We start from the raw sequence: 55,700 nt of genomic DNA on the forward strand, positions 1-55,700 counted from the left end.
GTGTCAAACCGCCGAAAAGCGTGGCGGTTTGACACCCCTCTCCTCATGCAGCAAGAGCTGTGGTGCGACTCGTGATGGGACCCCACCGCCGGGCCCTCTTGGCTCAAAGCGAAAAGCAAAGGCAACCGCCTCGGCTTCGCCGTCGGGTCGGCTCGCCTTCGTTCTCTAGGCGCCGAGCACGCGGTCCAGGTAGGCGTTCGTGAAGGTGCGGCCGGGGTCCACCTCGTTGCGCACCTTCACGAAGTCGTCGAAGTGCGGGTACAGCGGGCGCAGGTCCGTGGCGGTTAGGTCGTGCATCTTGCCCCAGTGTGGGCGGCCGCCCACTGATGCCGCGATGCTCGCGTACGCGTCGAAGAACGCCTTGTACTGCATGCCCAGTGCCTGGTGCATCGAGATGTATGCCGTGTCGCGGCCGTTCGCCGTGGACAGCCAGATGTCGTCTGCCTGGGCCACGCGCACCTCGCACGGGACGATCAGGTGGTCGCGGGCGTCCAGTTTTCTGGCCACCGCGCGGAGTTCGCCGATCACGTCCATCAGGGTCTCGCGGGGGATCGAGAACTCGGTCTCGACGAAGCGGACTCGGCGCGGGGTCACGAAGACGTTGTGCGAGTAGTCCGAATAGGACCGTTCGGAGATGAGTGAGCCGCAGAGCTCGTTGAGGCGCTGGGTGTAGCGGGGGAAGGTCTTCGCCACCTTGGTGACGGCGCCGAACGCGGCGTTCTCCATCACCTCGTACTCCCAGGTCTGGCGGAGCTTCGAGAGCGGGCGCGCCGGGGTGGTGATCCTGTTGTTGCGCTTGAGGATCACGCGGTCCGAGTGCGTGAACCAGTGGAACTCGACGTGGTCTTCCACGGCACAGAGGTCGTCGAACTGCTCCAGCACGGCGTCCAGACGGCCGGGGGACTCGGAGGCCTGCAGGACGAACGACGGCACGCAGCGCAGGGTCAGGGTGCTGATTACGCCGAGCGCGCCCAGGCCCACGCGGGCGGCGTTGAACAGGTCCGGTCGTTCGGTGCGCGAGCAGGTGACCACCGAGCCGTCGGCCAGGACCAGTTCGAGGGACTCGATGGCGGTGGCCAGTACGCCCAGCTTGCCGCCGGTGCCGTGGGTCGAGGTGGAGACCGCGCCCGCCACGGTCTGGGCGTCGATGTCGCCCAGGTTCGGCATGGCCAGGCCCAGGCGGTGCAGGTCTGCGTTGAACGCCCACAGGGGAGTGCCGGAGCGGACGGTCACCAGGCCCGTTTCGGTGTCCGCGCGGACGATGCCGGTCCAGCGGTCGAGGTCCAGCGCGACCTCGGAGGCGACGGCGATGTCGTTGAACGAGTGGCCGCTGCCGCGGGCGCGCACGCGGCAGCCGGAGAGGACCGCCTCGACGATCTCATCGGTGCTGGACGGGTGGACGATGCGCGCTGAGCACGACGCCGTTTTAGCCCAGTTCGTCCACACGCGAACCTCCACGAGAGAGTGTGACCTGCGAGTAACGTAAGTGAAAGCTCTTCACGTTTCAAGGGTTGAGGACGTACCGTCAGAGCATGCGCAGAACTCGACTCGATGCCGCGACGAAGGACCTGGATCCTCCGTTCGCGATCGTCGACCTGGACGCCTTCGACCACAACGCGGCGGACCTCGCCCGTCGCGCTGCCGGTCATCCGATCCGGGTGGCGAGCAAGTCGATCCGCGTGCGCGACCTGGTGAGCCGGGTGCTCGAACGGCCCGGTTTCGCCGGGGTCATGTGCTACTCGCTGGCCGAGGCGTTGTGGCTGTCGGAGCAGAACGTCAGCGAGGACCTCCTCGTCGCCTATCCGACGGCGGATCGCGCCAGCCTGCAGAAGCTCGCGGCCAACGAGACGGCACGTCAGCGCGTGACGATCATGGTCGACTCGGTGGAGTCGCTCGACTTCGTGGACTCGGCGATCGGGCCGCACGCGGACATCCGGGTCTGCCTGGAGCTCGACGTGTCGTGGAGGCCGTTGCCCGGTGTCCACATCGGAGTCCGCCGGTCGCCGGTCTTCACCGCGCAGCAGGCAGGGGCGCTCGCCGCGAAGATCGTGCGGCGCACCGGGTTCAAGCTCGTCGGGATCATGGCGTACGAAGGGCAGATCGCCGGCCTCGGCGACAACCCGCCCGGTCAGCCGTTGCGGGCACTGGGGATCCGGTTCATCCAGTCGAAGTCCGGGCCCGAGCTGATCCAGCGCCGAACGGCGGTGGTCAACGCTGTCAGGCAGGTCGCAGAGCTGGAGTTCGTGAACGGCGGCGGCACCGGCAGCCTGGAGCTGACCGGCACCGACCCGTCCGTCACGGAGCTCGCGGCAGGGTCCGGGCTCTTCGGGCCGACGCTCTTCGACGGCTACCAGGCCTTCAAGCCCGAACCGTCGGCGCTCTTCGCGTTGTCGGTGGTGCGCAAGCCGACCAGGCGGGTCGCGACGTTGTTCGCCGGCGGGTACATCGCGTCCGGCACGTCGACGCCCGACCGCCAGCCGTCGCCGTACCTGCCGGAGGGGCTGAAGACGCTCGGCCTCGAAGGCGCCGGCGAGGTGCAGACGCCGGTCACCGGCAGGGCCGCCGAGCACTTGAAGATCGGCGACCGGGTCTGGATGCGGCACGCCAAGGCCGGTGAGCTGTTCGAGCGGTTCGACGAGGTGCACCTGGTGCACGGCGACAGCATCGAGCGCACCGTGCCCACGTACCGCGGCGAGCGCAGGAACTTCGGCTAGTTCTAGGCGGGCAGGCGCGACGACAGGTAGCCCCTGACCAGCGCCTTCGCCTCGACGAGGATCGCCTGGTCGCCCGTCGGGTTGTTGCGGAACGCCATCTTCAGCACGGCGTCGGCGGCCTCGACGGCGATCGCGATCGGCAGGCCGACCTCGCCGAACGGGATGCTGAACTTGCCGGAGATCAGCTCCGAGATCTTGTCGGAGATGACGGCGTTGTTGTCGCGGCGGTCGTCCAGCAGTCGCATGTCCACGACGTCGCCGAAGTGCAGCTTGCCGAACGCCGGGATCTCCCGGTGCATCGTCACGTAGACGTCGAACACCGTGTCCACGGCGTCCCACCAGTGTTCGAGCGTCGCCTGCTCGAGCCGTTCGGTGATGCCCTGGGAGAACTTGTCGACGTTGCGCAGGGTCAGCGCCTGCACGACGGCTCTCTTGTCGGGGAAGAACTGGTAGAGCGAGCCGACCGCGACGCCCGCTCTCTCCGCGATCAGCGTCGTGGTGACGCCGTCGTAGCCCACCTCGTCGATCAGGGTGGCGCAGGCTTCGAGCATCCGCTCGACTCGTTTGGCGCTGCGCTGCTGGACGGGCTGGCGGCGAAGCGGGGTGGTGCTCGTCACGGCGACTCCCAGTAGTTCGGGTTCTTCCATCTTGCCTGTTGTACGGCTCTTTCACTTCCCTGAACCTGTCAACACGCCTACGATCCGAACAAGTTTCACATTTGGAGGATCGATGAGCGACTTCCTGTGGGGAGTGTCGACGTCCGCGTTCCAGATCGAGGGCGCGTTCGATGCCGGCGGTCGGGGTCCCTCGGTGTGGGACGCCTTCTCCCCGGTACACGAGAACCAGAACGCTTCCGTTGCGTGCGACCACTACCACCGGTGGCGCGAGGACGTTGCGCTCATGACGCAGCTCGGCGTGAACGCGTATCGGTTCTCGATCGCGTGGCCGCGCATCCAGCCCACCGGCAAAGGACCTGTCAACGCCGAGGGACTCGACTTCTACGACCGTCTGGTCGACGCGCTCGTCGACGTCGGTATCGCCCCAGTGGTGACGTTGTACCACTGGGACACCCCCACGGCTCTCGAAGACGAGGGCGGTTGGCTCAATCGGGACATCGCCGACCGGTTCGCCGACTACACCTCGCTCGTCGCGGACCGGCTCGCCGACCGGGTGAAGCTGTGGATCCCGGTCAACGAACCCGCGATGGTGACGTTGCAGGGTTACGCGATCGGTGAGCACGCCCCTGGCAAGACGATGCTCTTCGACGCGTTGCCGACCGCCCACCACCTCAACCTCGCGCACGGCCGTGCGGTCGAAGTACTCCGTTCGGCGGGCGCGCAAGCGGTTGGCACGGCGAACAACCACACGCCGGCCTGGCCCGTGGGGCCCGAGGACGTAGCAGCTGCCGAGGCGTACAGCGAAATCCACAACTGGTTGTACGCGGACCCGATGCTGTCGGGCCGATATCCCGACGCAGTCGCCGATCTTCTGCCCGTTCAGGACGGTGATCTGCGCACGATCAACCAGCCGCTCGACTTCTACGGCGTGAACTACTACAACCCGACGCGGCTGCGGTCACCGTCCGAGGGCAACCCGCTGCCGTTCGAACTGGTGGAGATCGACGAGTTCGAGCGCACCGGGTTCGGCTGGCCGATCGTGCCGTCCGGGCTGACCGAGATGATCGGCGAGCTGCGCGAACGCCACCCGAACCTGCCGCCGGTGCACGTGACCGAGAGCGGGTGCAGCTTCCCGGCCGGGATCGCGGACGCCGACCGGGTCGCCTACCTCGACGGGCACCTCAAGGCGGCCCAGGCGGCGGACGTCTCCGGGTACTTCGTGTGGTCGCTGATCGACAACTTCGAGTGGGAGGCCGGGTACTCGCAGCGGTTCGGCCTGGTCGAGGTCGACTTCGAGACTCAGGTCCGCACGCCGCGCGACTCGTTCCACTGGTACAGAAGGGTGATCAGCGGTGAGTGAAGCCCTCGCTGAGCCGGTGGTGCGGGTTCGCCGCGGCTGGATGACCTGGCTGTTCCTCGCGAACCTCGGGCTGTGGCTGGCGATCTACGCGCCGATCCAGGTGCTGCTGCCCCAGCAGGCGGAGCTGCTGAGCAGGGCTAACAAGGAGCTGGTGTTCGGCATCGTCACCGGCTTCGGCGGCCTGGTCTCGTTGCTCGTCGTGCCGTTGATCGGGTTCCTGTCCGACCGCACGACCTCGCGGTTCGGCCGCCGGCACCCGTGGACGCTGGGCGGAGCGGTCGTCGGTGCCGTCGGTTTGGCCGTGCTGGCCACCGCGCCGTCAGTGGTCGTCATGACCGTGGGCTGGTGTCTGGTGCAGGCGGGGATCGGCGGCATGCTCGCCGCGCTGACCTCCGCGGTGCCGGACCGGGTGCCCGTCGAGCAACGAGCGCAGGTCGGCGGGCTCATCGGCATCAGCCAGATGCTCGGCACGGTGCTGGGCGCGGTCGTGGTGACGTTGCTGGTCAGCGGACTGACGAACGGCTACCTGGCGTGCGCGGTCATCGTCGTCGTGGGTGCCGCTCTCTTCGTGTGGCGCACACCGGACGTGCAGCTCATCGCGAAGCCGGTGAAGCCCACGTTCTGGATCTCGCCGAAGGAACACCCCGACTTCGCCTGGGCGTGGCTCGGCCACCTGATGATCAACCTCGGCAACGCGTTCGGCACCCTCTACCTCCTCTACTTCCTCGGCGACGTCGTCCACCACCCGTCCCCGGAGGACGGTCTGCTGGTGCTGATGGCGCTCTACGGGGTGGCGCTCGCCGCAGGAGCGGTGCTGTTCGGCGCACGGAGTGATCGTTCCGGCCACCGGAAGCCGTACGTCTACCTCGCGTCGGTCGTCATGGCCGTCGCGGCGCTGCTGCTGGTCGCTTTTCCCACGTGGGAGGCCGCGCTGGTCGCCGCCCCGCTGCTCGGCGTCGGCTTCGGCACGTACTGGGCCGTCGCAATCGCGCTGCTCACCCAGGTGCTCCCGGCCGCCTCCGACCGGGCCAAGGACCTGGGCGTGCTGAACGTGGCCAACGCGTTGCCGCAGGTCATCGCTCCGCTGCTGACTGCGATGATCCTGGCGAACCTGGGTGGCTACCGCGGCCTGTTCGCGGTGTCGGCGGCGGCGACCACGCTGGCGGCGGTGTTGATGAGTCGAGTGCGATCGGTGGTCTGATGCAGGTCTCGGGCAAGACGGTTCTGGTCACGGGCGCGTCCCAGGGAATCGGCGCGGAGGCGGCGTTCCGGTTCGCCGGCCGCGGCGCGCACGTCCACCTTGTGGCCCGGAGCGCCGAACTGCTCGATCAACAGGTCAAGCGGATCACGGAGTTCGGCGGCTCGGCGACCGCTCATCAGGCCGATCTCGCGGACAGCGCGCAGATCCGCGCGCTCGCCGAGGCCGTTCCCACGCCTGATGTGCTGGTCAACAACGCGGGTGTGGGCCGCTGGCTGTTCCTCGACGACACCGAGCCGGACGAACTCGTGTCCATGACCGCCGTCCCGTACATGGCGGCCCTGCTCCTGACCAGGGAGTACCTGGGCGCCATGCGTTCCAGGGGCTCCGGCTGGATCGTCAACGTGAACTCGCCCGTCTCGCGCGTGCCGATTCCGGGCTGCGTGGGATACCAGTCGGCGCGGTGGGCGTTGAGGGGCCTGACGGCCTCGCTGCGGCTTGATCTGCGGGGCACCGGCGTGGGAGTCAGCGAGGTCGTCCCGGGCAAGGTGAGCAGCGAGTACTTCGTCAACAACCCCGGCGCTGAAGAGCGGATTCCGGGTGCGGCCCGGTTGATGATCCCGTCGGTGACGCCGGACCGGGTGGCGAAGGAGATCGTGGCCGCGGTGGAGAAGGAACGCGCCGAGCACCTGTTCCCGTGGCAGCTCAAGGCGTTCGAGATCTCCGGCCGGCTGCTGCCCGGACTGACGAGCTACCTGGCCTGGAAGACCGGCACCCACCGCTGAACGTGAAAACGGCCCTTGCCTGCGTGGGAGGTGCAGACAAGGGCCGTGGTTGGTGACCGCGGGCCGACGACGGTCGGGGAGGGTGGGTGCACGTCACCGGCCCGCGGGAATCTGTGGAGTTGTGAAGCTGACCGGGGCCCGCGATGTAGCGGTCGGGGGTTCGCACATCGCGGACCACCGGTCAGTAGGCGGTTTGCAGACCTGGTCGTGTCGGGGGGACGCCAGGTCAGTCGCAAACGCCCGTTAGTGGGCTCGAGCCACCGCGCGGCGGGACCGGGTGACAGGAGGAGTCACCGGGGCCTCGCGCAGGTGGCGAGCCGGGCGCGGGGCGAGTCCGCCCGCAACCAGGTGTTCGTACGCGGCGCGCCACACCGAGCAAGGTGACTTCTGCTGGCGCCAACGGCCGGAACATTCAGGGCAGTTGCCCTTCTCGTCCGGCTCGTGCGCTGCCAGCAGAGCACGCCATCCCTCGGTCAGCCGAGGGAGCTCGGATCGAGCCACCGACAGGAGGGACGGGGCGTCCGCGCGGCTCGCCAGCTCAGTGAGCAGGTCGAGGCGTTCCCACACAGCGTTGCGAAGAACCTGTCCGAGGATCGCGTCCATTGAACGTCACCGTCACCTTTCCGCCTGGTCGGCGGCTTCGCGTAGCGCGGCCCTGAGCTGTACGAGCTGGTCGTGGGACAAGACTGCCGTCTCCCCGGGAGGTCCCACCAGAACCACTTGGCCCTGGACGACCTTCACGGTGAGCTGGCGGTCCCGGTCGACCACGTCGCCGCAGCTGATCTGCCACGTCCGACGTTGCCCGGTCATGCCGCGCCATGTGGAGTCGGTGTCACCCGTCTCCACAATGGAGGTGGAGCCTGAGGAGGAGCTGTCCACTATTAGGTCGTTCCTCTCCGTGCTCACTCGCTTACCGGAATCCAGATTGCGATGATTCATCCCGGAACGGGACGTCACAGCGCCCACCGGTGGAAGTCTTACGGTGAGCGGTAAGCGGTTATCGGTAGGGCCGATCAGCTCCGCCGAAGAGGACTTCTCGGGCTCGGGGACCTGCCCCTAGTCTGCCGATGACGCCCAACGGACTGTGAGGGTGCGCGATGAACACCATGAGTTCCCAGGGCTCTCCTATCCCCGCCGAGGTGTGGGACAACCAGGAGATGCGGGACGCACTTGCCCGACGAGAGATCAGCTCGGTCTACCGGCTGCTCCGAAGGCACGGCGTGTCCCAGCGCCAGATCGCGGCGCTCACTGGGCAGTCGCAGTCCGAGGTCTCGGAGATCCTCAAGGGACGCCAGGTGATGGCATATGACGTCCTGACCAGGATCGCCGTTGGCTTGGGTGTCCCACGTGGATACATGGGTCTCGCCTATGACGAGACAACGGCAGTACGGGTGGCCGCAACCGCGGACTCACCCCATCCTGAGGAGGACGAGTCGGTGAAGCGTCGGAAGTTCCTCGCGCACGCCGCCGCCGTGACAGTGGGCGCGGCCGTGTTCGGAGCGGACTCCGGGTCGTGGGTTTCACACCCCACACAGACTCCGGCTCCGGGACGCATCGGCATGACCGATGTGCGCCAGGTCGAAGCGGCCACTCGCGCGTTGCGTGCGCTGGACTACCAGTACGGCGGCGGTTCCTGCCGCGACGCGGTGGTCGCGCAGCTGTCCTGGGGACAGCAGATGCTCGGTGCCAGCTCAACGGACATCGTTCGCCAGCGACTCTTCGTCGCACTGGCGGACCTGCACAACCTCGCCGGCTGGACGTCGTTCGACACGGGCCTGATGGACTCCGCCCGCAACCACTTCGGTCAGGCGCTCGACCTCGCCAAGCAGGGCGAGAACGAGGCGCTGATGGCGAACATCCTGTACCGCATGGGCCGCGTGTACTTGCACCAGAACGCCCCTGACGACGCGCTCAAGGTGTTCCAGCTCGGCCAGTTGGCCGCGCAGAACTCCGGTTCCGAGCTCGCGGTGGGCATTCTCTGCGCGAACGAGGCCTGGGCCTACGCGAAGATGGGGTCCGACGAGCAGGCGCTCAAGCTGCTCGGCCGCGCGCGGGACGAGTTCTCGCGTTCGAACATCGCGGAAGCCCCCGCCTGGGCGCGGTTCTTCAACGAGATCGACCTCTCGTCCATGATCGGCACGGTGCACACGGAGCTGGCCCAGACGGTGGACGCCAAGTACACGAGGACCGCGATCCCCGCGCTGTCCAAGGCGATCAACAACTTCGGTGACGAGTACGCCCGCAGCCGCTCGTTCAACCTGACGTCGATGGCGATCAACCACCTGCTCGAAGGCGACATCGACCACGGCGCCAAGATCGGTCGCCAGGCCGTTGACCTGTCGGAAAGCCTGAAGTCCGTGCGCACCAAGCAGCGCATGGAGCCGCTTCGCCAGGAAGCCGACAAGCGCCGCAACAACCCCGAGGCCCGCGAGCTCGCGGATCGCGTCGCACGCTTCACGGGCACCGAGTCGGCCGCCTGACCTGCGAACTCGTTTGGGTCCTATAGCACCACGATTGGATGGTGTGGGACACGAACCGGTAACGCCAGAGCCTTCTCCCACGAATGCAGCATCGACGGGCGAGAAATCCACGCCTAAGGTGCGGCAGGTCGGGGCGAAGGACGAGGTGCGGCGCGTGAGCCTTACTCGGAGGTGGCGTTCCAGGAGAGCGCTGCGATCCGCGCAGTTGCTCGACGAGGTGGTGGACACCCAGCTCCCGCTGCTGGCGGGCTTCGACGAGGAACGGCGGCGACGGTCCGCCGACTACCTCGCCGAGCTGGTGGCCCTGGCTCAGGACTACCGCTACTACGCCAACGGCTGGATCGACAGCCGTGAGCTGGACCGTCGCGGTCAGCGGACGATGAACCGGCTCGCTCGTATGCGTGAAGAATCTTCGGCGCGACTGATCACCGATTAGTCCGTTCGTGGGCAGCTCGTCGCGCCGATCGGACCACTCGCCGAGTCCGCCGGCTTCCGTGGATGTTTCACGTTGAACATCCGCGTCACCACGGCACGGACCCGGCGTGGTCGAACAAACCGCCGGTCGGGCCGTCTTCGGGCAACTTCGCCAGCCTGATCGCGATCCTGGCGCCCTCCGCGGGGGTGTCCCTGCCCTGGAAACCGTTGAGGTCGGTCGCCACGTAACCGGGGCACGCGCCGTTGACCTTGATGTTCTCCAGTTCCTTGGCGTACTGGACGGTGATGGCGTTCAGGAACGTCTTCGACGGCGAGTAGGTCCCGCTGACCCCGCCGAGGTCCTGCTCGCTCTGCAACGTCAGCGACGCGACGTGGCTCGACAGGTTCACGATGCGCGGGCTCGCCGACCGGTTCAGCAGCGGCAGCATCGCGTTCGTGACGCGGACGACGCCGATCACGTTGGTCTCCACCACCGCCCTGATGCTCTCCGGCGTGGCCGTCGACGGCGCGTCCGGCCACCCTCCGGCGACCGCGGCGTTGTTCACCAGCACGTCGATCCGGCCGAACCTCTCCTCGACCAGCTTCGCCGCGGCGGCGACGCTCTCGTCGTCGGTCACGTCCAACGGCACGAAGAACGCGTCGACGCCCGCTGCCTGGAGCTTCGCCGTCGCCTCCTCGCCCCGTCGCGGGTCCCGCGCGCCGACGCCGACGGTCATGCCGAGCCCTGCCGCGATCTCGTACCCGATGCCCTTGTTCGCGCCCGTGACCAGCGCAATCGTCTGTTCGCTCATGCATTTGATCGTGCTCGGACGGCTCGCGGGAACCAACATCACTTCGGTTCGGCAGTGATACCCGGCAGGTATCGATACCGTGGTGGAGTGGAGACCCGGGAGCTTCGATACTTCGTCGCGGTCGCCGAGGAGCTGCACTTCGGCCGCGCGGCGGACCGCCTCGGCATCGCCCAGCCGCCGCTGTCGCGGACGATCGCCCAGCTCGAACACCGGCTCGGCGTCGCGTTGCTGGTCCGCACCAGTCGCAAGGTCTCGCTCACCGACGCCGGCGCGGTGCTGCTGGCCGAGGGCAGGGCGATCCTCGGCGCCGTCGCCGCTGCGGAGAGGCGGACCAAGACGGTCGACCGGCCGTCGCTGGTGCTGGCCGCCAAGGCCGGTGGCTCCAGCGAACTGCTGGCGAAGCTGCTCGACGCGTACGCCGCCGAACCCGGTGCGGTCGCCGTCGACCTGCTGCTGTGCGAGGCGCACACCTGGCGACCGCTCCTCGACGGGCGGGCCGACGTCGCGATCCTGCACGAGCCGTTCGACTCGACCGAGGGCCTCGACACCGAGCCTCTGCACACGGAGAGCCAGTACGCGATCCTGCCGGCCTCGCACCCGCTGGCCGGCGAGGCGCAGGTGCGGATGGCCGACCTGCCGGACCTCGCCCGCTGGCCGGAGCCCGACGGCAGCTACCTGCCCGGTCCGGGCGTGGAGGTGCACAACCTGACGCAGCTGTTCCAGATGATCGCGCTCGGACGGGCCGCCGCGGTCATGCCGGAGGTCGTCCGCGTCGGCCTGCTCGAAGGCCTGGCCGCGGTGCCGGTGGTCGACGCGCCGAAGGTGACCACGGTGATCGCGTGGCCGCCGCACAGCAGGTCGCGGGCCGTTGCGGACCTGGTCAGGGTGGCTACGGGGTTCAGCTGACGGGCGCGCGGCTCAGCACCACGGCGAGCCCGAACGCGATGCCCATGATCGTCACCTCCAGGATCGCCCACTGGACGATCGCGGTGACCTTGTGCTGGGAGATCTTCGGCAGCAACCGCCACCGGATGTGCGCGCCGAGCACCGCGATCAGCCCCGCGCACACGGTCTTGCCGAGGAACAGCAGGCCGTAGCCGGTCGTGAACAGCGACTGCGGGAACGGCACGACGGGGTTGAGGACCAGCTCCAGCAACCCGTTGAACAGGCCCGTCACCGCGACGACGACCAGGCTGACGGTCGCGATCTTCGAGAACCGCGGCAGTGCGATCGCCAGCAGTCCCTTGCGGTAGGCCACGAGCGCCATCAACGCGCCGAGCCCACCGGTCCACGCGGCCGCGCCCAGCACGTGCAGCTCCATGGAGACCATCGAGTAGTCGTGGTACTTCCAGTTGGAGGCGTGCCCGGTCACCGGGATCGGCAGCAGTCCGAACATCGACACGAGAATCCGCAGCTCAGCGGGTACGGACTCGCCGCTGCGCACCGCCATCACGCCGATGATCAGGTAGACGAACGCGCAGGCCGCGCTGAACAGCAGACCCTTGCCGGCACCGACGTTCGCGATGTAGTCGACGGCGTTGCCGAGGCTGACGTTGCTGCCCGGTCGCAGCTCAGCGGCCTGGAGCACGATCGCCGTCAGCGCCGTGGCCACCCAGACCGCCGCGGCGACGACCGCGGCCGGGCGCGCCAGCCGCATGACCGGTTCGGTGTGCGTGGGCCGGTCGAAGCCGAGCAGCTTCGGCAGGAGCGAGAGCCCGACGACGATCGTCGCCGAGACGTCGAGCAGGACTCGCGTGACGGGGAGCCCGTACCGGACCGCCGCCCCGGCATCGGTGACCCCGGCGACCACGACGGGTGGTGCCAGCACGAGGCCGAGCGCGATGCCACCGAGTGCGCCGAACAGCAGTCCGGCGAGCACGCGGTAGTGGGTGGGGGCGGCGGTCCGGACGTCGCTCATGCCTTCGCGCCCCCGCCACCGCGCAGGGCGAAGAACACGCCACCGCCCAGCAGCACGACCGCGCCGACGATCCACACCCAGATGGGCAGGCCGCCGCCGGAGTCGCTGGGTGCCTCGGAGCTCACCGCCGCCGTGGCCGTGCCGGTGCCGTCCTTGGTCAGCGTGAACGTCAGCTCGCCGTTCACCGGGTGGCCGTCGGCGGACAGGATGCGGTAGCCGATCTTGTACTCGCCGGCCTTGCCGAGGGCGTTGACCTTCTGCGTGACTGCGGTGTCCTTGATCGTCGGATCGCCGTCGACCTCGTAGTGACCACCGCTCGCGTCGGTCACCGTGATCTCGTTGATACCCTGACCACCCTGGACGTCCTGGTCGAACGTCAGCGTGACGGTCGTCGGACCGACCTCCAGCGAGGTCTTGTCCTTCGGGTCGCTGCCGATGAGTGCGTTGTGCGCCGCCGCGGGGGCGGCCGTGGCGAGCACGGCCGCACCAGCGAACAGGAACGCGATCAGAGCGCGCTTCATGCCTTGCGCCGCGAACGCAGGATGGCGCCGACGCCGAAGCCCAGGCCGAGCGCGCCGATGGCGAGGCCGGCACCGCCGAGGTAGCGGGCGGTGTTGTCGGTGCCCGCAGACGCCTCGTGCGTCTCACCTTCGGCCGAGGTGTTGGTGGCCGAACCGTGGCTGCTGCCGTGGCCGTCGTCGCCGGCCTTCTTCGGGGCGAGCTTCAGCGCGGGCGCCGGGTGCTCCGGCTCCTTGCCGTCGGCGCCGGCGGGCTGTGCCCAGTCGACTACCTCGCCGTTCTCGTAGGTCTGCTTGACCGGCAGCAGCAGCGTGTCCTTCTCCGGGAGCGTGCCGAGGGCGACCTGGAAGTCCTCGTACTGGTTGACGCCGATCTTCACACCGGCGTCGGCGGTCCAGGTGATGGACGTGAACGCCTCGGTGACCTCCTTGCCGGCGATCGTCACGGGCTTGTCGAGCTTGCCCTTGACGGCCTCGGCCTTCCAGCCGGTCAGCGGCTTGGTGCGGACCGAGGTGAGCGGCGTGTCCTGCGGCAGCGTCACCTCGATCTTGGTGGTGCCGGCGTTGTCCCGCTCGTTCGGCACGCGGAACGCGAACGTGGCGCGGCCGCCCTGCGTGAACTCCGCGGGCTGGGCGCTGACGTGGGCGGAGGCGATGGTCGGGGTGCCGAGCACGGCGAGTCCGGCAACGGCGAGGACGGCGAGCGTGCGCACGCCAAAGCGATTTGTCGACATGAAGTTGTGGCTCCTGATGCCAAAGGGGGCTTGCAAGGGGATACGGATGATCAGGAGCCGATGGGTGGGCCGCGCCGCCGATTCGCCCGCACGAGGTCCAGTTGGTGCGCGCTCCGGACGTACGGCGTGCCGGTGAACGTCCGCGCCGGCGTGGTGACCGGCAGCGGCGTGAGCCTGCGGGGGATCAGGCGGGTGACCGCGGCGAACAGCCTGAACAGGGCGTTCTCCGCGTGGAACAGGAGGATGCCGGTCAGCGTCGCGGCGACGAGGTGCGCCACGAACATCTGAGCGGTCAGCGTGTTCGTGTGCTCGTGGTTGACCCAGGTCAGCAGCAGGTGCTGGGCGAGCTGGGCCGTGCCGAGCCCGGCTATGACCGAGAGCTTCCCGGAGCGCTTGTCGGCGAGTGACGACGCGGCGAACGCGATCAGCACCACCAGCGGTACCGCGTGGATGAACTCGGACAGCCGGCCGCCGCCCAGACCGTGGGCGGTGATCGTGAGCGCGGCAGAGGTCAGCGCAAGTGCGGCACCACGCAGGGTGCGCAACTCACTCGACCAGGTGCTCACGAGACTTGAGGGTAATCGGAGGAGTTTGGCCAGGTCTACGAGCGGGTAGCCCGGGCCGCATGACCGTTCAATGCGACAAGCCGGGGAAGACCGACCGGGTTGTTTTCGGCGTTGCCGCAGGTCTCACGCTTGCGTTCGTGACCTGGGGGATCGTCGGTACAGACTCGTTGGCGTCGGCTTCGAAGGCCGCGCTCGGCTGGATCATCCAGCATCTGGGCTGGGCTTTTGTGCTCTCCGCCACTGGCTTCGTGGTCTTCGCGCTGTGGCTGGCGTTCAGTCGCTACGGCAAGATCCCGCTGGGGCAGGACGACGAAAAACCCGAGTTCAAAACCGTGTCGTGGGTCGCGATGATGTTCAGCGCCGGCATGGGCATCGGGCTCATGTTCTACGGCGTGAACGAGCCGCTGACGCACTACGTGACGCCGCCGCCCGGCACCGAGGGCGACCCCCTCGAGACCGCGATGGCCACGACGCTCTTCCACTGGACGCTGCACCCGTGGGCGATCTACGCCATCGTCGGCATCGCGATCGCCTACTCGAGCTTCCGCCGGGGCCGTTCGTCGCTGATCAGCTCGGCGTTCGCGCCGTTGCTCGGCAAGCGCGCCTCCTCCGGCTGGGGTCGCGCCATCGACGTGATGGCGATCTTCGCGACCCTCTTCGGCTCGGCCGCCTCCCTCGGTCTCGGCGCCCTGCAGATCGGGAGCGGGCTGGAGGCGGCCGGTTGGGCGGGTGACGTCGGCAAGGGCGTGCTGGTCGCGATCATCGCGATCCTGACCGTCGCCTTCGTCGCGTCCGCCGTCTCGGGTGTCGCCAAGGGCATCCAGTGGCTGTCGAACACGAACATGGTGCTGGCCGTGGTGCTGGCGCTGTTCCTGTTCGTCGTCGGCCCGACGGTCTTCATCCTGAACCTGGTGCCGACCGCGCTGGGCGACTACTTCCGCGAGCTCGCGAACATGGCCGGCCGCACCGCCGCCTCGGGTGGCGACGCGACCGAGACGTGGCTGTCCGGGTGGACGATCTTCTACTGGGCGTGGTGGATCTCGTGGACGCCGTTCGTCGGCATGTTCATCGCCCGCATTTCGCGCGGCCGCACGATCAAGCAGTTCGTCGCCGGCGTGATCCTGGTGCCGTCCGCGGTGTCGCTGGTGTGGTTCGCGATCCTCGGTGGCACGGCCATCTTCGAACAGCGGTCGGGTGTGGACATCGCCACCCAGTCGACGCCGGAGTCGCAGCTCTTCACGCTGCTGGACCAGTTCCCGCTCGCCGCAATCGCCGGCGTGATCGTGATGATCCTGGTGGCGATCTTCTTCGTGTCCGGCGCCGACGCGGCGTCGATCGTGATGGGAACGCTCTCGCAGGAGGGCACCATCGCGCCCAAGAAGCCGGTGGTGATCTTCTGGGGCGTGCTGACCGGTGCCGTCGCCGCGGTGATGTTGCTCGTCGGCGGGTCGAACGCGCTGACCGGCCTGCAGAACCTCACGATCATCGTGGCGCTGCCGTTCATGGTGGTGATGGTCGGGCTCTGCGTCTCGCTGGCCAAGGACCTGCGGTCCGACCCGATGATCCGGCGCGAGGAACGCGTGGCCGAGGTGATGGAGGAGGTCACCGCGCACCTCGACCCCGGTCAGGTGGTCGAGGAGGCGGCGGTCAAAGCCGTGGCACAGGTGACCGGCAAGGTGCCGGAAGTCAGCGAACGTTCAAACGCCTGAGCAACTCCTGCTCCAGCACGTCCAGATCAGTCGCGACGGCCCGGTGCGCTGCTTTGCGCCGGGCCGTCGGCATGCGTTCGGAAGCGCGCACGGCCGCGAGCAACTGAGCGAGCCGCGTCTCGGTCTTCGAAACCCAATCGGAATCTGCCGCTCGCAATGTCTCCAACGACTCCGAAAAGCCGACAATTCGCGCGTGCAGGCGGGCGCCGTAACCGGAGTACTTGCCGATGTCGGCGACGTCGATGCCGAGCCTGCGGGCGCGATAGCGGTCGTACTGCTCGCTCAAAACCCCAGCTCCGCGCGCGATCACCGGCGCCAGCACCGGAATGAGGGCGGGGCCCACCACCTTCGCGACACCGACCAGGTTCTTCGCTCGGCCGGGCGTGAAGCCGGACTTCGCTTTGCGCGCCATTCGGGTACTCCTCCTCCGTCACGTGAAACTTACTGCCCAGGTTGCTGACACATCAGGTAGGCGCGCGACATACCCTGCATCCTGTGACTTCCCAGGTGCAGCTAGACGCCGGCGTGGTCACTCGTTGTCGGCGGCGGGTGCACCTCGAAAACGATCCGGAGATGCGCGACGCTCCCAAGGCGGCGCCGGATCCGGCTTCGGAGCAACGGAAAGCGGACGCGACGAACCACCGTCGTGCGGTGGCGGACGCGCTCGGCAGAATTGTCGGCTCGAATCTCTTCGAGGTTCCGAGCGGGCCCGACGTGCGCAGTGCCGACCGCGAACGGGTGACGCTCGCGGCGATGGAGATGGGCACGCCGTACATCTGGGGCGCCGCGCTGCCCCGCGACCCGCGCGGTGGCCGGCGTGGCGGAATCGACCTGCTGGTCAAGGACTCCACCGGCTACGTGCCGGTGCTGGTCGTGCGGCACAAGATCACCGACCCCGGTCAGGGCGCGAAGACCTCGCCGTTGAGCATCCCGTTGCCCGACGGCAGCCGCACGGACCCGCACCGCAAGGTCCGGCCGCAGCCCCGTGACCAGCTCAGGCTCGCCCACGCGCAACGGCAGCTGCAGGCCGCCGGGTACGCGCGCAACGGCAGGGCCACCGGCGGCGTGATCGGCATGGACGCCGACGTGGTGCTGTGGCACGACCTGGAGGCGCCGACCTGGCCGGGCGGCCGCAACGCGCTGGCCGAGTACGACGCGCGGTTCAGCGACCGGCTGTCCGTGGCGCTGGCCGCGGCGAACCAGAAGGAACCGCTCGCGCGGCCGTCGCGGATCGTCGACTGCAAGACGTGCCCGTGGTGGCCCACCTGCGACAGCGATCTCAAGCAGGGCAGGGACGTCAGCCTCGTCGTGCGCGGCGAGGACGCGGCGGCGTTGCGGAAGATCGGTCTGTCCACTGTGGACAAGCTGGCCGAGCTCGACCCCACCGCCGACGGCCCGATCCAGCTCGTCGGCATGCCGTTCGGCGACGCCGTGGTGCTGGCGCGGGCGTGGCTGCGCGACCTCACGCTGGTGCGCCGCGTGCCCGAGATGAACGTGCCGCGCGCGGACGTCGAGGTCGACGTCGACATGGAGAGCTTCGGCGACCTCGGCGCGTACATGTGGGGCTGCCTGTTGTCCGGCAAGGACATCGACGAACCGCAGGGCTACCGCGCGTTCGTCACGTGGGACGCGCTGCCGTGCGACGACGAGGCCCGCTCGTTCGCCGAGTTCTGGACCTGGCTGACCGGCATCCGGTTGCGCGCCAAGGCACGCGGGCTCTCGTTCCGCGCCTACTGCTACAACGAGCTGGCCGAGAACCGCTGGCTGCTGGCGTCGGCCGAACGGTTCGCGGGCAAGCCCGGCATCCCGACGGTCGCGCAGATCAAGGAGTTCATCGAGTCGGACTCCTGGGTCGACCTCTTCGGCATCGTCCGCGAGCAGTTCCTCTGCGCGCACGGCAAGGGCCTGAAGGTCATCGCGCCGGTCGCCGGGTTCTCGTGGCGCGATCCCGAGGCCGGCGGTGAGAACTCGATGCGCTGGTACCGGGCCGCGGTGGGGCTGAACGAGGGTGACGAGCTCGACGTGGCGCAGCGGCAGCGGTTGCTGGAGTACAACGAGGACGACGTCCTGGCCACCCACCGCCTGCGCGAGTGGATGACCTCGGACGCCATGTCCCGCTTGCCGTACGCGGGAGATCTCTAGCCGGGAACCTCTAGCGGGGAGCCATGCGGAGGGCGCCGTCCATGCGGATGACCTCCGCGTTCAGGTAGTCGTGCTCGATGATCGAGAGCGCGAGCTGCGCGTACTCGGACGGCTGCGCCAGGCGCTTCGGGAACGGCACGCCGGCGGCGAGGCCCGCGCGGAACTCGTCGGAGACCGTGGCGAGCATCGGGGTGTCGACGATGCCGGGCGCGATCGTCAGCACGCGGATGCCCACGTTCGACAGGTCGCGGGCGGCCGGGAGGGTCATGCCGACGACGCCGCCCTTGGACGAGGCGTAGGCGACCTGGCCGATCTGGCCGTCGAACGCGGCGATCGACGCGGTGTTGATGATGACGCCGCGTGCGCCGTGCTCGAGCTCCTCGGTCTTGCCCATGGCCGCGGCGGCCAGGCGCAGGACGTTGAACGTGCCGATGAGGTTGACCTCGATGATCTTGCGGTAGAGGTCGAGGTCGTGCGGGCCGGTCTTGCCGACGGTGCGCGACGACGGGCCGATGCCCGCGCAGTTGACCGTGATGCGCAGCGGGGAACCCGAGCCTGCGGCGGTGTCGACGGCGGCCTGGACCTCTTCACCCGAGGTCACGTCGGCGGCCAGGTAGGTGACGTTCTCGATCGCGTCCGCCTGCTCGATGGCGCTCGGCAGGTCGAGCGCGAACACCTGCGCTCCACGCGCGGCGAGCGCACGTGCGGTGGCGCCGCCGAGACCGGACGCGCCACCGGTGACGATGGCCGCGGTACCCGAGATCTCCATGCCTTCATCCTCCTCGAAGCGAAGTGCTCGCGAGGAGGTTAACGGTCGTTACCTCGACATCAGCGGTCGGACCAGTGGAGCAGGGCCACCAACGGCACCGCCGCCACGAACGCGAGACCGATGAAGATCGTTGCGATGGTCAGAATTCCCATGCCTAGAAGTGTGCAGTTTGATCTTGGTTGAAACATCGCCCGCGCCGGTAGACCTCTGGTAGGAGATCTGTGACCGTCGGCTACGACCAAAGTTGTACGAGGTCAGGGTGTGCGGCCATTCGGGATTCTTGACCCGCCGATCAGGCGACTGCTCCATTCGGGGGTGGGGCATGCGTCACTCGGAGTCACGCAAGATAGTTAGCGTCGCATACCTTTAACGGGTGTTCACCACGCGCCCCGAACTCGTCGGCACCTTCGGCATGGTCGCTTCGACCCACTGGCTGGCCTCCGCGTCGGCCATGGCGATCCTGGAGGAGGGCGGCAACGCCTTCGACGCCGCGGTCACCGCCGGATTCGTGTTGCAGGTGGTCGAACCGCACCTCAACGGCCCCGGCGGCGAGGTGCCGATCATCTTCTCGGCGGCCGGAGCGGCCCCGCGCGTGCTCTGCGGGCAGGGCGTCGCGCCGGCCGGAGCGTCCATCGAGCACTACGCCGGCCTCGGGCTGGACCTCGTCCCCGGCAGCGGTCTGCTCGCCGCGACGGTGCCGGGTGCGTGGGACGGCTGGCTCACTCTTCTGCGTGACCACGGCACCAAGTCGTTGCGCGACGTGCTCGATCGGGCCATCGGCTACGCCCGCGAGGGCTTTCCTCTCGTCGAACGCGCGGTGCACACGATCTCGATGGTCGCCGACCTCTTCCGCGACCACTGGCCCTCCTCGGCCGCGCAGTGGATGCCCGACGGCGTCCTGCCCGCGCCCGGCGGCCGGTTCCGCAACCCGAAGCTCGCCGACACCTGGGAGTGGCTGCTCGCCGCCGCCGAGGCCGCCGGCTCCGACCGCGAGGCGCAGATCGAGGCGGCGCGCCGGGCGTGGTCGCAGGGGTTCGTGGCCGCGCAGATCGACGAGTTCTGCCGCTCGGAGTTCCGCGACGACTCCGGCCGTGACCACGCGGGCGTGCTGACCGGTGCCGACATGGCGTCCTGGGAGGCGTCCTACGAGGACGCCGTGGTGGCGGACTTCGGCGAGTGGTCGCTCGTGAAGGCCGGCGCGTGGACGCAGGGACCCGTTCTGGCGCAACAGCTCCGGCTCCTGGAGGGCTACGACCTGTCCTACGTGGACGGAAAGCCGACCGCCGAGACCCTGCACCTCGCCGTCGAGGCGGCCAAGCTCGCGTTCGCCGACCGGGAGGCCTGGTACGGCGACACCCCGGACGTTCCGCTGGAGACGCTGCTGTCGCGCGAGTACGCCTCGCAGCGCCGCGCGTTGATCGGCGACACCGCGTCGTTCGAGCTCCGGCCCGGCTCGCCGGACGGCCGGGAACCGTTGCTGCCCAAGCACATCACCGACGGACCGTCCCAGGCGATCTCCGACCCGACCGGTGCGATCGGGGAGCCGACGGTGGAACGTTCCGGCGTGACGCGCGGCGACACGGTGCACGTGGACGTCGTGGACCGCTGGGGCAACATGGTCTCGGCGACCCCGTCCGGCGGCTGGCTGCAGTCCTCGCCGACGATCCCGTCGCTCGGCTTCTGCCTGGGCAGCCGCGCCCAGATGTTCTGGCTGGACAGGGATCTGCCGAACTCGCTCGCCCCCGGCAAGCGCCCGCGGATCACGTTGTCCCCGTCGATGGCCCTGCGCGACAGACGGCCGGCCCTGGCGTTCGGCACGCCCGGCGGCGACCAGCAGGACCAGTGGCAGCTCGGCTTCTGGCTCGCGCACCAGGCGGGGCTGAACCTGCAGGAGGCGATCGACTCGCCGATGTGGCACTCGAACGCGTTCCCGAGCTCGTTCTACCCGAGGGCCTGGACCCCGGGAGAGCTGGTCATCGAGTCGCGCGTCGGCGCGGACGTCCTGGTGGCGCTGCGCGAGCGGGGCCACCGGATCGTGGACGCGGGCGAGTGGACGCTCGGCCGGATGTCCGCCGTGGCACGGGATGCCGCGGACGGACTGCTGCGCGCCGGTGCGAATCCACGCGGCGCGCAGGGGTATGCGGCAGGCCGTTAGGGCCGGCTGTCGACGACCTTGGAACCGTCGTGGATCATCTCCACGTTGGCACCACCGAAGTTGTGCAGGGTGGACACGCCTGCGCTGTCGCCGAGCTCGCTGATCTTGCCGACCGGGTCGACGTCGGGCAGTTGCGGTGCGGCGTGCGCGGTACCGGTCAACGCGGCGAGCGCGCCCGCGGCGATGCCGGCGGAAGCGACGATCTTCTTGATGCCCAAGGCGTTCCGCTCCTAGAAAGTGGAACGGCGCCCGATTCGAGGGGGAGGGAATCGGGCGCCGCCCCGGCCAGGAAAGTCCTGTGGATCAGATGTCGAGGTGCGCGAAGCCGTGCGGGTCGCCGGCCGGCTCGTTGAGGCCGAGCAGCGTCGCGGCCGGGAGACCGGTGGCGCCGGCGTCGACGTTCTCGACGAGCGCGTCGACGTTGACGTCCTCGGCGTTGATCGCCTGGATCTTGCCGGCGGTGTCGGCGGTGTCGACGGACGCGAGGTTGCCGGCCTGGGCGATGTCGCCCAGCTGACCACCGAGGTCGGGCTGCGTGTTGGCGGTGACGTCCGCGTGGTCGGCGGCGTGCGCGGTACCACCCAGGCCGAGCATGAGCGCGGTGCTGCCGAGGGCGACAGCGGCCCCCGCGACGGTCTTCCTGAGGTTCATGGGCGCGAACGTTTCGTGTCCGGGCCCTCTACATCAAGCTGCGTAACTCAGGAGAGGGAAGTTCTTCATCCTTTGGCATGACGCCTGCGCTGTAACGCGGCCCAGCGTGGACGCGAGCCCTCGTGCTACCGACCGTCACGATTCTGGTCGTATTGGACACGGCCGGACGGTCCGAACGAGACGTGATTTCGAGGTCGCCGCGCCCGAAACGCGCAGTAAACGGGCGCCACAATGCGCGGCGACTTCGAAAAGGACTGACGAGCCGGGCTAGGCGATGGCCCCCGGCGGCAACTTCAGCTTGAACGGCAGCGTCGTCACGACGGCGAGATCCGATGCCGTCGCCTTCATCAACGTGGGGGCGTTGCGCGCGCCGGGTTCAGGCAGGTCCAGCAGCCTGTCCACGGCCTCGACCAACGGGCCCTCGTAGATCCACACGGCCTGAGCCGGACGAGCGGAGTCGCGAACTGCGGGAAGTCGTCCCGCGCGCGCCTCGGTCTCCGACCAGAACAGGATCGAGTCGATGAAGCCTCTGCGCTGCTTGAACGCCATGATTCGGTCGAGCTGCCCGGCGTCGTCCCTCAGGTGGAGGAACTGAAAGCCACTCTCGCGCAGCTCGATGACCTTGTTCAGTGCGTGGTCCATGGCGCACCTACCCCTGTGAGGTCCCCTTCGGGTGACTGATCAGTCATACGACCCGAAAGGATCGTACGGTAAGTCAACGTTCCGCCGTAAGACGTACTCCGAACGAGTATCTCAATTGGTGGACGTTTGTGGCGCAGGGTAATCGTTGGCCTTCTTGGAAGAGGAAACGGCCAGGAGGACCGCTACGGTTCGCACCAAGAACGCCAAACCGCCCAATGTGACTAATGTCACGGTGATCAACATGTGTCGCCTCCGAGTGGCTTCCTACACCCGTAGTAGACGTGTAGCACTCGGGACTGGTTGCAAGTGGGACCAACTCACTGCACGGGGCGATTTGTCGGCCGGCGGTCGCGCCGCTGACCCTCCTGCTCCTGCTTCGCGAGCAACGAGGCCACCGAGATGGCCTGAGTGGCGCTGTCCTCCAGCCGGCGTCTGCGGCGTTCGTCCGGGTCCTCGGTGGGGAACGCGGGCACGCGCGGCAGCAACGTCGTCTGCTCCTCGGCGGACTCCACCGGCTCCACCGGCTCCTCGGGCCTCACCGCCGCGACGGGCTCGGCGGCAGCCTTGTCCACGCGCGGGATCTCCACGGTCATCTCGGCCGTGACGACCTGCGGCGAGGACGGGGTGTCGGCGGGCCGCCTGCGCCGGGACAGCCTGCGGGCGAGCACGTGGCTGGGCTTCTCGACCAGCCGGTAGCTCAGCTCGACGACGACGGCCAGGCCGACCATCGCCAGCACCATGGCGAGCCACAGCGGCAGCGCCGGCCGCATCAGGCTCAGCAGGCTGAACGCCACCAGGCCGTGCAGCAGGTAGATCGAGTAGCTGCGCTCGGACAGCGCGATCCAGATCCTGCGCTCGCGCAGCCGCGGCTCGGCGAACAGGCCGATGAAGAAGCACAGCACGGCGACCATCAACGCCAGGTTGTACGAGGTGTCCAGCCGGCCGACCTGCAGGTGCTCGCCCAGCACGTACAACGACCACGCGATGCCGAAGAACACGCCGCCCGCCCACAGCGGGATGCGTCGCGTCGTGGTGGCCCAGATGATCTGCCCGAGGATCGGAATCGGCAGGTACGAGACGTTCACCGCGAACAACGCCCACGACGCGCCGAACTCGCGCCGCGACATGAGCACGACGAAGACGAACACCAGCAGGATCGCGATCGCGAGCCACACCTGCCGGCGCAGCACGGGCAGCAGCAGGACCAGCAGGGTGTAGAAGATGACCTCGACGACCAGCGTCCACGCCACGCCGACCAGCACGACCTGCGGCACGATCAGGTAGTTGATCGCCAGCGAGTTGGTGATGATCGACCACGGGGTGATGTCGTGGTTCTGGCCGACGACGACGGCGTGCGCGTCGGCGCCCAGCGCCATCACCGACGCCGTCAGCAGCACGACGAACGTCAGCGGGATGTAGACGCGCACGAACCGGTTCACGGCGAAGCGCCACTGGCCCTGCTTCATCGCGATCGGCGTCACGACGAACCCGCTGACCAGGAAGAAGAACGGTACGGCGATCTGCCCGATGCCCTGCAGGCTCATGTGCATCGGGTCGGACGTCAGCGCGTCGACGAAGTTGAAGACCGGCGCGTCGTCGCCCTCGACCTTGGCCACCCACTGCTCGGACAGGTGGCTGTAGACGACCAGCAACGCGGCTACCGCCCGGCCGATGTCGACGAACGCGACCCTGGTCTTCTGCCCTTGTTCGGCGGCGGGGTGCTGCACACCAGGAGCAACGAGTGGCGCACCTGGTGGATACGGTTCAGATCAGCGCTTGGTCCGCTTCTCCCAGCGCCGAACGGCGTTGTGGGCAGGCATTTCGACCAGTCTGTGCAGGATCTCGGCCACGAGCGCCGTCAGCGCGAGTCCCAGCACGACCACGAGGTTCGGGTCGAGAACACCCATAAGAGTGTCGAACAGCGGGTACAGGCAGCTGAGGTGCACGAGGTAGATGGCGTACGTGCGCTTGGACCAGCCGCGGACGAACGCCGACCGCGACACCGGGCCCGAGGCGGACACCAGCACGATCGTCAGCAGTACCGCGATGAACACCGTCCGCGGCATCGAGTCGCCCTGCAGGGTGTAGCCGGTGGCCTTGTGCACCCAGATGAACAGCACGAAGTGGGCGGCGCCGATCGCGGTGCCGGCGAGCGGATGCACCTTGCCCGAGTGCACGAGCGAGATCAGCTGGCCGATCACCAGCACCGGCAGGTACGCGCCGAACTGGCCTATCTGGAACGCGGTGCTGCCCGAGAAGCCGTCGGTGACCAGCAACGTGATGAAGCACAACGGCACGGCGGCCAGCGGCGGGATCCACGGTTTGCGGCGCAGCAACGGGATCGTCGCCGCCACGTACGCGTAGAACACGATCTGGATGGTCAGCGTCCACGTCACCGCGACCAGCGCCACCGGCGGGTCCATGAAGAAGTTCACCAGGAACATGCCGCTGACCAGCGCGCCGAACGTCAGGTCGCTCTCCTTCGCCGCCGACACCTGGTAGCCCAGGTTGATCAGCGTCCAGGCCAGCAGCGTGACGACCCACAGCAGCGGCATGAGCCGCACGACGCGGCGCCACAGGAACTGCAGCGGACGTTCCCGGGAGGCCACGTGCGTCACGACGACACCGCTGAGCACGAAGGACAGCGCCACGCCCAGGAGTGACAGGTGCGAGTTCAGGTGCAGCGTGCCCACGACGTCGCGCTGCACCCAGAGGGCGAGCCAGTAGTCCTTGTCCCGCAGCGCGAACCAGGCCGTCAGGTGGGTCAGCACCAGGCCGACCGACGCGAGGATGCGCAGCAGGTCGAGCCCGTGCATGTATCCGCTCGGCTGCCGTTCGGCGACCGGCGGCACCGGCTTGGTCAGGGTGTCGGTCACAGGAACCGCCCCACGGCGCGATGCAGGCCTTCGGCGCAGAGACCGGCCGCGGCGAACGCGATCGGGATCGCCAGCACCAGCGGCATCCAGCCGCTCTGGAGTCCGAGCACGGCGTACCCGGCCACCACGATCGAGAAGAACAACGGCAGCGCGCGGCTCGCGAGCCAGCGCACCGGTGCCACGTCCGCGACCGAGGCACCACGCGGCACCGCGATCAGCAACAGCAGCACCGCGTAGGCGCCGCCCAACGGGCGCCACCAGCCGCCCAGCTCCGGGAACAGCCGGTCGTGCACCACGAGCAGCAACCAGGCCAGTGCTCCCAGCCCGACGCCGATCCGCACGTTCAGCACACCCGCCCTGGACATCCAGGCCAGCTGACCGATCAGCAGCAACGGCAGGTAGCCCGCGACCAGCCCGAGCTCGTGCAGGAACGACGGCGCGTCGACCTCACCCGCCCAGCCGCCCAGCAGGACGAGCGCGCCGATGACCTCGAGCTGCACGATCGACGCGATCACCGGACGTTGCAACAACGGCAAGACAGCGAACAACAGCAGCACGAACAAGAAGGCAGCCGTGACAGGAGCATCGAGCCCGATCAACGAAGGTTGCCCGAACAACCGGGGCACGAGCCAGAGGTTCGCGAGCACCGCCCAGATCGACAGCGAGGGGTCCTCCGGTTCCGTCAACGGTGTCGCACCGACCAGCACCAGCAGCGTGCTGACCAGCACCGCGCCGACCACGACCGGCAGCACGGTCCGCGCCAGCAAGGCCAGCAGCTGCACCGCCGGCAGTCGCTTCGCCGCCTCCGAGAGCACGTACCCGGTCGCGAGCAGCAGCAACGCGATCCCGAGGAACCCGAAGTCCTCACCGATGCCGGTCGGCTGGTTCACCCAGCCGCGGATCGTCAGCAGCAGGTCGGGCGACTCCCCGTGGCGGCTCGTCCACAGCCCGAAGAGGTAGCTGTAGCCGACGAGGACGACCCCCGCCGCCGTGAGCACGGTCAGCCCCGATTCCTGCTTCGTCCGCACCACCTGGTCAACCATCGGCGGGCAACACCTTCAGCTGCCGCTCCACCAGCGCGTCGAACTCGTTCCGCGCGTCCTGAGCGGTGTTGGCGTGCAGCTCCAGGCGCACCACGAGGTCGCGGTGCACGTAGTGCGCGCGGACCACCGGCCTGCGCTCGGGATCGGACGTCCCGCTCACCGGGAACACCTCCATCTCCCGCACCACGGACGAGGAGTCCGTCTCACGCCTGCGGAAGCCCGCTTCGGACTGGTAGGCGTCGAGCCCGTTGGCGGCCGCGATCGCCGCCTGCCGGTTCCGCAGCTGCACGACGGCGACGATGACCTTGCCCGCCGGATGGCGTGACGAGACGGCCACGCGCGCCGCCCCCGCGCCACCGTCCTGGTAGATGTCGATCTCCGTCTCGCTGAGGAACCGCATGTTCTTGACCTGCGGCCAGCTGCGCACGGACGCGTAGCTCTCCAGCCCGGAGTCGAAGTCGGCGACGGCGAGAGGATCGGCGGCCAGCCGGCCTTCCTCGCCGGTCAGCTCGAGGTTGTGGGCGCTCGCGGGCAGCGGCCGTCCTCCCCAGATCAGCCAGCTGCCCACCATGACACCCGCCAGCACGGCCACGACCGCGAGCACGCTCAGCAGCTGCGCCGGCCGGACCTTGCGGCGACCGTCCTCCACGCGGGCAATCCCTCCCCAGAAGACGACGAACGGGTGGCGATCGTGGTCGCCACCCGTCGATTGTCGCAGGACGCTATGGCAAATTTCCTAGCTTTGCGCAGGTGAGCCGGGTCGCAACCACAAAGTCGTGAACCCCGACTCCGCTCCGAGCGCTTCCGCGATCAGTTCGGCGTCGGTGTACTCACCACCTGAGGTGCCGTTTTCACGCACCGGCGACGGCTCGTAGCCGAGCGCCCGGTACTCCGCCAGCACCTCGGCCGGGTCGTCGCCGAGCTCCTCGATCGCGCCGGGGTCGAACTCGCACACGACGTGCGGCCGGTCCCGTTCGACGATGGCGGTGAGCCCGTTCAGCGCCCGGTGGTCCCGGCCCTGCAGGTCGATCTTGACCAGCGAGATCCGGCGCGAGGTCACCTCGTCGCGTCCGTCGAGCCGGACCGCGGGGATCACCACACCGGCACCGGAGCCCTCGTGAGCCCGGTAGTCGCCGCTGTTGTTCTCCTCGGCCTGCACCAGCCGGATCTCGGTCTCGGAGTCCCAGGCGGCCATGGACAGCACCGTCACCGGAGCCCCGTCGCCGATGTTGACCCGCACGTTGCGGGTGAGGAACTCGGCGTTGACCGGGTTGGCCTCCACCGCGACCGCGCCCGCCATGCCCGACGTGCGCTGGAGCAGCCGCAACGTGTGGTAGCCGACGTGCGCGCCGATGTCGAGGAACGTCCCGTCGCCCACCAGCTCGGCCATGAGATCGGCCTCGCCGATCTCCCACGAGCGGTTGTGCTGGAGCCACGGGTACACCACGGCGTCCTTCGGCATGAGCAACGTGCCCGCGTCGCACACGACCACGTCGGCGTCCGGCGGCACGGGGGCGTGCCGGAGCCGTTGTGCCTGGTAGACGGCCTCGACGTCCTCGACCACGTGCGCGAACCGCGCCTCGTCGTCGTCCAGCCTGCGGTCCCTCGCGGAGAACATCTCGAACGCCTTGCGGTCGCTCGCCTCCAGACGTTCCCAGACCTTGCCCAGGCGTTCGTCGATGGCGGCGGCGAGCTGTGTGTCCAGCCCGTCGGCGAGGTCCGTGAGCGACTTGAGCGACGTGTCGAGCCGCGTGACGTCCTCACCCAGCTCACGGCCCTGCTCCGCGATCACCGACACGTCGCGCTCGATCACCGACAGCCGTTCGGTGTCGCGTTCGACGGCTTCCAGCCGGGCCACCAGCGCGCCGATCGAGTGCTCGACGTCGCCGACGACCGCGCCGAGCGTGTGCTCCACGCCGTCGACGACCGCGCCGAGCACCTTGCGCTGGTGCACGTCGTAGTGGTCGATCGCGCGCAGGACCGCCTTGCGCAGCACCGGGGCGAGCGGGAGGCGGGACGCGGTGCCCACCTCCGCCCGCCAGAGCAGTGCCTGACGGGAGTCGCGCAACGGCTGCAGCGGGTCGTCGATCTGCTGCCTGGTCGGCGATCCGTGCGGGGACTTCCAGGACTGGTACGCGGCTTCGAGCTGCTCGCGCATCCACGTCGCCGCGGCGCGCATCGACCTCGTGCGCAGGACGTGTGCGCGTGCTGCCCTACCGCGCCGTGCGGCCTCTTCCGGGTTGTCCACGACCGCACGCATCGCGGAGGCCGCGGCGTCGAGGTCGGGGTCGGCCCAGTGCGAGTCCTCCGGGTACGGGTAGTTGCCCTTGCCGACCGGCGCGAGCCGGTAGGGGACGGGCCAGCCGGTGCGCTCGTCCAGGAACTCCGTCGTGCTGGAGTAGTCCGTCGAGATCACCGGCAACGCGCGGGCCATCGCCTCGGCGACGGTCAGGCCGAAGCCCTCGCTGCGGTGCAACGACACGTAGGCGGTGCTCGTCGCGTACAGCTCGTCCAGCTCGGCCACGCTCAGGTAGCGCTCGACCAGTTCGATCCGGTCGTCGTCCGCGATCAGCACGCGCAGCTTCTCCGCGGTGTGCGGGTGCTTCGCGCCGTTGATCGCCTTCAGCACCAGCCGGACGTCGTCGCGTCCGTCGAACGCCCGGCGGAACGCTTCCACGACGCCCCACGGGTTCTTGCGCTCGCCGATGCTCGCGAAGTCGAACGCGAACAGGAACCGCGCGAGCTCCGGGTCCGGGCGGCGGTCCGGCTCACCCGGATCGCGCACCGGCACGGGGATCGTCCTGACCGGCACCGGGGAGTGCTCGACGAGTGCGTCGCGCACGAAGTCGCTGACCGTCCAGACCTCGTCGACCTCGCGGAACGCCGCGTGCATGTGCTCGGGGAAGTCCTCGAGCTCCCACGCCCACAGGCCGATCCGGTAGCGGTGGTGGCCGACCTGCGGGCGGTGCCGGAGCACGGCCTGCGTCTGGTCGGCGTTCACGCACAGCAGGCTGACCGGGAACCGCGGCTCGCCGACCGTTCCCGGCCGGTCGAGGCCCTTGCGGTTGGTGACCAGCTCGTCCTCGACGACCGACGCCACGGGCACGCCCGCCTGGTCGATCGCGTCGTGCACGATCCTGGCCATCTCGCCGACGCCGAGCTCCGCCGTCAGGTACCCGACGACGTTGACGCCGAACGCGTCCACGGGCTCGGTCAGCTCGCGCGGTCCGCCGGGCAGCGCCCACGCCGGCAGCGCCTCCTCGCGGATACCGCTCGTGCGGCACCAGCTCCGGAAGCCCTCCGCGTCCGCGCCGTGCGGAGCGGGGAACGCCATCTGCAGATCGGCGCGCGACTCCCACACGGCGAGCGCGAGCCGGTTGAGGCCGCTGTCCTTGGGCGCGGTCTCGGGCGGCTCGGTCAGCCACTCCTTCAACGCCGCGTGGTGCTCGGCGTCGAACGCGTGCGGCGGCGGGTCCTTCTTCTTGCGCTCCGCCTTCACCCACGCGTCGCGGAACAGCGTCCGCATCGCCGGGGTGATCTTGGTGCCGTCCGCTGCTTTCGCGAAGCCGTAAGGGATCGACTCCAGCGTCTGCGCGTAGCCGTTCGCCTTGAGCTTGGCGCCGTACGAGTCGCACAGCTGCCGCACGACCGGATGCTCGGACAGCAGCACACGGGGCTTGAACGGCGCGTGGCTCGTGAGGATCCACGGGCGTTCCGGGCGGTAACCGCTGTAGTGGAAGAACCGCAACGGTTCCCCGCCCGCGGTGAACACGCCGTTCTCCTCGCGCACCGGACGTTCGTGGACGTTCCAGTAGGCGACGTTGAATCCGGGGTCGCGCAACACGGTGTTCGGGAACAGCGCCGGGACCTGGTCGACCCAGCGCTGGTCGGTGAAGAGCTGCTTGTGCGGCGCGACGATCGCGTCGTGGCGCAGGCGTTCGGCCCAGAAGTCGAGGAACGCCTCCGAACCCGGACCCGTCGCGACGAAGCCCAGGTTGAAGATGCCGGACCCCATGATCGCGGCCTCGCTGGGCTCCTTGCCGTCGCGGGGCAGCGGCTGCAGGAAGTGCGGCGTGAGCACGATGCCGTGCCGCACCGCCAGGTCCGCGAGCTCGGGCATCGGGGCGAAGACCTCGATGTCCGGGTCGATGTACATGACGACGTCGCTGCTCTTGCGCAGTTCCCGCAGCAGGTACGGCTTGACGGCCGTGGCGAGCTCGGTCACCGAGTAACCGGTGGCCATGCGGAAGTAGTCGTCCTCGTCGATCCCGGCGGTGCCGGGACCGACGATCGTCCAGCCGTTCTGCTCCTCGGTCCTGTCCCACTCCGCGTCGATGACAGCGATGACGAAGTGGTGCCCGGGGTGGTGCTTCAGGTACGACGTGGCGAGGACGCGGGCGGCGGGCAGGTAGTTGCCGGCCACCACCGTGCAGGCGGTGACCCGGCGCGCGTCACTCATCGGCGGAGAGGGCCTTCAGCTGTGCGTCGAGGGCGTCCTTGAAGTTCTTCTGCGCCGAGTCCAGCGTCTTGGCGGTCATGTCGAGCCGGATGATGAGGTCCTTGCTCGTGTAGTGACCACGTACGCGGGCCTCCTCCTGCCCCTTCGCGTCGAGGTTGCCGACCAGGACACCGGTGGGCTGGCCACTGGCCTCGACCATGCCGTTGTTGATCTGGATGTCGGCCAGTTCCCTCGCGGCGGTCTTGGCGGCCGCGGCGTCCTTGGCCTGCACGATCAGCAGGATGCCCTTGGCGCCGTCGTCCGTCGTGAACTGGACGAGCTTCGTCTTGCTCGCGCCGGAGACGTTGTAGGACAACACCTCGCTGTCGAGCAGGTACTTGAGCGTCGGGACCGGCGTGAAGTCCTTGACCTGCTTGTTCTCGGCGACCTTGCCGGGCAGCTTGCCCGCGGGCAACGGGTCCGGCGGCGCGCTCGGCGTGGTGCTGGTCGACGTGGTCGAGCTCGGGTCGCCACCCGCGTTGTTGTCGGTGCCGCCCCGGCCCCAGAGCCAGTAGGCGCCGAAACCGAGACCGGCGAGCAGGACCACGGCCAGCACGATGCCGATGATCTTGCCCTTGCCGCCCTTGGACCCCTCGTCGAACACCTCGGGCCCGTGGCTCCAGCCGGGCGAGGGCTGGTTGATGGAGTCGAAGTCACCGCCGATCCACGGCGGCGGCGCTGGCTGTTGCTGCTGCTGAGGCTGACCCCACCCGCCAGGACCGGGCTGCACGGGCGTGACGTACTGCGTCCGCTCAGCGTCGGCCGACCGGTTCTGCGTGTTCACCACCTGAGTGGCGTCCGGGTTGGGGTTCTGCTGCTGAGGCTGCTGCTGCGGCACCTGGTTCGGGACCACCTGGGTGGCGTCCGAGTTCGAGGCGCTGGGCGGCTTCGCCTCCCACTTGAACGGGGGAGCGAACGGAGCCTGCTGTGCCGCCTGCGCAGGTGCACCACCCGCAGAACCGGAGAGAATCTCGTCCCGGCGGCGACGGTAGTCATCAGCCGAGATCCGACCAGAGGCGAGTTCGTTGTCGAGCTTCTGCAGCTCGTCTTGCCAGGTCACCCCTGGCACCCCCTTCCGCGCGAACATGAGACTCGGACATTGTGCCCGTGTCCCGTAAGGCCTTCGTGCGGGCCTCTCAAGTCGTGACCTGGTTGTGGCGCTTCACACCGATATATTGGCCGCATGGGCTGGTTCGGACGCAAGAAACCGCAGGTGGTGGCCCCTTCCGAGGCAATACCGGGCCGAACTGAACCGCTGCAGGTCGCGCCGGCCCACGCCGTGTTCACGGACCGGCCACTCGCACCACCCTTCCCGTCCGGTCATCGGACCGCTGTCCTCGGCCTGGGCTGCTTCTGGGGCGCCGAACGCCTTTTCTGGCAAACGCCGGGCGTCTGGACCACCGCCGTGGGATACGCCGGCGGCACCACGCCCAACCCCACCTACGAGGAAGTCTGCTCGGGCCTGACCGGCCACGCAGAGGTCGTGCTGGTCGTCTTCGACCCCGCCGTGCTCCCGTTCGCGGACCTGCTGCGGGTGTTCTGGGAGGGGCACGACCCGACCCAGGGAATGCGCCAGGGAGCCGACGTCGGCAGCCAGTACCGGTCCTTGGTGCTCGTGGCCGACGAGGAACAGAGGACGACGGCTGAAGCTTCGCTGAACGTTTACCAGCAGGCGCTCGACGCCGCCGGTTCCCGGAAGATCACGACCTCGGTGGAGGAGCTCGGCGCGTTCTACTACGCCGAGGACTACCACCAGCAGTACCTGTCGGACGGCAAGAACCCGTATGGCTACTGCGGTTTGGGCGGCACGGGCGTCTCCTGCCCGGTGAGCTCGCCGCGGTGAAGGCCGACTTCTTCGCCGACGTGCTGGAGACCGGCACCGTGCTCGGCCTCGACGCCAACCTCGGCCCCGACGTCGCGGCCGCCGTCATGGGCGGCCTGGGTGGCGAGAACCGCGACGGCCGCAGCTACTGGCGTTCGTACGGCCTGGTCGAGGTCGGCTGGTACTTCCGGCAACGAGACCTGGGCTGGCAGGGCCAGCACCTCGCCGTGCAGGCGCACCGGCTGGCGCACGGGCCGGAGTGGGTGGACGACGCGGTGGCCGCGCGTTACGGCCGGTTCGAGGGCCTGATGATGTTCGACGAGCTGGCCGTCGAGCTGGCCCGGCGGCAGGTCGGGCTGGTCGCGATCGGTGGGCCGGAGTCGGGGCTGCAGGAGTACTGGGCGCCGGAGTCGCAGATGACGTTGTACGTGGGCGTCGGCGACGAGTACCGGCCCGGCAGCGTGCAGAAGATCTTCACGGCGTTCGGGCGCGATCTGACGATCACGTTCGACGGCGACCACAGGATCGTGTGGCAGCAGATGAAAGCGGTTGCCGCGATGCCGGTCGAGCAGCGGATCCGGTGGGCCGCGGAGAAGGCGCCCGCGGACTTCCGGTCGTGGTGGCGGTACTGCGCCCGGCTGACGGCGGCGCGCACCTCGTCGCACGACGAAATGCCGGAGCGGCAACGGTTCGTGGAGTTCGTGTTCTGGATGTGGGAGCACGGGCGCGCGGAGAACGTGTACTCGGACAAGGAGATCGCGTTCCTCAGGGCGGAGTTCGTGGCCCGCCTCGACGAGCTCCACCCCGAACTCTCCCTGCCCGGCAACGACGACGTGGTCAGGGCGTGTCTCGAGCACGTCAGCGAGCCGATGCGGCGCGACGACAAGAACCTGATCGACGCGGCGCGGCTGCACCGGCACGGACTCGCCGACACGAGCGCGTTCGACTTGATCTACGAACGGCGCATTTCGGAGATCGTGAACTGAAAGGGGCTTGTTTTCCCTGGTGGGTGGCCCTAGCGTCCGTCAGCGAAGCCATGTTCACCGCACGACGGGGGATTTGGCGCGGTACGTCGGGGGTCGTGTCGCGTCGCTGCGGTGGCCTATCACTGGGGAGATTCGCCTTGTACGCACCACGTGCGCGTGGTGTCGCGCGCAGATCGGCCGTGTTCGCGGCCGTTCTGGCGTTGACCGCCACCACCACTTTCACCGCGTCCGCGCAGGAAGACCCGGTCACGCCGAGCACGGAGGTCACGGCTCCGAGCACGCCGACGCCGACCGAGAACCCGCCACCGTCCACTCCGGACCAGCCCGTTCCGCCTCCCACCACCGAGGCGCCCGTCTCCGAGACCCCGGTCAGCGAGACCCCGGCCGAGAAGCCGGCGGAGGTGCCCGCCGACAAGCCCGAGGAGAAGGCCGCCGAGAAGCCCGCGGACCAGGAGCAGCAGGCTGATCCCGTCGCGCGCGCGGACGTGAAGGGCACCGCCGAGGTCGTCGGCGCAGGGCCGTTCCTCGTCGGTCAGCGGCTGTCGGTCAAGCTCACCGTCACGAACACCTCCGCGGTCGAGGCCACCGGCCTCTACGGGTACCACGAGCAGCTGGCGGGGCCGTACTTCGGCATCGACCCGGACAGCTGGGGCGACCTGAGGCCGCCGTTCGGCCAGCCGTCCACGACGAAGCTCGCCGCGGGGGAGTCGAGGACCTACACCCTCACGGGCCAGGTGAACGGCTACGAGGACGACGGCGTCTCGAAGTTCCTGATCCGGGTCTACGCCGCCAACGACGCCAACCCGTACGAGGGCCACGCGGCCGCGCAGTTCACCGTCCGGGAGCCCGTCAAGACCGGCACCATCAGCGGTGTCCTCTGGGGCGACGCGAACGGCAACGGCGTGCAGGACGCGGGTGAGGGCCTCGCGGGTGCCCAGGCGTACCTGTACGGCGGGGGGAACCCGAACGGGGACCCGAAGGTCCGCACGGACGCCCACGGCCGCTTCACCTTCACCGGACTCGAACTGCGGACCTGGGGGCTCAACTTCCACGAGCTGCCCGGTGGCTGGGTCCTCCGCTACAGCAGCGATCCCATCGCGGTGGACGGCAGCGGTTCCACCTCGGAGCTGCGCTACCAGGCGGTCCGGCCGTTGACCGAGCAGCTGTCCGCGTCGGCGCGCTTCACCTCCACCGAGCACGTGGCCGGTGGGCCCGCGACCGTCGAGATCACCCTGACCAACCGGGGTGGCGCCGACATCACCGACGTCGTCGAGGGCTGCAACCGCGCCGGCCTGGGTCCGCACGTCACGTTCCCGAACGGACTCGGTGACCTCGACTGGAACAAGGGCGCGACGATCCGCGCCGGGCAGAGCCGCGTGTTCACCGCCGCGGCCGTGATCCCGGAGGACGCCGAGCGCTTCGGCCACGCCTACATCGCGTGCGACTTCGGTCCGCGCGACGGCATCATCGACGGCTTTCCCGGTGTGTTCGAGTACGTCAAGATCGGCGACCGCCGCACGAACACCTACGGTTCGCTCTACGTGGACCGCGACGGCAACGGGTGGGCGAACGGCGACGACTACCTGACCGGCGTCTCGTTCAGCCTGGTCGACCCGAAGACCGGCGCCGTCGTGGCGACCGCCTCCGGTGCCGGCGAGTTCGGCCACGCCCACTTCAACGACATCCCGGTCGGTCCGTACCGGTTCGCCGTCAGCGGGCCGTGGAAGTTGAAGCACCCGGAGTCGATGATCACCGCTGAGGACTGCGCCGTGTGGTGCAACTCGGGCTGGACCGTGGAGGTCGTGCCCGCCGACGAGCCCGGTGGCACGCCGGGTGGTGGTCAGCCGCGGCCGGAGGCGCCGGTGAAGATCGTGCAGGCAGACCCGTTCCGTCCGAAGGCCGGCGGTCTCGCCGACACCGGTGCGAGCGTTGAAGGTCTGGCCCTCGCGGGTGCGTTGACGCTGCTGCTCGGCGGCGCGTCGATCTTCCTCGCGCGCCGCAGGACCGCCTAGCTCAGCAGAAGATCAGTCCGCACGGCCTCGTGGTCGTGGTCGTCGTCACCGGCGGCCGCGGCCTCGTGGTCGTCGTGACGGGCGGCGGCGGAGTCGTCGTGACGACCACGCTCGACGGCGGCGTGGTGGTCTTCGGGGCCGAGGAGACCGAAGACTTGGACGTGGAGGACGACGACGGTGCGGAGGATGAGCTCGACGCCACTGTCTGTGACGGAAGCTCGGAATTCGTCGGTAGCAACGAAGGCGTGTTGATGAGTGAAACGCGCGCCGGTCTGTCGCTGTCGGGACCTTCCGGATCGGCCTCGATCAGGCCCCCGGCATAGGTCCCGAGCACGCCAAACGCGGCGACGACCACGCCGACCACAGCTCCGGTGAGGAGCCGAGTAGGCCCACTTTTCGCCCCGAACACCCAGATTGGGTATCGCGTTCACTCGATTGGGTCAAGGAATCCGGTCTTTTTCTACTCGTTCACACCTTGGTGACGGTCACGCCGACCACTCCCTGTGACAGGGGTGCGATCGCCTTGAACGCCTTGGGGGTCAGGTCGACGCAGCGGCCGGTGATGAACGGGCCGCGGTCGTTGATCCGCACGGTCACCGTCTTGCCGTTGGAACGGTTCTTCACCTTCACCCGCGTGCCGAACGGAAGGGTCTTGTGCGCGGCGGTGAGCTTGTTGGGGTCGAAGCGCTCGCCGCTCGCGGTCGTGCCGCCGCCCGAGTAGTAGGAAGCCTTGCAGGTCTCGGCAGAAGCCACGGGGGAGAACAGGACCGCGGAGGTGGCGAGCGAGGCCAGCGTGAGGCCGGCGGCCGCGAGAGTCTTTGTCATGATGCAAGCAACTCACCCCGCGGCAAAGGGACGCCTAAAGCGCGCCTAACCCGGGAACTGGTCGGCCGCGGACACCAGCAGGTGCCAGTCGCCGTCGGGCAACGTCCGCAGCCGATCGAGCAAAGCGGACATTCTGGACAGCAACGCTGGGTGATCGCCCCAGAACGAATGATCTACTCTCAGTAGAGCGGCGAGCAGGTCACCGGGGTACAGGGACACGGCTCGCAGCGGGTCGCGTTCGACCTCCTCCAACGCCAGCAGCGCCGTCACGTCGAGTCCCACCTGGTGCGTGACCAGCAGGTGCAGTGACGTCGGGGTCAGCTGGCCGACCGGCAGATCGCGCAGTGCGCAGAGGTCCCGGTAGAGCTGGGTCGACGAAGCGTCGGGTCTGCGCCAGTCGTCTTCGCAGAGGTGCGCCAGCGTGCTGTCCCGGTCCACGCACCCATGGTCCCCGCAAACCGGCTCGCCGGCGGGCCGACTGAGGCAACGGTTCGGCATTGGGCGTTCGTGCTGGAACGATCAGCAACGTCCAAGCGGGTGGCTGGAGCAGAAAGTGCACATCAAGTGACCGAAGTTGTTGAATCGATAGCGGTGGAGATGCTGATCGAGGGCCTGACGGACTGGGTGCTCGTCGACACGGCCATCGGCTATGCGCACGAGACGGTGGAGGACAGTGGTGGCGACTTCAAACCCGTTGCGACCGCGGTGATCGAGCATCTGCTGCTCGGCGGCCTGATGGTCCCCGGAGACCTCGGCGAAAGCGGCTTTGAGGCGTGGCCTGGAAGCCCGCCCGAACTGGTCGACAAAGTGATCAGGCAGTGCGAGTCGTTCGACTGGGAGCCGCTGGGTGCGGCCTGCTGGCTCTCGAACACGGAAGCCGGAGACAGAGTGGTGTCCTGACCGGTCGTCCCCGCAAGCCGGTTCGCTAGCGGGCCGACTGAGGCAACGGTTCGGCATTGGGCGACTGCCAGCCCACCCGGACGAGCACCTCGCCCTCGTGCAACAGCGGTTGCGACGCGAGTCCCCACACGGTCGATGCGAGCACCACGGCACTCACGGCCTCGCCGACGCTGAGCCAGTCCTCGCCGAGCATGCGCAACAGCACGCCGTTCCGCCGTGCGACGAGCTCCATCTCGCAGTTCTCGGCGCGGGCCGCGTGCAGCAACCACGTGAGCGCCGAGTCCGGCACTTCGTCGGGCAGGTAGGGGCGCGGATCGGCCCTGCGCAAGGAGATCGCGGCCGCGGAGGCCACCTCGCACGAGAACGGGTCGAGCTCCCAGCGCGGGTGCACCGACGCCACTTGGCCGTCGTCGTGCGGCGCGCGCAGCACGTGGCAGTCCCAGCCCATCGCGGACAACGCCACCCGCACGTGGTGCAGGACCGCACCACACGCGAGCAACGCCGTCTGGTCCGTGCGTGTCGTCACCAGCTCAAGACACTCGTTGCCGTTGCGCCATCGCCACGGCGGAACGATGCCGAACGACGGCGCCCGCGCCGCGAGCTTCAGGACTTCCTCGACGGTTCCCGCGTCTGGTGTGCGCACGCTGGTCCTCATCCCGCCAGCATCTCCGGGCCCGACTGCACGGAACCTGCGTCACGACTGCGCGGCCGCAACCACCGAGGCCACGGTCATGGCGGCACCACGGGCGAAGTGCTCGTCATACCCCTCGGGCCCCAACGCCTGACGGCACAACGCGACGCACTGGTCGTGCGACGCGGCGAAGTTGGCCGATCCGAACAGGGGCAGCCCGACGGACTGCCACACCCGGTCCGCGCCTCCCAGCAGCAACGCGGCGTGCGCGGCCGACCCGGTGATCACCGAGATCAGCGCCAGCAGCTCCACGGACACCGCGATGCCCAGCAGGTCGTGGAAGCTCTCCTTGATGCGCAACGACGTCGTGGCCAGCTCACGGGCCTCGGCGACGTCACCGCGTCCCATCGCCACGAACGCCAGGACGTACAACGCGAACGCGCGCGCCCACAGTTCGCCGTTCTCTTCGCACACAGCGCGCGCTGCGGAACAGATCTCCGCCGCACGGTCGAGTTCGCCGCCGAACGCCACGGTGATCGCCAACGCCACCCGCGCCATGACGACGTTGCTGTCCATGTGCCCCAACTCGGCGTGCCTGCGATCGGCCTCGGCCAGCAGGGTCGCGCCCAACGGCAGGTCGTCGTCGAACACCGCCGCCGCGCCTTGCACGTACGTCGCGTAGACGTCGGCGTCCTCGTCACCCAACGCCGCCGCCTCGGTCCGGCACGCCTCCAGCAGTGCCGGCACCGCGGAGGTGTTGCCCTGCAAGGTCGCCAGGTATCCCGTGACCCACAACGCCTTGCAGCGCGCGCGAGACGGTTCGGTCTCCAGCGACAACGCCCAGTTCAGCCAGTGCCGTCCCTCGGCGAACCGCCCGCAGCCCACCCAGTAGAACCACAGCGTCGCCGCCAGCCGCAGCCCCGAGTCGGCCTCGCCCGGTGTCGTCAGCGAGTACTCCAGGGCGGCGCGCAGGTTGCCGCGTTCGGCCGTCATCGCACCGACCGTCGCGGCCTGCCGCGGCGTGAACCAGGCCCGTTCCCCTTGCAGCGCAATGCCCGCGTACCAGTCACGATGGCGCGCCTTCAGCCGTTTCTCCTCATCGCTCGCACGCAGTCGCGTCTGCCCGTACTGGCGCATGGTCTCCAGCAACCGATAGCGCGCCACACCGGCGTGTTCTTCGCGTTGCAGCACGGACTTGTCGACCAGCCCGTCGACCGCGTCGAACATGAAGTCCGCGGTCAGCGCGTCGTCCGAGCACACGGCCTCGGCCGCGGTGAGGTCGAAACTGCCGGCGAAGACCGACGCCCGCGCCCACAGCAGCTGTTCGCGCGGCGAGCAGAGGTCGAAGCTCCACTCCATGGTCGCCAGCAGGGTCTGGTGCTGGGGCAACGCCGTGCGCCCGCCGTCGGTCAGCACCCGGAACCTGTCGTCGAGGCGTTCCAGCAACTGCGCCGGTGTCAACGCACGCACGCGCAACGCCGCCATCTCGATCGCGAGCGGAATTCCGTCCAGGCGACGGCACAGGTCCGTGACGGCTCGTTCGTTCTCGGGCGTGATGACGAACGAACCGGGGATCGCCGCATCAGCGCGTTGGGCGAACAACGTCGCCGCCGGATACGGCACGGACAACGGCGCGACGGACATGACTTGCTCGCCATAGACCCGTAGCGCGCGCCGGGACGTGGCGATGACACGGAGCTTGGGCGCGACGCGCAGCAGCGTGTCCACCAAGACCGCGCAGTGGTCCACGACGTGCTCGCAGTTGTCCAGCACCAGCAACGCGTCCTTGCCCGCCAGGAACTCCGTGAGCACGCTCAACTGGCCGCGCCCGGTCTGGTCCACCACCCCGAGCGCCTCGGCCACGGTGTGCGGCACCAGGGCCCGGTCGCGCAACGCCGCGAGCTCCACCAGCCACACGCCGTCCGGCGGTTGCTCGCCCCGCGCCACGTGCATCGCGAGCCGCGTCTTGCCCACCCCGCCGACGCCGATCAACGTCACCAGCCGGTGCTCGCGGATCAGGGTCGAGACGTGCTCGGTCTCCGGCCGGTCGACGAAGCTCGACCTGTCCGTCGGAAGGTTCCCGCGCACCGGCACCGGGACGTGTTCGGCCAGGTCGAGGCGGGGATCGGCGGTCAGCACCGCCTGTTCGAGATCGCGCAGCCTGGTGCCGGGCTCGATGCCGAGCTCGTCGACCAGGACGCCCCTCGCCCGCTGGAACGCGGCCAGCGACTCGGCCTGCCGCCCGCACCGGTACAGCGCGATCATCAGCTGTTCCCACAGCCGTTCGCGGAACGGGTGCTGCTCGACCAGGGAGTTGACCAGCGGCGCCACCGCGGCGTGCTCGCCCAGGGCCAGCGACGCGTCCATCAGGTCCTCGGTCGCGTCCATCCGCAGGTCGGTGAGCCGCGCCGACTCCTGGCGCGTCCACTCGCCAGGACGGCAGTCCGCGAGCGGATCGCCGTTCCACAACGCCAGTGCCTCGCGCAGCATCTTGGCGCTCGCCAACGGCTCGGCGCTCTGCCGTGCCCCGGCGACGAGCGCTTCGAACCGTGCGACGTCCACGGTGTCCGCGGACGCGTTGAACACATAACCCGGCTCGCGGGTCATGATCAGCTCACCCAGCCCGGCGTCGCGGATCTGCCCCCGCAGGCGCGCCAGCAGGCTGTGCAAGGTCTTCGTGGCGGTCGCCGGTGCCTCGTCCGACCAGAGCGCGTCCACGAGCGCGCTCCTCGGCACCGTCTCTCCCGGGTTCAACGCGAGCCGTGCGACCAAGGTCCTCTGACCGGCACTGCTGAGTTGAACTGCTCCGTTCGGACCGGTGAGTTCGAGCGGTCCGAGCAGCCGGATGATCACGTTATTCGTCCTGTCGTCAGCCCCCGACAAAGGCCGGAACCGCGCAAAGATATCGCAATGGAATTCGACCCGAGAATCAACGCCCAGCGGGTGACCGCATACGCCGACCTGCGTGCCGTGCTGGCTGATCCGGTGACGTTCTCCTCCCGGAACATGACTGGTCCGCAGGTCGCGGCCGTGGCGGCGATGCTGCCACCGGAGCAGCGGCGATTGCTCGAATTGATGTCCTCGCTCAACGCGGCGGACGGAACCAGGCACGCCCGAATTCGTGCGGCGGCGAATCAGAAATTCACCCCAACGGCCGTGCGCCGAATGGCTGACCCAATTAGGGAACGCGCGAGGACCCTTCTGGACGAACTCCCGGAAGAAGCCGACTTCGTCAGCGAGTTCGCCGCCCCGTTCGCGCTGGGCGTGGTCGGTGACGTGCTCGGCGTGCCCGAAGCGGACTTCCCGCTGTTCCGCGAGTTCGTGGCCCCGGTGCTCGAACTGACGAGCGGCGAGGAGGTCAGCGAACGCGTGCTCGGCTCGTACTTCGCCGGGATGAACGAGTTCTGCGCCTACTTCGGCCGCTCCGACGCGTTCCGCGGCGGCCAGCTCTCCGAACAGGAACGCCTCTCGCTGTGTCTCGCGGTCGTCGTCGCCGGCACCGACTCCACGACGAACATGCTCGCCAGCACCCTGCTGCGACTGGACGCGAAGGAACGCCGACTAGGTGGCGTGGTCGAAGAGGTGGTGCGCCTCGACGCGCCGTTCGTCGGCTTCTTCCGCACGGCGACCTGCCCGGTGACGATGGGCGGCGTCAAGGTCAGCGAGGGCGAGCACCTGTTCCTCGACTACGCGGCCGGCAACCGCGACCAGAAGGTGTTCACCGAGGACTTCGACCCCGGCAGGCCGTCCGTGCCCGCTCACCTGGGCTTCGGGCACGGACCGCACTACTGCATCGGAGCCGGGCTCGCCCGGCTGGAGGGCCGCATCGTCGCCGAGGAACTGCTCGACCGCTCAGCTCACGCGGCCGAGCAGCCCGGCGACGTCCGCTACCGCAGGCACCTGATCAGTCACGGGCCCGCGGCGCTGCGGTTCAGACCAGGGCAGCGTCGAGCGTGATGTTCTCGACGGCCGCGAGCGCCTTGGAGACCGGGCAGTTCGCCTTGGCGCCCTCGGCGGCCGCGACGAAGTCCTCCTGCGACAGGCCCGGCACGTTGGCGCGCACGGTGATGTGGATGCCGGTGATGCCGACGCCCGCCTGGAAGCTGACCTCGGCCTTGGTGTCGATCGAGGTGGGAGGCGTGCCTGCACCGGTCAGGCCGTGCGACAGCGCCATCGAGTAGCAGGACGAGTGCGCCGCGGCGATGAGCTCCTCGGGGCTGGTCTTGCCGCCCGCCTCCTCGGCGCGCGCCTTCCAGTCGATGTCGAAGCTGCCGGCGTTGGAGGTGGCGAGGCTGACGTTGCCCTTGCCCTCGACGAGGGAGCCTTCCCAGTGCGCGTTTGCCGTCTGCTTGATGGCCATGGTCTCCAGGTCCTTTGTCGAACGGGCTCGATCGGGGTGAGCGAGCTGTCTGGCACCACCCTTTCACGGGTGGGCCCGGAGATCACCTCGAGAACCACTGGACGGGATCGTCGATAGTCCGTCGTGTGAACGTCGTGCTGCCACCACGTGTCGTCGGAGTGCCGGTGCTCGGCGGCCTCGACGTCGGCCACGGCGACGAACCGCTGTCCCTGTCCCTCGGCCCGATCGGCGAGCTGGACGCCGGCGCGGGCACGCTCACCGTCGGCCCGGCAGTGCGCTGAAACGAAAGAAGTCCGGCACCCGAGGGGTACCGGACTTCTTTCGAGAGCGGATGACGAGACTCGAACTCGCGACCCTCACCTTGGCAAGGTGATGCGCTACCAACTGCGCTACATCCGCACTGCCTTACAGGGGAGAACTATACAGGGGTCTCAGACGGCGTCTTGCGAGGGGGGTGCCAAACCGGCCAGCAGTTGATCTACCTCGTCCAACTGCTCCTTCGGCCAGCGCCACTCCCACAGCGCCCGCACCTTCGGCAGCACGTCGACCGGCAGCCAGGCCGCGACCTCCTCGCGGAGGTCCCAGTCGTCGAACACGTGCTCGTAGAAGCTCACCAGCGCCGCGTTCTCCAGGAACTGCTCCGGCTGGTGGAAGCACCAGTGCGCGAACCCGTACGCCCGGCGCAGCACGTCGTCGGCCTGCTCGCGGTGCGCCTCCTGGGCCAGCTGCGACAGCTCCGAGAAGAAGACGTGGCAGGACCACTCCTCGGTCTCGGCGACAGCACGAAGTTCCGGCACGAGGGCCGAAGCGCGTTCTCGCCAGTCCACCACGGGCGTGACGATAGTCGCTCGATCTTGTCCGGCCGATCCTCCGACGCCCACCTGTGACCGTCCTGTCACCGATCGCGTTGCGCTGATCAGCCCACTACTAACGGATGGTCTTGTGTATCGACCTGTTCTCGGCGAGGAGCAGGTCTGGCCCCTTGTGGCATGTTGAAGCCTGTGATGGTCGACGAGAACGAGGTCGACCGGGACCTGCTCGCCAGAGTGCGCGAGGGAGACGACTCGGCCTACGGCGAACTGTTCTCCCGGCATGCGGACGCGATCCGCCGTTTTTCTCTCAGGCACGTCCGGGAGGCGGCCGAGGCCGACGACCTCACCGCGGAGGCCTTCTTCCGCATGCTGCAGGCGATCCGCCGCGGCAGCGGGCCCACCGACCACGTCCGCACGTACCTGCTGACCGTCGCGCGCCGGGTGGCGTGGGAGTGGAGCGGGCGGCGCCGGGACGTGCCGGTGGAGGACGAGGAGCTGGGCCGGCGCGTCGAGCCGGTCAGCGACAACGCCAACAAGCGGGCCGAGCACAACCTCATCACCAGGGCTTTCTCCAGCCTGCCGGAACGCTGGCGGGTCGTGCTGTGGCGTGTCGAGGTCGAGGGCGAACGCCCCGCCTCCGTGGCACCGCACTTCGGGCTCTCGCCGAACGCCATGTCGGCGTTGGCCCGCCGCGCGCGTGAGGGACTGCGTGCGGCGTACCTCCAGGCTCACCTCGCCGCCGACGACGGACGCTCGTCGTGCGCGGCCATCCGGTCGAAGCTCGGCACCTACACCGCGGGCGGGGTCCAGGGCGTCGAGGAACGCCGGATCGCCGCCCACCTCGACACCTGCGCGGCCTGCACGCAGCTTTACACCGAGCTGAACGAGGTCTGCGCGACGCTGCGCGCCAACGCGGCGTTCCTGATCGTGCCGTCCACGCTCGGGCTCGCGTTCGCCGGCAAGGTGCTGCTCACGAAGGCGAAGCTCGCGTTCGCGGCGGCCAGTGTGGCGACCGTCGGCCTGGTCGGGACGATGGCCGCGGTGTTCAACGGCGGTCCCGGCGTCGCCGTGCTGCAACCGGACCAGAATCCCGTGATCGCGATGAACACGTCGGGGTCGGCGAGCTCGCAGCACAGCCAGGAGCTCGTGGTGGCCCCTCCGCCGCCCGTCGAGCAGCAGGTGAAGCCGCAGGCGAACGTGGCCAACCCCGGCGCGCCGAGGCAGCAGCAGGAGACCGTGCGCAGGACGTCGTCGTCCGTGCCGCCGCCTCCCACCCAGGAGCAGCGGCAGGAGCCGTCCGAACGGGCGGAGACGCCGGTGTCGACCTCGGAAGAGGCGGGGGACATCGGTACGGCGCAGACCACGTCGTCGTCACGCGGGATCAACTCGCTCAACACGCCGTCGTCACCCACTGAGACGCCGACGACGACCACCGACCCCTGCCCTCCGCCGCAGACCACGACCACGACGATCACGCTCTACCCGCGACCGGCGGTCGAGAACTGACGGTGACGAACGGGCCCGGCCGAGTTCACCCACAAGGCTCGGCCCGCGCCAGGTACGGTTTGACCAAGACCGACCGAGCGTGGGAGACGGGTACATGACGCGGCTGGTGCGCGGTGCTGACGGGCGGATGTGGACGGTCCACAGCCGCATCGAGTGGCGCAACCCGGTGGAGTCCGACGACTTCGAGCACGACGTCAGCGGCGGAATCCTGCCCGGCATCATGATGGCGGGCTTCCTCGTCGTGATGGTGGTCGTGCTGATCGCCTGGACGCCGGAGCAGGTCGTCGTGCCGGCGTGGCTGATCCTCGCGCTGATCTTCCTGTTCGCCTTCTTCCCGGTTCGCTGGGCGCTGCGCCGCCCGCACACGCTGGTCGCGGAGAGCAAGGCCACCGCGGACGAGCTGCCGCCCGAGCGGTGGATCGGGTCCGTGCGAGGCCCGCTCGCGGTGCGCCAGGAGGCCTCCAGGGTCGCCCGCACCATCGAGATGCACTCGCTGCCGGACGTCGAAGGCCCGTTGCAACCCGTCGACTGATGCGACACTGGACCGGTGCCCGAGCTACCCGAGGTAGAAGCGCTGGTCCACCACCTGCGTGAGAACGCGGTGGGCCGCACGGTGCATCGCGTCGACGTCGCGTCCCTCCAGGTGCTGAAGACGTTCGACCCGCCGTGGACGGCGCTGCACGGCCAGGAGGTCGTGGCGGCGCACCGGCACGGCAAGCACCTCGACCTGGAGGTCGCGGACGGCCTGCACCTGGTCGTCCACCTCGCCCGCGCCGGCTGGCTGCGCTGGGCCGACACCATGTCCGCGCCGCCGCCCAAGCAGGGCCGCGGGCCGCTCGCGTTGCGCGTGCACCTGGGGCCGCCCGGGCAGGGGCCGGGGTTCGACCTGACGGAGGCGGGCACCAAGAAGGGGCTCGCCGCGTGGATCGTGCGCGACCCGAAGACCATCCCGAGCGTCGCCAGGCTGGGGCCGGACGCTCTCGGGATCACCCGCACGCAGCTGGAAGACCTGTTCGCGGGACGCACCGAGCGGCTCAAGACGTCGCTGACGGACCAGAGCCTGATCGCGGGCATCGGTAACGCGTACTCCGACGAGATCATGCACATGGCGCGCCTCTCGCCGTACGCCACGGCGGGCAAGTTGAACGAGGAGCAGCTCGACCACCTGCACGAGGCGATGCTGACGACACTGACCGACGCCGTCGCACGGTCCGTTGGTCAGGACGCGGCCCGGTTGAAGGGCGAGAAGCGTTCGGGGCTGCGGGTGCACGCGCGCACCGGGCTGCCCTGTCCCGTCTGCGGTGACACCGTGCGCGAGGTGTCGTTCGCGGACAAGGCGTTCCAGTACTGCCCGACGTGCCAGACGGGCGGCAAACCGCTGGCCGACCGCAGGCTGTCCCGGTTGCTCAAATAACCGCCGCTTAACCGCCCCCGGTTTTCCTCAGCGCATGACACGTCTGAGGAAAACCGTTGCCGTCGTGGTGGCCGCCGCAGCGGCCCTCATCCTCGCGCCGATGAACGCTCATGCCGCCGAGTACGGCTGCACCGGCACGTTGATCGACACCTACAAGGTCATGTCGAGGGTGCCGAACCACCTGAGCACGATCCGGCTGTACTACAACTCCAGCACGGGCTACAACTGCGCGGCCAACGTGAAGACGGCCTACTACTCGCAGTTCAAGCACCAGGCCAGCATCTCCATGTACAACCAGGACTTCCGCGAGGACGACAACAACCGTCCCGGCTACAACAACGACTTCGACTCCGGCAAGTTCCAGTACTACGCCGGCCCGGTCAAGGTGTACGCCAAGGGCAAGTGCGTGACGATCCGCGCGACCACCTACTACTACGACGAGGTGGGCGTGAAGGACGCCGTCGGCGTGCACTGCGGCTAGACGATCAACACCTCCAGCGTGCGCGGTCCGTGCACGCCCTCGACCCGGTTCAGCTCGATGTCGCTCGTCGCTGAGGGGCCGCTGATGAACGTCAGCGGGCGCGTCGGTTCCAGTCGTCGCAGGGCTTCTGGAACCGACGCGGCGATCTGGTCCTGGCGCACCACGCACAGGTGGTAGTCGGGCAGCAGGGTGAGCGCGCGGCGGCCCTGGGCCTCGCCGCCGTCGAGCACGATCGTGCCGGTGTCGGCGATCGCGACGGCGCACCCGGTGAGCACGCCGTCGGCCTGGTCGAGCTCCTCGATGGTCAGCGGTTCGTGCAGCCACGTGACGCCTTCGATCAGCCACTCCGCCGGAACGTCCTGGGGCGCAACGATTCTCTTGCCCTGGAGGCGTCCGAGAGCGGCCGGCACGTCGGTGACGGTGTGGACGATCGCGCGGTAGTCCGCGACCCGTTCGGCGAACAGCTCGACGCCGCCGGGGCCTTCGACGTTGTACCCGCGGACGGTCGGCTCGGCTGCGGGCACCCGTGCGTTCCTGATCCGTTGGAGGATCTCTTCTTTGGCGCTAGCCACGATTCTTCCTCCACCACGTGCGGAACGACTCGGCGGGCGGTGCGGGCACGTCCCGCGAGGACGTCCACTTCGAACCCGGCCACGGCAGCGACGTGATCTTGCCGTCGCGGGCCAGGAATCGGGCCAGGGAACCGGCTTTCTGCGCCTTCTCGTAGCGCGAGGCCGAGGCGAACATCCACGCGGCGGCCGCCATCGCGACCGACTCCGCCGTGCGTCCCTTCGCCTCCACCGCCTCGGCGCGCAGGTGCGTGAGGACGGACGGGATGTCGATCCGGACCGGGCAGACCTCGAAGCACGCGCCGCACAACGACGACGCGAAGGGGAGCGACGCCGCCTGCGGGTCGTGCATGTCGCCGACCAGCTGCGGGGTCAGGATCGCGCCGATCGGGCCGGGGTAGACCGAGCCGTACGACTGGCCGCCGGTGCGTTCGTAGACGGGGCAGACGTTGAGGCACGCGCTGCACCGGATGCACCGCAGTGCCTGGCGACCGACGGAATCGGTCAGCGTCGCCGTGCGGCCGTTGTCGATCAGCACGAGGTGGAACTTCTGCGGGCCGTCATCAGGGGTGACGCCGGTCCAGACCGACGTGTACGGGTTCATGCGTTCGGCCGTGGACGAGCGGGGCAGCAGCTGGAGGAACACCTCCAGGTCCTGCCACGTCGGCACGAGCTTCTCGATGCCCATCACGGTGATCAGGGTGTCCGGCAGAGTCAGGCACATGCGGCCGTTGCCCTCGGACTCCAGCACCACGATCGACCCGGTGTCGGCGACGGCGAAGTTCGCGCCGGAGATCGCGACCTTGGTCGTCAGGAACTTCTCGCGCAGGTAGACGCGGGCGGCCTCGGCGAGGTCGGCCGGTTCGTCGCTCACCTCGACGCCCATCCGCCGTTGGAAGATCTCGCGGATCTCCGAGCGGTTGCGGTGGATCGCGGGCACCAGGATGTGCGACGGCCGGTCGTCGCCGAGCTGCACGATCAGCTCGGCGAGGTCGGTCTCGATCGCGTGCACGCCGCCCTCCTCGAGCGCCTCGTTCAGCCCGATCTCGGCGGTGGCCATGGACTTGACCTTGACGACCTCCGCGGCGTTCTCGGCCCGGCAAAGGTCGAGAACGATCCGGTTGGCCTCCTCGGCGTCGCGCGCCCAGTGGACCGTGCCGCCCCTGGCCGTGACCTGCTCCTCCAGCTGCAGCAGGAGGGGTTCCAGGCGTGCGAGGACGTCGTTCTTGATCTGCTCGCCGGCGACCCTGAGCATCTCCCAGTCGGTCATCTCGGCGACCGCGGCTTCGCGGCGTCCCCGGATCGTGCCGGTGGCTCGACGCAGGTTCTGCCGCAACTGGGTGTCCTGCAACGCCTCCTTGGCGGCCTTCGGGAACGTCGGGCTGCCCAGCCACGTCACCGGGTTGCGAGCCACGGTTCCTCCTCCGTCGAAGCCAGGATCTCCGCCAGGTGCACCGGCCGCACGCCCGCGCGCAGCCGCGAGAGCCCGCCGCCGATGTGCATGAGGCACGAGTTGTCGCCCGCTGACAGGACCTCGGCGCCGGTGTCGAGCACGCACCGCATCTTGTCGGCGAGCATCGCCGTGGACGTCTCGGCGTTCTTCACCGCGAACGTGCCGCCGAACCCGCAGCAGTGCGTCGAGTCCGGCAGCTCCACCAGATCGAGTGCTTTCACGGCCCTGAGCAGCGCCAACGGCTTGTCCCCGATCCCCAGCATGCGCAGCGAGTGACACGTGGGGTGATAGGTGACCCGGTGGGGGAACCAGGCGCCGACGTCGGTCACGCCGAGCACGTCGACGAGGAACTCCGCGAGCTCGAACGTGCGCGGCGGAGACTCACCCAGGGTGGGATGGACCTCCCGAACCATGCCCGCACATGACCCGGATGGCGCAACGACGTGGTCGTAGCCCGCGAAGACGTCGGTGTACTTGCGCGCCAGAGGCTTGGCGTGGTCCCGGTAGCCGGTGTTGAAGTGCATCTGGCCGCAGCACGTCTGGTCGAGGGGGAAGTCGACCTCGCAGCCGAGCCTCTCCAGCAAACGCACCACGGCACGGGCCGTCTCCGGGAAGAACGTGTCGGTCAGGCAGGTCGCGAACAGCGCCACTTTCACTCGCACACCCTCTCCCTGAATTCATCCGATGTCTAGCCTGACCGGTGGACCGTCCGGGGGTACGCTGGGCGCGCCTCTTGCTATAGGGGTGCCCCACAGCACAGCATGTGCACCGTGGGCGACCTGTTGACCGAGCGCGCCGTGCTCGGTGTCATCGCGACCCTGGCCGTTCTGGGCCTCTTCGTGATGCTGTGCCGCGCTCGACGAGTCAGCACCTCCGTCGAGGATGCTGTGATGGACATGCTCGATCGCATGTCCAGGGCGTCGAGCGACCTCCGCGCGGGCTTGACCGAGGAGGCGGCCAACAAGGCCACACCTCATCTGCGCGAGATGCTCCGGTGCGTGGCGGTCGCCATCACCGACGAGGAGGGCACCGTCCTCTCGTGGGACGGCGGCGCGAACGACCACTACGAGTACCTCCGCGACACCGTTGCCCGAGCCATCAACAACTGCCACAAGGAACACGTCGACCACCGCAAGCTCGGCTGCGAGCTGCAAGGCCCGTGCTCCCTGCACAGCGTTGTCGTGGTCCCCCTGGTCGTCGAGGGAGACGTGGCCGGCACGTTGATCGTGGTCTCCGGCGTCGCCTCGAAGCGCCAGATCCGCATGGCCGAGGAAACGGCCCGCTTCGTCTCGACCCAGCTGGAACTGGAAGTGGTCCAGAAGCAGCGCCAGGCCCTCGCCCAGGCCCTCGCCCAGGCCGAGGTGAAGGCCCTGCGGGCCCAGATCTCCCCGCACTTCGTCTACAACGCCCTGAACACCATCTCGTCGCTGATCCGCACCGACCCCGCGCACGCCCGTGAGCTGCTGCAGGAGTTCGCGGAGTTCACGCGCTACTCGTTCCGCACCGACGGCTTGTTCACGACCCTCGCCGATGAACTGACCAACATCCACCGCTACCTGACCATCGAACAGGCCCGCTACGGCTCGCGCTTGAACGTCCGTCTCCGGATCGCGCCCGAGGTCCTGCAGGTCGTTCTGCCGTTCCTCGTCCTGCAGCCGCTGGTCGAGAACGCGGTCCGGCACGGCCTGGCCAAGAAGCCCGGCGGCGGCATGCTCACCATCACCGCCGAGGACAACGGCAACGAGGCCCTGATCAGCGTCGAGGACGACGGCGTGGGCATGGACCCCGAACGCCTCGACGACATCAAGGACGCCCACCAGACCGGCGCCCACGTGGGCATCGGCAACATCAACGACCGCATGCGCACCGTCTTCGGCGTGGAGTACGCGCTGGTCGTCGAAACGGCCCCCAACGCGGGCACCAAGGTGATCCTCAACGTGCCGAAGTTCGCCCGCAACGTGCTGCCGAACCTGAACATCGGGTCGCAGATGACGGACGAGCCGATGACGAACGAGCAGCCGGCGATCCGCGCCTGACCCGTCACGAAAGTTGCAAGGTCAAGCATGCTCAACCCATGCGTGAATCGTGCCGATTGTGGTGGTGACCAATGATCCGCCGGTCGTTTGAGCAACCAGAGGCCGGCCGCGAGTAAAGGCCACATCCACAGTGCACGAACCCAAGGCACCCGAACGCGTCCGCGTCTGCATCAAGTGCACCGCAAAGGGCTTCAACAGCTGCAAGTGCTGACCAAAAACCCAGTTCAGCGCGCTGCGACCGCCAGAGTCGTGATCAGCACGACGGCGCACACGCCCCAGCTCACCCACATCCAGTAGATGTGCATCGGCGTCGGTCCGGCCGCGTTCTGCCGCCCCCGGTCGTCCCACCACTCGACGTACCGTTCGAGCCACCGGATCGGGTTGAACGTCACCGGCCGAACCTAGCAGCCCAAAAGGTGTTCCAGGTCACGCGGGAGCAACCCGACCACCATCGAGGCTCCCGCGTCACCGCGAAACGCACGTACTGTCGAGTACATGAGCGTCACGGACAAGATCGCGGCCCGTCTGCCCAGGGTCATGGACCGGGGTGAGCGGCCTCCGGTCGTCGCCGCGGTGCGGTTGCACGGGGTCATCACCCCGCAGTCCTCGCCGGTCGCGCGCAACACGATCAGCCTCCAGAACGTCGAGTCGGCCATCAACCGCGCGTTCGACAACGAGCGGCTCATCGCCGTGGCGCTGCTCATCAACTCTCCTGGCGGCGCGCCCACGCAGTCCGCCCTCATCGCGGAACGCATCCGCGAGCTCGCCACCAAGAAGCACGTGCCGGTGCTCGCGTTCTGCGAGGACGTCGCGGCGTCCGGCGGCTATTGGCTGGCGTGCGCGGGTGACGAGATCTACGCGCACGGGACCAGCCTCGTGGGCTCCATCGGTGTCGTGAGCGCGGGCTTCGGTCTCAACGGCCTGCTGGACAAGGCCGGGGTCGAGCGCCGCGTCTACACCGCGGGCGAGAACAAGGTCCGGCTCGACCCGTTCCAGCCGGAGAAGCCCGAGGACGTCGAGTGGCTCAAAACTCTCCACTCGGACCTGCACGAGCAGTTCAAGGCGTGGGTCACCGAACGCCGCGGCGCCAAGCTCAAAACCGACGCCGACCTGTTCAGCGGTGAGGTGTGGACCGGCAGCAAGGCCCAGGAGCTGGGGCTGATCGACGGCATCGGCACGATCCGGACCGTCATCGCCAAGCGCTTCCCGGACGCCGAGCTGACGATCGCGGAGCCGCGCAGGCCGTTGCTGGCCAAGCTCGGGCTGACCGGTGCGTCCACCCGATCGGGCGATCTCGTGGCGCAGGTGCTCGCCAGTGTCGAGGAACGTGCTTGCTGGTCCCGATTCGGGCTGTGAGCATCAGTTCGGTTTCACCGGGCGTGTCGAGGCCTACCCCGGCGTAGACACGACTGCACATTGGTGGGCAAGATGCCCGACACAGTGAGTACCCAAGACAACGCCGGTCTCCTCGTCCTCGCAGTCGATGACGAGGCCCCTGGCCTGAGCGAGATCAAGTTCCTGCTCGAGAGCAGCCCTCACATCCGGCGCGTCCTCACGGCCTTCGACGCCGCCGAGGCACTGCGCATCCTGAGGGGTGACTACGAGCAGGAGGTCATGGCTCGGACCAAGGCCGGCCTGCCGCCGGTCGACGCCGTCTTCGCCGACATCAACATGCCGGGGCTCTCGGGCATGGACCTGGCGCGGGTGCTCAGCGCGTTCCGGTATCCGCCCGCGCTCGTGTTCGTGACGGGTGTCGAGGAACGGGACGCGCTCGTCACGGCGTTCGACGTCGGCGCGCTCGACTTCATCAACAAGCCGATCAACGAGGAACGCGTCCTCAAGGCGATCTCGCGGGTCGCGGACCGGGTGGGACGCACGGCGGCGCCCTCGACCCCCAGCGCGCAGACCGCCCAGAACCCCGCCGAACCGACCGACGACGAGGTCATCCCCGTCGAGCTCGGCGGCACCATCAAGCTCGTGCCGCGCGCGTCCGTGCGGTACGTCGAGGCGCAGGGCGACTACGCCCGCCTGCACACGCAGGACGGCAGCCACCTCGTCCGCATCCCGTTGGCGCAGTTGGAGGAACGCTGGGCCAACGCCGGGTTCGTGCGCATCCACCGGTCGTTCCTGGTGGCGTTGCCGCTGGTGAGCGAGCTGCGGATGACGGCGAACGGCTACGCGGTCGTCATCGGCACCGGTGAGGGCGCCAAGGAGCTCCCGGTCAGCCGCAGGCACACCAAGGAGCTCAAGGAACGGATCGTGCGACCGCCGAAGAGCGGCTGGTGAGCAGGCACGACGCGGGAAAGCCGGAGCAGCCCGCCCGGGAGGCCTGGCTCGGTGAGCAGGGCAGCAGGCCACGACGGCGCCGGGTCGTGCTCGCGGACTCCACGAAGAAGAGCGGCAAGGCGTTACGGACGATCATCGAGCTGGAGGAGCAGACCAGCGTCGGTGAGAAGCTGGTGCGCGACCTCATCCGGCAGCAGCTCAAGTCGGCTTTCGGGCTCGCGTTCGCGGTCCTGATCGGCATGTGCCTGCTGCCGATCACGTTCTACCTGGTCCCGTCCATCGGGGACCTGAAGATCCTCGGCATCCCCATCCCGTGGCTCGTGCTCGGCCTCGCGCCCTTCCCGATCCTCTACGGCGTCGGGTGGGTCTTCCGCAGGCAGGCCGAGCAGCACGAGAAGGACTTCGTGAACATGGTCAACCGCTGACGTGGACGCCACCTACTGGAGCCTCAGCGCCATCGTCGCCGTTGCGGCCGTGACGTTCCTGCTCGGCTACGTCGGGTCGCGCAAGGCGAACACCACCCCGGACTTCCTGGTGGCCCGCCGCGCGATCCCCGCCACCCGCAACGCCGCCGCGATCTCCGGCGAGTACCTGTCCGCCGCGTCGTTCCTCGGCGTCGCCGGGCTCGTGCTCAAGGACGGCGTCGACGCCCTCTGGTACCCGATCGGCTTCACCGCGGGCTACCTCGCGCTGCTGCTGTTCGTGGCCGCACCGCTGCGCCGCTCCGGCGCCTACACGTTGCCCGACTTCGCCGAGGCACGGCTGGGGTCGGCGAACGTCCGGCACTTCAGCACGTTCTTCGTGGTCTGCATCGGCGTGCTCTACCTGGTGCCGCAGCTGCAGTCCGCCGGCCTGACGCTCACCACGATCACCGGCCTGCCCGCGTGGTTCGGCGGCCTGATCGTCACGGCCATCGTGGTGATCAACGTGCTCGGCGGCGGCATGCGCGCGATCACGCTCGTGCAGGCGTTCCAGTACTGGGGCAAGCTCTTCGCGATCGCCGCGCCGACGTTCGTGCTGTTCGTGGTGTTCCTCGCCTCGCCGGACCGCGGCACGCAGCCGATCAGCGACGACGGCGTGGTGCGGTTCCCGAAGGCCGAGTCGGTCACCATCGCCGAGCAGGTCGTGAAGGTCCGCGTCGACCAGCCGCTGACGTTGAAGGTGCGCGGCCAGATCGACGGCAGGGACGCGGACGGACCGGTGTTCTGGGGCCGGGGCGTCTACGAGCTCAGCCCCGGCACGACCATGGAGTTCACCGCGGGCAGCCCGGTGCCGGTGGTCGAGGGGTCGCCGACGTCGAACTTCGACTGGACGCGCCCGCAGACCGGCGGCATCTCCGAGCTGATCAGGACGTACTCGCTGATCTTCGCGACGTTCCTCGGCACGATGGGCCTGCCGCACGTGCTGGTCCGCTTCTACACCAACCCGGACGGCAAGGCGGCCCGCCGCACGGCGTTGCACGTGCTCTACCTGCTGGGCCTCTTCTACATCTTCCCGACGGTGCTCGGCGTGCTCGCGCGGCTCTACCTGCCGCAGTTGCTGGTGACCGGGAGGACCGACGCGGCGGTGCTGATGCTGCCGGAGACGATGCTGCCGAACCTCGGCGGTCAGATCGTCGGCGCGATCGTCGCGGCGGGTGCGTTCGCGGCGTTTCTTTCGACCAGTTCGGGACTCGTGGTGTCGGTCGCCGGCGTCGTTTCGACGGACATCATGCCGGGCAAGGTTCGTGACTTCCGGTGGGCAACTGTGTTCACGGGACTGGTCGCAATTGGCCTCGCATTGCTTTTGCCGCGTTCGGATGCGTCACTGACGGTGGCCATGTCGTTCGCGTTGGCGGCGTCGACGTTCTGCCCGCTTCTCGTCCTCGGCATCTGGTGGAGGGGACTCACCTGGGTGGGCGCGGTGTGCGGTCTCGTGGTCGGCGGCGGCATGGTGATCACGGCTCAGGTCGTCAGCGTCGTCAGCTCGTACACCGGCCGCTGGGCGCCCGCGTTCATCACCCAACCTGCGCTGATCACCGTCCCGATCGCGTTCATGACCATGATCGTGGTCAGCAAGGCGACCAGGAGACGGGTGCCGGCGGACGTCAGCCAGATCCTGCTGCGACTGCACGCGCCGGACCCGCTGGGCTTCATCCGAGACCGCGACGTCGCCCGCTTCGGGACCGCGGAGGAGAAGGCCAGAATGGCCGACGACAAGCGCAGGGGAGCTGGACGAACACGATGAGTTACCGCCGTTTCAAATGGGTGAAAATTGGTCACTCGAATCGGTGAACGGTGATTCCGGTCACGCAGAGTGCCCTTCGTCTACGCATACTGACCGTTCGTCGCATCACCCGACTGCTGGGCGCAACGGCACGAACGGGGCCTTACCTGAGTGACTCAAGTCTCCATACGGTTCCTGACCAAGAACGGACCGCACCTGGAGGCATTACGTGCACGTCACGTTGCTGACACCTACGACGAGTACCGCGAGGAGGGGCCTGTGAGCAGCGTCGAACACACCCCGTCTGAGTCGGCCCCAGACGCACAGAAGTGGGCCGACGTCCAAGCGAGCGCTGACTTCACCGAGCTGAAGCAACGACTGCGCAAGTTCGTGTTCCCCGTCTCCGGACTGTTCCTCGCCTGGTACCTGCTGTACGTGCTGCTGGCTGACTACGCACACGACTTCATGTCCACCAAGGTGATCGGCAACATCAACGTCGGGCTCATCTTCGGCCTGCTGCAGTTCGTGTCGACGTTCGTCATCACGACGCTGTACGTGCGGCACGCCAACAAGAACCTCGACCCGCTCGCGGAGAAGCTCCGCAACGAGATCGAGGGAGACGGCAAGTGAACGAGTCCAGCCCGATCCTCAACATCAGCATCTTCGGTGTCTTCGTCCTGATCACGCTGGTCGTGGTCATCAGGGCGAGCCGCAACACCAAGACCGCTGCCGACTACCTGGCCGCCGGCCGCGCGTTCACCGGGCCGCAGAACGGCATCGCGATCGCGGGCGACTACCTGT

At 68.7% G+C, this 55,700-nt stretch carries 58 protein-coding genes and 1 tRNA gene (1 of these 59 running past the window's edge); 28 read left to right on the forward strand and 31 right to left on the reverse strand.

The annotated features are described in order from the left end of the window. Positions 1–165: 165 nt before the first annotated feature. Positions 166–1,446: a D-arabinono-1,4-lactone oxidase gene (locus ACFWNN_RS24165; protein WP_382442195.1), complete on the reverse strand. Its 1,281-nt coding sequence runs from the start codon at positions 1,444–1,446 to the stop codon at positions 166–168. A gap of 86 nt (positions 1,447–1,532) precedes the next feature. Between ACFWNN_RS24165 and ACFWNN_RS24170 the strand changes: the two genes are divergently transcribed. After that, positions 1,533–2,714, forward strand: a complete 1,182-nt coding sequence (locus tag ACFWNN_RS24170; protein WP_382442196.1) for an amino acid deaminase/aldolase — start codon at positions 1,533–1,535, stop codon at positions 2,712–2,714. A gap of 2 nt (positions 2,715–2,716) precedes the next feature. On the opposite strand, the gene ACFWNN_RS24175 is transcribed toward ACFWNN_RS24170, so the two are convergent. Then, on the reverse strand, positions 2,717–3,361 hold the full coding sequence (locus tag ACFWNN_RS24175; RefSeq protein WP_382442197.1) for a TetR family transcriptional regulator: 645 nt from the start codon (positions 3,359–3,361) through the stop codon (positions 2,717–2,719). Positions 3,362–3,443: 82 nt separating this feature from the next. Between ACFWNN_RS24175 and ACFWNN_RS24180 the strand changes: the two genes are divergently transcribed. The 3 genes from ACFWNN_RS24180 to ACFWNN_RS24190 are packed head-to-tail and all read left to right on the forward strand — an operon-like array spanning position 3,444 to position 6,674. Further along, complete coding sequence (locus tag ACFWNN_RS24180; RefSeq protein ID WP_382442198.1) at positions 3,444–4,691, forward strand: GH1 family beta-glucosidase; 1,248 nt, start codon at positions 3,444–3,446, stop codon at positions 4,689–4,691. Between the two features lie 40 nt (positions 4,692–4,731). Continuing rightward, positions 4,732–5,892 carry an MFS transporter gene (locus ACFWNN_RS24185; RefSeq protein ID WP_382442369.1) on the forward strand — a complete coding sequence of 387 codons (1,161 nt, stop codon included), beginning with the start codon at positions 4,732–4,734 and terminating at the stop codon, positions 5,890–5,892. Beyond that, on the forward strand, positions 5,892–6,674 hold the full coding sequence (locus ACFWNN_RS24190) for an SDR family NAD(P)-dependent oxidoreductase (protein ID WP_382442199.1): 783 nt from the start codon (positions 5,892–5,894) through the stop codon (positions 6,672–6,674). The genes ACFWNN_RS24185 and ACFWNN_RS24190 overlap by 1 nt, the downstream gene beginning before the upstream one ends. Before the next feature lie 243 nt (positions 6,675–6,917). On the opposite strand, the gene ACFWNN_RS24195 is transcribed toward ACFWNN_RS24190, so the two are convergent. Together ACFWNN_RS24195 and ACFWNN_RS24200 are read right to left on the reverse strand one after the other, a co-directional pair. Further along, positions 6,918–7,277, reverse strand: a complete 360-nt coding sequence (locus ACFWNN_RS24195; RefSeq protein WP_030480258.1) for a hypothetical protein — start codon at positions 7,275–7,277, stop codon at positions 6,918–6,920. Between the two features lie 12 nt (positions 7,278–7,289). Then, positions 7,290–7,580 carry a hypothetical protein gene (locus ACFWNN_RS24200; RefSeq protein ID WP_093595003.1) on the reverse strand — a complete coding sequence of 97 codons (291 nt, stop codon included), beginning with the start codon at positions 7,578–7,580 and terminating at the stop codon, positions 7,290–7,292. 191 nt (positions 7,581–7,771) lie between these two features. Between ACFWNN_RS24200 and ACFWNN_RS24205 the strand changes: the two genes are divergently transcribed. Together ACFWNN_RS24205 and ACFWNN_RS24210 are read left to right on the forward strand one after the other, a co-directional pair. After that, on the forward strand, positions 7,772–9,154 hold the full coding sequence (locus ACFWNN_RS24205) for a helix-turn-helix domain-containing protein (protein WP_382442200.1): 1,383 nt from the start codon (positions 7,772–7,774) through the stop codon (positions 9,152–9,154). 154 nt (positions 9,155–9,308) lie between these two features. Then, positions 9,309–9,590 carry a hypothetical protein gene (locus ACFWNN_RS24210; protein ID WP_093596166.1) on the forward strand — a complete coding sequence of 94 codons (282 nt, stop codon included), beginning with the start codon at positions 9,309–9,311 and terminating at the stop codon, positions 9,588–9,590. Positions 9,591–9,675: 85 nt separating this feature from the next. Here the strand turns inward: ACFWNN_RS24210 and ACFWNN_RS24215 are convergent, their stop codons facing one another. Beyond that, entirely contained in the window at positions 9,676–10,380 is a 705-nt protein-coding gene (locus ACFWNN_RS24215; RefSeq protein ID WP_382442201.1) for an SDR family oxidoreductase, read from the reverse strand. An 87-nt stretch (positions 10,381–10,467) separates the two neighbouring features. On the opposite strand from ACFWNN_RS24215, the gene ACFWNN_RS24220 reads away from it, so the two are divergent. Then, positions 10,468–11,286: a LysR family transcriptional regulator gene (locus ACFWNN_RS24220; protein WP_382442202.1), complete on the forward strand. Its 819-nt coding sequence runs from the start codon at positions 10,468–10,470 to the stop codon at positions 11,284–11,286. Here the strand turns inward: ACFWNN_RS24220 and ACFWNN_RS24225 are convergent. The 4 genes from ACFWNN_RS24225 to ACFWNN_RS24240 are packed head-to-tail and all read right to left on the reverse strand — an operon-like array spanning position 11,279 to position 14,116. Continuing rightward, positions 11,279–12,298, reverse strand: a complete 1,020-nt coding sequence (locus ACFWNN_RS24225; RefSeq protein WP_382442203.1) for a copper resistance D family protein — start codon at positions 12,296–12,298, stop codon at positions 11,279–11,281. The two genes, ACFWNN_RS24220 and ACFWNN_RS24225, sit on opposite strands and share 8 nt — an antisense overlap. Further along, positions 12,295–12,819: a copper resistance CopC family protein gene (locus ACFWNN_RS24230; RefSeq protein WP_382442204.1), complete on the reverse strand. Its 525-nt coding sequence runs from the start codon at positions 12,817–12,819 to the stop codon at positions 12,295–12,297. Before ACFWNN_RS24230 ends, ACFWNN_RS24225 begins: the two co-directional genes overlap by 4 nt. After that, positions 12,816–13,550 carry a YcnI family protein gene (locus tag ACFWNN_RS24235; RefSeq protein ID WP_382442205.1) on the reverse strand — a complete coding sequence of 245 codons (735 nt, stop codon included), beginning with the start codon at positions 13,548–13,550 and terminating at the stop codon, positions 12,816–12,818. The genes ACFWNN_RS24230 and ACFWNN_RS24235 overlap by 4 nt, the downstream gene beginning before the upstream one ends. 50 nt (positions 13,551–13,600) lie before the next feature. After that, positions 13,601–14,116 carry a hypothetical protein gene (locus ACFWNN_RS24240; RefSeq protein ID WP_382442206.1) on the reverse strand — a complete coding sequence of 172 codons (516 nt, stop codon included), beginning with the start codon at positions 14,114–14,116 and terminating at the stop codon, positions 13,601–13,603. Between the two features lie 59 nt (positions 14,117–14,175). Here ACFWNN_RS24240 and ACFWNN_RS24245 point away from each other — a divergent pair, with 59 nt between their 5' ends. Then, positions 14,176–15,825 carry a BCCT family transporter gene (locus ACFWNN_RS24245; RefSeq protein ID WP_382442207.1) on the forward strand — a complete coding sequence of 550 codons (1,650 nt, stop codon included), beginning with the start codon at positions 14,176–14,178 and terminating at the stop codon, positions 15,823–15,825. Here ACFWNN_RS24245 and ACFWNN_RS24250 read toward each other — a convergent pair. Continuing rightward, entirely contained in the window at positions 15,803–16,237 is a 435-nt protein-coding gene (locus ACFWNN_RS24250; RefSeq protein ID WP_382442208.1) for a DUF6474 family protein, read from the reverse strand. The genes ACFWNN_RS24245 and ACFWNN_RS24250 overlap by 23 nt on opposite strands. A gap of 83 nt (positions 16,238–16,320) precedes the next feature. Here ACFWNN_RS24250 and ACFWNN_RS24255 point away from each other — a divergent pair, with 83 nt between their 5' ends. Then, entirely contained in the window at positions 16,321–17,967 is a 1,647-nt protein-coding gene (locus tag ACFWNN_RS24255) for a TM0106 family RecB-like putative nuclease (RefSeq protein ID WP_382442209.1), read from the forward strand. 10 nt (positions 17,968–17,977) lie between these two features. Here ACFWNN_RS24255 and ACFWNN_RS24260 read toward each other — a convergent pair whose 3' ends face one another. Continuing rightward, positions 17,978–18,736: an SDR family NAD(P)-dependent oxidoreductase gene (locus ACFWNN_RS24260; RefSeq protein WP_285636358.1), complete on the reverse strand. Its 759-nt coding sequence runs from the start codon at positions 18,734–18,736 to the stop codon at positions 17,978–17,980. A 373-nt stretch (positions 18,737–19,109) separates the two neighbouring features. On the opposite strand from ACFWNN_RS24260, the gene ACFWNN_RS24265 reads away from it, so the two are divergent. Further along, positions 19,110–20,891 (forward strand): gamma-glutamyltransferase family protein, encoded by a 1,782-nt coding sequence (locus ACFWNN_RS24265; RefSeq protein ID WP_382442210.1) that lies wholly within the window; start codon positions 19,110–19,112, stop codon positions 20,889–20,891. Here the strand turns inward: ACFWNN_RS24265 and ACFWNN_RS24270 are convergent. From ACFWNN_RS24270 to ACFWNN_RS24310, 9 genes are all read right to left on the reverse strand, one after another. Then, entirely contained in the window at positions 20,888–21,109 is a 222-nt protein-coding gene (locus tag ACFWNN_RS24270; RefSeq protein ID WP_382442211.1) for a hypothetical protein, read from the reverse strand. The two genes, ACFWNN_RS24265 and ACFWNN_RS24270, sit on opposite strands and share 4 nt — an antisense overlap. 85 nt (positions 21,110–21,194) lie before the next feature. Further along, on the reverse strand, positions 21,195–21,542 hold the full coding sequence (locus ACFWNN_RS24275; RefSeq protein ID WP_382442212.1) for a hypothetical protein: 348 nt from the start codon (positions 21,540–21,542) through the stop codon (positions 21,195–21,197). A 267-nt stretch (positions 21,543–21,809) separates the two neighbouring features. Beyond that, positions 21,810–22,184 (reverse strand): hypothetical protein, encoded by a 375-nt coding sequence (locus ACFWNN_RS24280; protein WP_191302224.1) that lies wholly within the window; start codon positions 22,182–22,184, stop codon positions 21,810–21,812. A gap of 317 nt (positions 22,185–22,501) precedes the next feature. Beyond that, positions 22,502–23,911, reverse strand: coding sequence for an acyltransferase family protein (locus tag ACFWNN_RS24285; RefSeq protein WP_382442213.1), 1,410 nt, complete (start codon positions 23,909–23,911; stop codon positions 22,502–22,504). A gap of 42 nt (positions 23,912–23,953) precedes the next feature. Next, the gene (locus tag ACFWNN_RS24290; RefSeq protein ID WP_382442214.1) at positions 23,954–25,060 is read right to left on the reverse strand and encodes an acyltransferase family protein; all 1,107 of its coding nucleotides are present in this window, start codon (positions 25,058–25,060) and stop codon (positions 23,954–23,956) included. Then, the gene (locus ACFWNN_RS24295) at positions 25,057–26,103 is read right to left on the reverse strand and encodes a hypothetical protein (protein ID WP_382442215.1); all 1,047 of its coding nucleotides are present in this window, start codon (positions 26,101–26,103) and stop codon (positions 25,057–25,059) included. Before ACFWNN_RS24295 ends, ACFWNN_RS24290 begins: the two co-directional genes overlap by 4 nt. After that, complete coding sequence (locus ACFWNN_RS24300) at positions 26,096–26,752, reverse strand: hypothetical protein (protein ID WP_382442216.1); 657 nt, start codon at positions 26,750–26,752, stop codon at positions 26,096–26,098. Before ACFWNN_RS24300 ends, ACFWNN_RS24295 begins: the two co-directional genes overlap by 8 nt. Before the next feature lie 87 nt (positions 26,753–26,839). Further along, positions 26,840–30,562, reverse strand: a complete 3,723-nt coding sequence (locus tag ACFWNN_RS24305; RefSeq protein WP_382442217.1) for an FkbM family methyltransferase — start codon at positions 30,560–30,562, stop codon at positions 26,840–26,842. Beyond that, positions 30,555–31,661 carry an SHOCT domain-containing protein gene (locus ACFWNN_RS24310; RefSeq protein ID WP_382442218.1) on the reverse strand — a complete coding sequence of 369 codons (1,107 nt, stop codon included), beginning with the start codon at positions 31,659–31,661 and terminating at the stop codon, positions 30,555–30,557. Before ACFWNN_RS24310 ends, ACFWNN_RS24305 begins: the two co-directional genes overlap by 8 nt. Before the next feature lie 123 nt (positions 31,662–31,784). Between ACFWNN_RS24310 and msrA the strand changes: the two genes are divergently transcribed. The 4 genes from msrA (at position 31,785) to ACFWNN_RS24330 (ending at position 35,744) form a co-directional block, all read left to right on the forward strand. After that, positions 31,785–32,444 (forward strand): peptide-methionine (S)-S-oxide reductase MsrA, encoded by a 660-nt coding sequence (gene msrA, locus ACFWNN_RS24315; RefSeq protein ID WP_382442219.1) that lies wholly within the window; start codon positions 31,785–31,787, stop codon positions 32,442–32,444. Continuing rightward, positions 32,441–33,409 (forward strand): hypothetical protein, encoded by a 969-nt coding sequence (locus ACFWNN_RS24320; RefSeq protein ID WP_382442220.1) that lies wholly within the window; start codon positions 32,441–32,443, stop codon positions 33,407–33,409. Before msrA ends, ACFWNN_RS24320 begins: the two co-directional genes overlap by 4 nt. A gap of 137 nt (positions 33,410–33,546) precedes the next feature. Then, on the forward strand, positions 33,547–35,421 hold the full coding sequence (locus ACFWNN_RS24325) for an LPXTG cell wall anchor domain-containing protein (protein ID WP_382442221.1): 1,875 nt from the start codon (positions 33,547–33,549) through the stop codon (positions 35,419–35,421). 35 nt (positions 35,422–35,456) lie between these two features. Further along, entirely contained in the window at positions 35,457–35,744 is a 288-nt protein-coding gene (locus ACFWNN_RS24330) for a hypothetical protein (RefSeq protein WP_382442222.1), read from the forward strand. 145 nt (positions 35,745–35,889) lie between these two features. Here ACFWNN_RS24330 and ACFWNN_RS24335 read toward each other — a convergent pair whose 3' ends face one another. Both ACFWNN_RS24335 and ACFWNN_RS24340 read right to left on the reverse strand, forming a co-directional pair. Further along, complete coding sequence (locus ACFWNN_RS24335) at positions 35,890–36,246, reverse strand: septal ring lytic transglycosylase RlpA family protein (protein ID WP_382442223.1); 357 nt, start codon at positions 36,244–36,246, stop codon at positions 35,890–35,892. 45 nt (positions 36,247–36,291) lie between these two features. Continuing rightward, a complete protein-coding gene (locus ACFWNN_RS24340; protein WP_382442224.1) occupies positions 36,292–36,684 on the reverse strand; it encodes a contact-dependent growth inhibition system immunity protein in 393 nt (130 codons plus the stop codon). A 126-nt stretch (positions 36,685–36,810) separates the two neighbouring features. On the opposite strand from ACFWNN_RS24340, the gene ACFWNN_RS24345 reads away from it, so the two are divergent. Continuing rightward, positions 36,811–37,146: a hypothetical protein gene (locus ACFWNN_RS24345; protein ID WP_382442225.1), complete on the forward strand. Its 336-nt coding sequence runs from the start codon at positions 36,811–36,813 to the stop codon at positions 37,144–37,146. A gap of 25 nt (positions 37,147–37,171) precedes the next feature. Here the strand turns inward: ACFWNN_RS24345 and ACFWNN_RS24350 are convergent, their stop codons facing one another. Next, entirely contained in the window at positions 37,172–37,801 is a 630-nt protein-coding gene (locus ACFWNN_RS24350; protein ID WP_382442226.1) for a hypothetical protein, read from the reverse strand. Positions 37,802–37,840: 39 nt separating this feature from the next. After that, entirely contained in the window at positions 37,841–40,630 is a 2,790-nt protein-coding gene (locus ACFWNN_RS24355; RefSeq protein ID WP_382442227.1) for a BTAD domain-containing putative transcriptional regulator, read from the reverse strand. A 57-nt stretch (positions 40,631–40,687) separates the two neighbouring features. Between ACFWNN_RS24355 and ACFWNN_RS24360 the strand changes: the two genes are divergently transcribed. Then, a complete protein-coding gene (locus tag ACFWNN_RS24360) occupies positions 40,688–41,734 on the forward strand; it encodes a cytochrome P450 (protein ID WP_382442228.1) in 1,047 nt (348 codons plus the stop codon). Here the strand turns inward: ACFWNN_RS24360 and ACFWNN_RS24365 are convergent. Further along, entirely contained in the window at positions 41,709–42,137 is a 429-nt protein-coding gene (locus ACFWNN_RS24365) for an OsmC family protein (protein WP_089907574.1), read from the reverse strand. The two genes, ACFWNN_RS24360 and ACFWNN_RS24365, sit on opposite strands and share 26 nt — an antisense overlap. A gap of 125 nt (positions 42,138–42,262) precedes the next feature. On the opposite strand from ACFWNN_RS24365, the gene ACFWNN_RS24370 reads away from it, so the two are divergent. Continuing rightward, a complete protein-coding gene (locus ACFWNN_RS24370; protein WP_382442229.1) occupies positions 42,263–42,418 on the forward strand; it encodes a hypothetical protein in 156 nt (51 codons plus the stop codon). 45 nt (positions 42,419–42,463) lie between these two features. Here ACFWNN_RS24370 and ACFWNN_RS24375 read toward each other — a convergent pair. Both ACFWNN_RS24375 and ACFWNN_RS24380 read right to left on the reverse strand, forming a co-directional pair. Next, a tRNA-Gly gene (locus ACFWNN_RS24375) sits at positions 42,464–42,536 on the reverse strand. 32 nt (positions 42,537–42,568) lie between these two features. After that, on the reverse strand, positions 42,569–42,967 hold the full coding sequence (locus ACFWNN_RS24380) for a hypothetical protein (RefSeq protein ID WP_382442230.1): 399 nt from the start codon (positions 42,965–42,967) through the stop codon (positions 42,569–42,571). A 159-nt stretch (positions 42,968–43,126) separates the two neighbouring features. On the opposite strand from ACFWNN_RS24380, the gene ACFWNN_RS24385 reads away from it, so the two are divergent. From ACFWNN_RS24385 to ACFWNN_RS24400, 4 genes are all read left to right on the forward strand, one after another. Beyond that, positions 43,127–44,455 carry a sigma-70 family RNA polymerase sigma factor gene (locus ACFWNN_RS24385; RefSeq protein ID WP_382442231.1) on the forward strand — a complete coding sequence of 443 codons (1,329 nt, stop codon included), beginning with the start codon at positions 43,127–43,129 and terminating at the stop codon, positions 44,453–44,455. A gap of 94 nt (positions 44,456–44,549) precedes the next feature. Continuing rightward, positions 44,550–44,987 carry a DUF983 domain-containing protein gene (locus tag ACFWNN_RS24390; protein WP_382442232.1) on the forward strand — a complete coding sequence of 146 codons (438 nt, stop codon included), beginning with the start codon at positions 44,550–44,552 and terminating at the stop codon, positions 44,985–44,987. A 15-nt stretch (positions 44,988–45,002) separates the two neighbouring features. Continuing rightward, positions 45,003–45,869 (forward strand): Fpg/Nei family DNA glycosylase, encoded by an 867-nt coding sequence (locus ACFWNN_RS24395; protein ID WP_382442233.1) that lies wholly within the window; start codon positions 45,003–45,005, stop codon positions 45,867–45,869. A 34-nt stretch (positions 45,870–45,903) separates the two neighbouring features. Next, a complete protein-coding gene (locus ACFWNN_RS24400; RefSeq protein WP_382442234.1) occupies positions 45,904–46,350 on the forward strand; it encodes a hypothetical protein in 447 nt (148 codons plus the stop codon). On the opposite strand, the gene ACFWNN_RS24405 is transcribed toward ACFWNN_RS24400, so the two are convergent. Genes ACFWNN_RS24405 through ACFWNN_RS24415 form a run of 3 tightly spaced genes read right to left on the reverse strand, consistent with a single transcriptional unit; the run spans position 46,347 to position 49,022 of the window. After that, entirely contained in the window at positions 46,347–46,922 is a 576-nt protein-coding gene (locus ACFWNN_RS24405) for a lactate utilization protein C (RefSeq protein WP_382442235.1), read from the reverse strand. The genes ACFWNN_RS24400 and ACFWNN_RS24405 overlap by 4 nt on opposite strands. Beyond that, complete coding sequence (locus tag ACFWNN_RS24410) at positions 46,915–48,333, reverse strand: LutB/LldF family L-lactate oxidation iron-sulfur protein (protein WP_382442236.1); 1,419 nt, start codon at positions 48,331–48,333, stop codon at positions 46,915–46,917. Before ACFWNN_RS24410 ends, ACFWNN_RS24405 begins: the two co-directional genes overlap by 8 nt. After that, positions 48,315–49,022 (reverse strand): (Fe-S)-binding protein, encoded by a 708-nt coding sequence (locus ACFWNN_RS24415; RefSeq protein ID WP_382442370.1) that lies wholly within the window; start codon positions 49,020–49,022, stop codon positions 48,315–48,317. The genes ACFWNN_RS24410 and ACFWNN_RS24415 overlap by 19 nt, the downstream gene beginning before the upstream one ends. A gap of 111 nt (positions 49,023–49,133) precedes the next feature. On the opposite strand from ACFWNN_RS24415, the gene ACFWNN_RS24420 reads away from it, so the two are divergent. Continuing rightward, positions 49,134–50,408, forward strand: a complete 1,275-nt coding sequence (locus tag ACFWNN_RS24420; RefSeq protein WP_382442237.1) for a sensor histidine kinase — start codon at positions 49,134–49,136, stop codon at positions 50,406–50,408. Positions 50,409–50,632: 224 nt separating this feature from the next. Here ACFWNN_RS24420 and ACFWNN_RS24425 read toward each other — a convergent pair whose 3' ends face one another. Then, a complete protein-coding gene (locus ACFWNN_RS24425; protein ID WP_177220854.1) occupies positions 50,633–50,800 on the reverse strand; it encodes a hypothetical protein in 168 nt (55 codons plus the stop codon). Positions 50,801–50,903: 103 nt separating this feature from the next. Between ACFWNN_RS24425 and ACFWNN_RS24430 the strand changes: the two genes are divergently transcribed. The 6 genes from ACFWNN_RS24430 to ACFWNN_RS24455 all read left to right on the forward strand — a co-directional run. Further along, positions 50,904–51,764, forward strand: coding sequence for a S49 family peptidase (locus ACFWNN_RS24430; protein WP_382442238.1), 861 nt, complete (start codon positions 50,904–50,906; stop codon positions 51,762–51,764). Between the two features lie 72 nt (positions 51,765–51,836). Beyond that, a complete protein-coding gene (locus tag ACFWNN_RS24435) occupies positions 51,837–52,694 on the forward strand; it encodes a LytR/AlgR family response regulator transcription factor (protein ID WP_382442239.1) in 858 nt (285 codons plus the stop codon). Beyond that, complete coding sequence (locus tag ACFWNN_RS24440; RefSeq protein ID WP_382442240.1) at positions 52,691–53,119, forward strand: hypothetical protein; 429 nt, start codon at positions 52,691–52,693, stop codon at positions 53,117–53,119. The genes ACFWNN_RS24435 and ACFWNN_RS24440 overlap by 4 nt, the downstream gene beginning before the upstream one ends. A gap of 1 nt (position 53,120) precedes the next feature. Then, positions 53,121–54,920 carry a cation acetate symporter gene (locus ACFWNN_RS24445; RefSeq protein WP_382442241.1) on the forward strand — a complete coding sequence of 600 codons (1,800 nt, stop codon included), beginning with the start codon at positions 53,121–53,123 and terminating at the stop codon, positions 54,918–54,920. A gap of 258 nt (positions 54,921–55,178) precedes the next feature. After that, the gene (locus ACFWNN_RS24450) at positions 55,179–55,529 is read left to right on the forward strand and encodes a DUF485 domain-containing protein (RefSeq protein ID WP_285636228.1); all 351 of its coding nucleotides are present in this window, start codon (positions 55,179–55,181) and stop codon (positions 55,527–55,529) included. Then, positions 55,526–55,700, forward strand: partial view of a cation acetate symporter gene (locus tag ACFWNN_RS24455; protein WP_382442242.1) — the beginning only. The gene runs 1,421 nt beyond the window's last position; only the first 175 of its 1,596 coding nucleotides appear in the window; the start codon lies at positions 55,526–55,528; its stop codon lies beyond the right edge, outside the window. Before ACFWNN_RS24450 ends, ACFWNN_RS24455 begins: the two co-directional genes overlap by 4 nt.

Origin of the sequence: Lentzea sp. NPDC058450 (assembly GCF_042721395.1) — a bacterium.
In the GTDB taxonomy this organism is placed as follows: domain Bacteria; phylum Actinomycetota; class Actinomycetes; order Mycobacteriales; family Pseudonocardiaceae; genus Lentzea.

What these genes read in the sequence shown, in the direction of transcription:
- ACFWNN_RS24205 (WP_382442200.1), top strand. Translation starts at nt 7,772, where the DNA reads ATGAACACCATGAGTTCCCAGGGCTCTCCTATCCCCGCCGAGGTGTGG.
- ACFWNN_RS24190 (WP_382442199.1), top strand. Translation starts at nt 5,892, where the DNA reads ATGCAGGTCTCGGGCAAGACGGTTCTGGTCACGGGCGCGTCCCAGGGA.
- ACFWNN_RS24435 (WP_382442239.1), top strand. Translation starts at nt 51,837, where the DNA reads ATGCCCGACACAGTGAGTACCCAAGACAACGCCGGTCTCCTCGTCCTC.
- ACFWNN_RS24420 (WP_382442237.1), top strand. Translation starts at nt 49,134, where the DNA reads ATGTGCACCGTGGGCGACCTGTTGACCGAGCGCGCCGTGCTCGGTGTC.
- ACFWNN_RS24280 (WP_191302224.1), bottom strand. Translation starts at nt 22,184, where the DNA reads ATGGACCACGCACTGAACAAGGTCATCGAGCTGCGCGAGAGTGGCTTT.
- ACFWNN_RS24230 (WP_382442204.1), bottom strand. Translation starts at nt 12,819, where the DNA reads ATGAAGCGCGCTCTGATCGCGTTCCTGTTCGCTGGTGCGGCCGTGCTC.
- msrA (WP_382442219.1), top strand. Translation starts at nt 31,785, where the DNA reads ATGGGCTGGTTCGGACGCAAGAAACCGCAGGTGGTGGCCCCTTCCGAG.
- ACFWNN_RS24360 (WP_382442228.1), top strand. Translation starts at nt 40,688, where the DNA reads ATGGAATTCGACCCGAGAATCAACGCCCAGCGGGTGACCGCATACGCC.
- ACFWNN_RS24350 (WP_382442226.1), bottom strand. Translation starts at nt 37,801, where the DNA reads ATGAGGACCAGCGTGCGCACACCAGACGCGGGAACCGTCGAGGAAGTC.
- ACFWNN_RS24245 (WP_382442207.1), top strand. Translation starts at nt 14,176, where the DNA reads ATGACCGTTCAATGCGACAAGCCGGGGAAGACCGACCGGGTTGTTTTC.
- ACFWNN_RS24260 (WP_285636358.1), bottom strand. Translation starts at nt 18,736, where the DNA reads ATGGAGATCTCGGGTACCGCGGCCATCGTCACCGGTGGCGCGTCCGGT.
- ACFWNN_RS24430 (WP_382442238.1), top strand. Translation starts at nt 50,904, where the DNA reads ATGAGCGTCACGGACAAGATCGCGGCCCGTCTGCCCAGGGTCATGGAC.
- ACFWNN_RS24400 (WP_382442234.1), top strand. Translation starts at nt 45,904, where the DNA reads ATGACACGTCTGAGGAAAACCGTTGCCGTCGTGGTGGCCGCCGCAGCG.
- ACFWNN_RS24250 (WP_382442208.1), bottom strand. Translation starts at nt 16,237, where the DNA reads ATGGCGCGCAAAGCGAAGTCCGGCTTCACGCCCGGCCGAGCGAAGAAC.
- ACFWNN_RS24170 (WP_382442196.1), top strand. Translation starts at nt 1,533, where the DNA reads ATGCGCAGAACTCGACTCGATGCCGCGACGAAGGACCTGGATCCTCCG.
- ACFWNN_RS24305 (WP_382442217.1), bottom strand. Translation starts at nt 30,562, where the DNA reads ATGAGTGACGCGCGCCGGGTCACCGCCTGCACGGTGGTGGCCGGCAAC.
- ACFWNN_RS24390 (WP_382442232.1), top strand. Translation starts at nt 44,550, where the DNA reads ATGACGCGGCTGGTGCGCGGTGCTGACGGGCGGATGTGGACGGTCCAC.
- ACFWNN_RS24385 (WP_382442231.1), top strand. Translation starts at nt 43,127, where the DNA reads ATGTTGAAGCCTGTGATGGTCGACGAGAACGAGGTCGACCGGGACCTG.
- ACFWNN_RS24225 (WP_382442203.1), bottom strand. Translation starts at nt 12,298, where the DNA reads ATGAGCGACGTCCGGACCGCCGCCCCCACCCACTACCGCGTGCTCGCC.
- ACFWNN_RS24295 (WP_382442215.1), bottom strand. Translation starts at nt 26,103, where the DNA reads ATGGTTGACCAGGTGGTGCGGACGAAGCAGGAATCGGGGCTGACCGTG.
- ACFWNN_RS24275 (WP_382442212.1), bottom strand. Translation starts at nt 21,542, where the DNA reads ATGAACCTCAGGAAGACCGTCGCGGGGGCCGCTGTCGCCCTCGGCAGC.
- ACFWNN_RS24235 (WP_382442205.1), bottom strand. Translation starts at nt 13,550, where the DNA reads ATGTCGACAAATCGCTTTGGCGTGCGCACGCTCGCCGTCCTCGCCGTT.
- ACFWNN_RS24195 (WP_030480258.1), bottom strand. Translation starts at nt 7,277, where the DNA reads ATGGACGCGATCCTCGGACAGGTTCTTCGCAACGCTGTGTGGGAACGC.
- ACFWNN_RS24365 (WP_089907574.1), bottom strand. Translation starts at nt 42,137, where the DNA reads ATGGCCATCAAGCAGACGGCAAACGCGCACTGGGAAGGCTCCCTCGTC.
- ACFWNN_RS24180 (WP_382442198.1), top strand. Translation starts at nt 3,444, where the DNA reads ATGAGCGACTTCCTGTGGGGAGTGTCGACGTCCGCGTTCCAGATCGAG.
- ACFWNN_RS24185 (WP_382442369.1), top strand. Translation starts at nt 4,732, where the DNA reads ATGACCTGGCTGTTCCTCGCGAACCTCGGGCTGTGGCTGGCGATCTAC.
- ACFWNN_RS24335 (WP_382442223.1), bottom strand. Translation starts at nt 36,246, where the DNA reads ATGACAAAGACTCTCGCGGCCGCCGGCCTCACGCTGGCCTCGCTCGCC.
- ACFWNN_RS24215 (WP_382442201.1), bottom strand. Translation starts at nt 10,380, where the DNA reads ATGAGCGAACAGACGATTGCGCTGGTCACGGGCGCGAACAAGGGCATC.
- ACFWNN_RS24175 (WP_382442197.1), bottom strand. Translation starts at nt 3,361, where the DNA reads ATGGAAGAACCCGAACTACTGGGAGTCGCCGTGACGAGCACCACCCCG.